The organism is Sphingomonas paucimobilis NBRC 13935 (genome assembly GCF_000739895.2).
Taxonomy (GTDB): domain Bacteria; phylum Pseudomonadota; class Alphaproteobacteria; order Sphingomonadales; family Sphingomonadaceae; genus Sphingomonas; species Sphingomonas paucimobilis.
Window position 1 is genome coordinate 1 of record NZ_BBJS01000051.1, and the last position, 57671, is coordinate 57671.

The following is a 57671-nucleotide window of genomic DNA, read 5'->3' on the forward strand; positions in this document are numbered from 1 at the left end:
CGCGGCCGAGCTGGTCGGATCGGCGGTCGATGATGTCGATGCGCTGGACGGTTATGCCGCGCGTTTCCTGCCCGCGCGCGGCGCCGCCGCGATCGCGCCGCTGATCGTGCTCGCCGCCATCGCACTGGCCAGCCCGGTCAGCGCGGTCATCCTTCTCGTCACGCTGATCCCCTTCATCGTCGCGATGATCCTGGCCGGAGGGGCGGCGGCGGACCGGTCGCGGCGGCAGTTCGCCGCGCTGTCGCGCCTGTCGGCGCTATTCGCCGATCGCATCCGCGCATTGCCGGTGGTGCTGGCGTTTCGCGCCGAGGATCGCGAGGCGGCACGGATCGGCGCAGCGTCGCAGGATCTGGCGGCGCGAACCATAAGCGTGTTGCGCGTCGCCTTCCTTTCCTCGGGCGCGCTGGAATTCTTTGCCGCGCTCTCGGTCGCGCTGGTGGCGGTCTATTGCGGCTTTGCGCTGCTCGGCCTGTTGCCCTTCGCGGTGCCGGAGACGCTGGACCTGGGCCGCGCCTTTTTCGCGCTGGCGCTGGCGCCGGAATTCTATGCTCCGATGCGCCGGCTGGCGGCCGCCTATCATGAACGGCAGGCAGCCGAGACGGCCGTCTCGCGGTTGGCGCCCCTGCTCGACCGGCAAGCGCCCCCGCCCCCGGTTGCGCTCGCCAAGCCGCCGCGCATCGCGTTTCGGGATGTGACGATCCGCTATGACGAGGCCGATGGCGCGGCGGTATCGGGCTTCCACCTTGTGATCGAACCGGGCGAGACGGTCGCACTGCTGGGCCGGTCGGGAAGCGGCAAGACCAGCCTGCTCCACGCGCTGATCGGCCTGGCTCCCGTGACCGGCGGCATCATCGAGGTCGACGGTACTCCCCTGCCCCATGGCGGTGCGGTGGCGGCCGCCTGGGCAGGCCAGAACCCGCTGATCCTGCCGGGAACGATCGGCGAGGCCATTGGCCTGGGCGATCCCGATGCCGATCCCGCACGAATCAAGGCGGCTGCCCTTGCGGCGGGGCTGGCCCCGATGCTGGCGCGGCGGTGCGGCGATCTCGACGCCCCCGTCGATGCACGCGGTGGTGGCCTGTCGGGCGGCGAGAGGAGGCGGATCGGCATTGCGCGCGTGCTGCTGAAGGACGCGCCGCTCGTACTGCTCGACGAACCCACCGCCCATCTCGACGCGGTCGCCGAGACCGAGATGATCGGCGCGATCGCCCGTGCTTGTGCCGGGCGGACCGTCCTGCTCGCCACCCATTCGCACCGGCTGGCGGCGATCGCCGACCGGGTCGTGCATCTCGGGGATGAGGCATGACCGCTTTCCTCCGGCTGCTACGTCACGAGACGCGGCGGCAGCGCGGCAAGCTCATCCGTGCATCCGCCCTGGCAGCGGGTACGGCCGCCGCGACCGTCCTGCTGCTGGGTCTGTCGGGCTGGTTCCTCGCGGCGGCGGGCGCGGCCGGACTGGCCGGGCCGATCGCGGCACGCGGTTTCAACTATATGTTGCCCAGCGCCGCGATTCGGCTGCTCGCCATCGTCCGGACCGGCGCGCGTTATGGCGAACGCCTGGCCAGCCATGATGCGGCCTTTGCCATCCTGGCACGCATTCGCCCGGCCATCTACCGGGCCATCACCGCCGCTCCCGTCGCCAAGGCGCTGTCCCTGACCGCCGGCGAAGCGACCGCGCGGCTGGTCCAGGATGTCGATGCGGTGGAAATGGCCGTCGCCCGGCGATCGGCCCGGGCTGGGGCGGTGGCGGCGATCCTTGGCGGTGCGGCGCTGGCCCTCCTCGCACGTCCGGTGGCGGCGCTGGCGCTGGTCGTGCTGATCGGTCTGATGCTGGCGGTCGCGTTCCGGATATTGGCGCGGCTCGACGCGCCGGGCCGGGCGGTGCAGCAGCTACAGGGCGAATTGCGCGCGCTATTGGCGATCCAGCTTGCCGCCGCGCCCGAACTGCGTTGCTATGCGATGGCCGATGCCGCGCAGGCCCGGATCGGGCAACTCGACAGCGCGCTCGCCGAAGCACGACGGCAGCAGGCCATGGTGGCGGGGCTGGCCGATGCCATCGCCGCGGGGATGGCCGGCATCGCCGCCATGCTCGTCTTCGTGCTGGCCCTGCCCGCCGGGGCACCGCTTGCCGCGCTGGCGGCGCTGGCGGCGGCGACCACGGTCGATGGACTGGCGCCGCTGCTTCGCGACCGCGCCGCCCGCAGTGCGACCCGGGCGGCGGAGTCGCGACTGGCGTCGTTGTTTGCGGAACCCCACACCGTCTCCGTCACGTCCTCCGCCGAGCCGTTCGCAGCGACACTGGCCTTGCCGAATATGGCTACCCTGGCTCCCAGGGGCACAAGGATCGCGATCCTCGGTCCATCGGGAACCGGCAAGACGACATTCGTCGAAACACTGATCGGCCTCCGTGACCTTCCCCTCGGGGATATTCGGTTGGGTAGCCATCGGGTGGATGCGCTATCCCCCGCCCTGCGCCGCGCGACCTTTGGCTGGGCACCGCAGGATGCGCAGCTTCTGGCAGGTACGGTTCGCGACAATCTGCGGCTCGCCGATCCCGACGCGGAGGAGGCGGCGCTGTGGCAGGCCTTGGACGATGCCTGCCTCGCCGCCAAGGTTCGGGCGCTGCCGCACGGGCTGGATAGCTGGATTGGCGAGGATGGCGTGCGCCTGTCGGGGGGCGAGCGGCGGCGACTGTCGCTCGCACGTGCCTATCTGGCGCCCGCCCCGTGGCTGCTGCTCGACGAACCGACCGAGGCGCTCGATGCACAAACGGAAGCGCAGGTCGTCGCCCGGCTGCTCGCCCGGCTGGAGCGGACCGGCCAGGGGCTGGTCGTCGTCACGCATCGGCCCGCCCTGCTGGCCGTCTGTACCGTGCGCCACGCGGTCGATGCGAACGCGCCGATGGTCGGGCTGGCCGCCTGAGCCGCCATGCCTGGCGGTCAGGCCCGCCGCCGCTCCAGGATCCGCGCCGGATTGCCCACCGCCACCGCGCCCGCCGGCACATCGTGAAGGACGACGGCATTGGCACCTATGATCGCATCGTCGCCGATCCGGATCGCGCCCAGGATGACCGCGCCCGCACCCACCTGCACCCGATCGCCGAGCACGGGCGCCTCCATCGGTCGATCCTCGCTGCGATTGCCAAGCGTCACATTCTGCCGCAGGACGCAGTCATCGCCGATCACGGCCGCGCCGTGCACGATGATGCCCCCGAAATGCTCGATGCGCAGCCGCCGACCGATCGTCGCGCAATCGGGCAGCGAGATGCCGCAGACGCATTCCGCCCATTTCCCGCCCAGCTTCGCCACCGCCCCCCAAAGCGAACGGACAACACCGCGCGGCCGGGCATAGCGCGCCGCCGCGAGCCGATAGATGGCCAGCGCCCATAGGCCCTGCGCCCACCACCCTTCGCGATACAAGGCGCGGTCTTCGCGAATCTGGGCGAAAAGGCTGATGGGCTGGGTCATGCCGCTGCAATGCTCTCATCGGGGGCGGGCTTGCGCCGCTCGGCGCCCTGGGCGATCCGGTGCCCCAATCGGGTCAGCGGCTGTTCGAAATAGAAGGTCGACAGATGCGCGCCGCCAAAGGCCAGCAGAAAGCTGCCGATCCGCTTGGTATAGCGCACGACCACGTCGCCGCTGCCCATCCATCCGGCATAGGATAGTGGGTGCAGCACATAGAGCGCATAGGAAATCCGCGCGATATAGCCGAGCAGCCGCCCGGCCAGCAGCCGCGCGAGCCAGCCGCGCTCCAGCCCCAGGCTCAACCCGACGATCGACGCCGCCAGATAGGGGCGCGCATAGCAGATATAGGGAAAATGCGCGGTGACCGGGTCCGTCATGCCCAGCGCCAGCAGCGCCACCAATCCCAAGATCACCGCCGTCCGGGCGGCCCGGGCAGGTGCGCGCCAGCCATGATGGATCGCCAGCGCCAGCGTCGCCCCGGCCATGATCTCATCGATCCGATCCAAAGTCTGGACGCCGAAGGTGACATGATGAAGCACGCGATATCCGGTGACGGTCAACGCCAGCACCGGCAACAGCCAGAGCGCCCGCCGACCGCCGATCGCGACGAGCACTGCGACAAAGGCATAGAATTGCATCTCGAGCGAAAGGCTCCAGAAATGCGGCGCATAGGCCAGCGTCGCCTCGCTGGCATTGGCATAGAATAGCAGATTGGCGAGGATGACCGACCAGGGCGCGCCCAGCCCGCCGAGCACCACGACGACGTACAGCCAGGCGAGCGGCAGGATACGGAACAGCCGCTTGATGATGAACGGCACGACGGCATCGTCGCGCAGCAGGGTCGTGGTGATCAGAAAACCCGACAGGGTGAAGAACAGGGCCATGCCGACCGCGGCGATCGCGGTATTCCCACCCAGCACGGCCGGGCCGAGCGGCAGCATATGGCCCGCCAGCACGCACAGGATCGACAGGCCACGCCAGCCATCGAGCGCGACCAGATGCGACCCCCGCCCGGCCGGGGCCGGATGTACGACCTCCTGAAGGGGCCGAGCCACTTGGTCATGCATCAATCGTTGCTCCGACCATCGCCGGCCGACATGATCACATCTTGCATTCGGGTTCCCTGTCGCCGGACCATTCCCGGCTATCCCGTTACCCGCAGCCGATAAAGCCGGACGATGGCCACCGGGCCACGGGCTTTGCCCCGTAATGATACGGTGCAGCAATTTGAGCCATTGCGTGCGTGGGACCCCTTCGACCAAAGCCGGCCTTGCCGTACGACGAATGGGGGGTTCCGTTGGCTATCGGTTATTTCATCAATCAGTATCCGAAAGTCAGCCACAGCTTCATTCGGCGCGAGATCCTGGCGCTCGAAGCACGCGGTGAGACGATTCACCGCTGGGCGTTGCGCGGCTGGGACGCCGATGTCGTCGACCCGGTCGACCTGGCCGAGCGGGAGCGCACCCGCTATCTGCTGAAGGGCGGCGTGGTGCCGCTGCTCGTCGCCGGGCTGGTCATGCTCGTCCGGCATCCCGGCCGCTGGCTAGCCGCGATGCGGCTGACCGCCACGCTGTCCCGACAGACCGATCGCTCGATCCCGCATCACCTGATCAGCTTTCTCGAAGGCGCACGGCTCGCGCGCGAGATCGAGGCGGCGGGCATCCGCCACCTCCACACCCATTTCGCCACCAATGCCGGCGAAATCGCGATGCTGGCCGCGACCATGGCGGATGTCCCCTACAGCATGACCATCCACGGACCGGAAGAATTCAACCGCCCGGTCCAGATCAAGCTGGGGCTGAAGGTCGCCCGTGCCGCCTTCGTCGCGGTCATCACCGAATTCTGCGCCTCGCAAGTCTATTGCTGGGCGAAGCTGCAGGACTGGGCCAAGATCACGGTAGTCCGCTGCGGCCTGCTCGCCGATTTCCTGAAGGCCCCGCCCGCCCCGCCGGTCGATGCACCGCACTTCGTCCATATCGGGCGACTGTCGGGCGTGAAGGGCCAGTTGCTGCTGCTCGAAGCGCTGGCCGAGGCGCGGCGGCAGGGTGTGCCCGCGACGCTGACTTTGGTCGGCGACGGCGAGCTGCGCGGCGAGATCGAGGCGGGGATCGCCCGCCTGAATCTCGGCGAGCATGTCACCATCACCGGCTGGGCCGACGAAGCCGAGGTCCGGGCCCAGCTCGTCCGTGCGCGTGCCATGGTAATGGCGAGCTTCGCCGAAGGGCTGCCGATCGTCATCATGGAGGCGCTGGCGCTGGGGCGTCCGGTGCTGGCGACCAATGTCGCCGCGATCGCCGATCTGGTCCGCACGGGAGAGACCGGCTGGCTCTACAGCCCCGGCTCGGTCCCGGCGATGGCCGACGCGATGCTCGCCTGCGCCCGCGCCGATCAGGAAACGCTGACCCGCATGGGCGAGGCCGGCCGCGCGCTGGTCGCCGAGCGCCACGACCAGATGCGCGAGGCGGAGAAGCTGCACGCGCTGCTGCTTGCCAGCATCGACGGCCAGAAGGCGGCGGCGTGATGCGTCGCGGGGCCTGTTCGGAAATGGGACGGACTCACGGCGAACTGCGGGCTGCGTGCCCCTACGGCAGCCAAGGCCGGCGATTGTTTCGGCCCCGACGGGCGGAGTATGTGATAGCGGTTGTATCAGGGGTTTGGGTACATGCGTAATTTCTGGTTCTGCCTGACCTTGCTCGCGGCTTCGGCTTCGGCCGGAGCACAGACGTCGGCGACGCCGCCATCGACCACGCCGGCGGCACCGGCGGCGGCGACCGTCACGGCGCCGGCCACGCCGATCACCGATTACAAGCTGGGCATCGCCGACAAGGTACGGATCATCGTCTTCAACGAGGAAAGCCTGTCGGGCGAGTTCACCGTCAGCGACAGCGGTACCCTGTCGCTGCCGCTGATCGGCGACGTCAAGGCAACCGGCCGCACTCCCCGCGAGGTCATTCGCGATATCGAGGCCAAGCTCGCCGACGGCTATCTGCGCGAACCGCGCGTCAGCATGGACGTGCTGACCTATCGTCCCTTCTACATCATGGGCGAGGTGACCAAGCCGGGGGAATATCCCTATTCCAACGGCCTGACCGCGCTCAACGCCGTGGCCCGCGCCGAGGGCTTCACCTACCGCGCGAACAAGCGGAAGGTCTTCATCAAGCGCTTCGGCGAGACCACCGAACAGCAATATAAGCTCGACCCCAGCGTCGTCGTCTATCCGGGCGACACGGTACGGATCGGCGAGCGTTATTTCTAATCGCCCGTTGGGGAACGGGGTAACAGGGGTAAACCATATGTCGACGAACGTGCGAAAGACGCTGGTGATCGCGAGCATGGGCGCGGCGCTCGCCTCGCCCGCCATGGCGCAGCAGCAGACGGCCGCTCCGGCGACCACCACGCCGATTGCCGCACCGGCCGAGCCCGATCCCGCCGCCGTGCAGCGCGTGGTCGAGGCGATCAACGCCGCGATCGCCGCGCAACCGGCGACCGCCACCGCGCAGGATATCGAAGCCGCGGTGATGTTCGCCGTCTCGCAGCAGCAACAGCCGGCGGCGGTTTCGCTCGCCGCGCTCACCTTCGTCGCCAACCAGCCGGGCAACGCCGCGCGCAAGGTCAAGGTCGCGCTGACCAATGCCCGGTCCGCCGTGCGTCGCGGACAGACCGGCACGGGCGGTACCGGCGGTTCGGCCGGCAACGCCGCCAGCCTGGCCGCAGGACCTAGCGTCGGCGGCGGTGGCGTCGGCGTCAACTACACGACTCAAAACTAAAACAAGCTCGGGCCGGCCCTTCCGGGGTCCGGCTCCAACTCATGGGGGCACCAATGTTTCGCTACTGGATGGCGGGCGTAGCCGCCTGCGCGCTGATCGTGCCGGCCGCTGCCGAGGCTCAGATGACCGGCAACGCCATCAACACGGTGGTTCCGATCTCCTTCGATCGCGGCCGCAACGAAAGCGTGCTGGAGCGCAGCCGTCCCGAAACCAACGCAATCGGCTACAAGGTTGGGGGCTTCACCCTGTTCCCCACGCTCGACACGCAGCTCGGCTATACCGACAACGTCTATCAGACGACGTCGAACAAGACCGACGACGGCTTCGTGCGGCTCGCCCCGCGCCTGACCGCACGGTCCGACTGGTCGCGCCACAGCCTGCAACTGACCGGTTCGGGCGACTTTTACCGCTATGTCGATGCCAAGCCGCGCAACCAGGATGGCTGGTCGATCGGCACGGTCGGACGGCTGGATGCGACAGGCGACCTGTCGATTACCGCAGCACTCGACACCGCGCGTCGTTACGAATCCCAATTCTCCGGCGCCGCGCTGGTCAATGTGCGCAGCGTGACCCCCTATCAGCAGAGCCAGGCCCGGCTGATGGCGGAGGGCCGCTTCGCGCGCGTCCGCATCGTCGGCAGCGCGGATTACGCCAAATACGACTTCCAGTCGGTCCGCACGCTCAGCGGCTTCTTGGTGTCGCAGGACAATCGCGACCGCGAGGTGGCGCGTGGCGCGGTGCAGCTCGAATATGGCCTGACCCCCGATACCGGCCTGTTCGGCCAGGTGACCTATACCGGCACCAGCTATGACCAGGCGCTGGCGCCCGGTATCGCCAACCGCGATTCCAAGGAAGTGCGCGCGCTGGCCGGTGTTTCGCTCGACCTGACGGCGCTGCTGCGCGGGTCGGCGGGCGTGGGCTATATCGACCGCAGCTTCACCGCGCCGATCTATCAGAATATCAGCGGCTTCTCGTTCGATGCGAAGATCGAATATTTCCCGTCGCCGCTCACCACCGTGACCTTCAACGCGTTTCGCGACATTCAGGACTCGACCTTCGGCGGCAGCGGCTTCTTCAATACCGGTGCGGCCCTGCGGTTCGATCACGAACTGCTGCGCAACCTGCTGCTGAACTATGGCATTTCCTATGCCGAGAACGACTTTATCGGCGTTCAGGGCAAGGCGCGCGTGTCGCAGGTCTCGGGCGGCGCCGCCTATCTCGCCAACCGTCTGCTGACCGGTCGCCTCGACCTCAGCTACGCACGGCGCAGCAGCGACTTCGTCGGCCTGAACGGCCCCTCCCTCTCCGAATTCCGCGCCCTCGCCGGCGTTTCCATTCATCCGTAAGGCTTTGAAGACCATGCTCATGGACCATAGCGCAGAGCCGTTCGTCGATACGGCCCCCTCCACCGGGCCGGGGGTCGTACGGGCGCTGTGGAGCGCGACGATCAGCATGTTCCGTCGCCGCTGGCGCATCTTCGCGGTGGTGGCGATCGTCACCTTCACCGTGGCGGCCGCGCTGATCCTGATGATGCCGTGGAAATATGAGGCGGTGGCGCGGGTGAAGATCGATCCCTCGCCCAGTGCCGCGCTCGGCCAGATGAGCGGCGAGCGGCCCGACCAGAACATCTTCGACACCGAAGTCAACGTCATGCGCTCGCGCGACATCGCGCTGGCGGTGGTCGACCGGCTGAAGCTGGCGAGCGATCCGGCCTTTACCAAGGGCATGAAGCCGCTTCCCGCCACCGCCACCCAGGCGCAGCGCGAGAAGCGCGATACCGAACTCGCCGACCGGCTGCTCGGCAAGCTCAGCACCGCGCGCGACAAGATGACGTACATCGTCAATGTCGGCTTTACTGCCAGCGATCCGCGCCTGGCCGCCGATGTCGCCAATGCCTTCGCCAATGAATATATCGCCTATAGCGTCGGGCGGCGTACCGGCACCGCCAGCCGCGAGACCAGCTATCTCGACCAGCGTCTGGCCGCGCTGAACCAGCAGGCGATGCAGGCCGATGCCCGGCTGGCGCAATATCGCGCGCAGACCGGCATCGTCAGCGGCGGCGATTCCACCGTCACCGATCAGCAGATCAGCCCGCTGGCCTCGCAGCTCGCCACGGCCGAGTCCGAAGCCGCCGCCGCGCAGGCGCGCCTGCGCGTCGCCCGCGCCCAGATCGCCTCGGGCGGGATCGACGCGGTGTCGGCGGTGCTCAACTCGCAGGTCATCGCCGATCTGCGGTCGCAGCGCGCGCAGGTGATCCAGCGCCAGGGCGAGGTCGTCGCCCGCTATGGCCCGCGTCACCCCGAAAATATCAAGGTCACCGAACAGCTCACCGCGCTCGACAAGCAGATCAAGGACGAGGCCAACCGCATCATCGGCGGTTTGGAGAGCGAAGCCAATGCGGCCCAGGCGCGCGCGGCCAGCCTGCGCGGCGATATGGGCCGCCTGCGCGGACAGCAGTCGACGGACACGCGCGCCAGCGTGATCGCCGACAATTATCAGCGTCAGGCCGATGCCGCGCACGCCGCCTATAACAAGCTGGCCGAACAGGCACAGCAGATGAACCAGGTCGCGCGCAGCTCGCTGAGCCAGGCGCAGGTCATCGAAAGCGCGGTCACTCCCGACGCCCCGACCTCACCCAATCGCCGTATGCTGCTGATGCTGGCGGGTCTGGGTGCGATGGTGCTGGGTGCGATGGCGGTCGTCACGCGCGAGGTGCTGGCGAGCGGCCTGTATTCGACCCGCGATGTCGAGGCGCTCGGCCTGCCCGTGCTGGCAAGCGTTCCGCGCATCCGCTCGAGCAAGCTGCGCAACGCGGCGGGCGAGCGCTGCTCGGCCCCTGCCCTGCTCCTCGAAAAGCCGATGAGCTCCTATGCCGAGACCTTCCGCGTGCTGCGTCATGCGCTGTCGTCCGGCCCCGAGCGGCAGGGCGCGCGGATCGTCGCCATGCTCTCCAGCCTGCCCGACGAAGGCAAGACCAGCAGCGCACTGGCGCTGGCCCGCATCTGTGCGCTGGCGGGCGAGAAGGTGCTGTTGATCGACACCGACCTGCGCCGTGCCGGCCTGCTTGAAGCCGCCAAGATCCGCCCCGAAGCCGGGCTGATCGAGGTGCTGACCGGCAAGCTTCCGGTCGATCAAGTCCTTATCGCCGACCAGTTGCCGGGGCTCGACCTGCTGCCGGTCGCCAGCAACTCGTTCATGGCCGAGGACCTGTTCAGCGGCGAGGGCATGCAGGCCCTGCTGCACGACATGGCCGCCCGCTACGACCGCATCATCCTCGACACCGCGCCGCTCCTGGGCGTGGCCGAGAGCCGGACGATCGCCCGGCTGGTCGATGCCGCCATCTTGGTCATCAAATGGGGCGATACCCCGATCAACGCGGTAAAGTCGGCGCTCAATGGGCTGGTGCAGGACGGCGTGCCGCTGGTCGGCGCCCTGTTCTCGATGGTCGATGCGGGCGAGGAAGCCTATGGCGCCCTGTACTACTCGTCCAAATACAATGCCTATTACCGCTCGGAGTGAGCGGCGGCCCACCATCGCTCATGCGGCCAATGCCGCAGCGATGGCGGCGCTGGGCGCGGCGCTGGTCTTCACGGTCTCGACGCTGAGCAGCGAAGTCCAGGTGGTGCGGACGCGCGAAGCCTCGGTCCGCCAGGCGGCGGGTCTGGCGACGGCGGAGGACGACCATGCCTATCTGCAATCGACCGTACCGCCGACCGCCTTGCTGGCCCGCGCGGCGCTGCTGCGCGGGGTGATGCGCGCCCGGACCGCCGCCGAAGATCCCGCCCGTGCGGCGCAGCTCATCGCTCTGGCACGCGCCGACATCGCCGCCGCCCGCGCCAGTCGGCCGGTCTGGGGCGAGGCGGAGGTCGCGCTCGCCTATGTCGAGTTGCTGGCGCATGGTGCCGACTCGCCGCAAGCGATCCGGGCCTTGGCGCAAAGCTATGCGGCCGCGCCCTATCTGCGGGACAGCGCGCCCTGGCGCATCCGTTTCGGCGTCACCGTCTGGTCACGGCTGGACGCGCAGACCCGCGACCATATTGTCAATGAGACGGCGTGGCTCGCCCAGGCATCGGGCCGCAACTATGCCTATGCGCTGGGGCTCGTCGCCAGCACGCCCGCCGAGCCGTTGGTCAAGAGCCGCATCCCCGCCTGACCGCCCGCCGCCTCCGCCACGAAGCGGGAGGCGCGGCCCCAGACCAGTCCCGCCAGCACCGCCGCCGCCGACGCCAGCGCCGGCATGTCGAGCGCCACATCGGTGCTGGCGCAGACGAAGATGACCGCCAGCGCCGCGACCAGCGCGACGACGACCGGCTCGCGCAGCCGATGCGCGCGGCGGAAATAGGGGAAGAGCAGCGCGACCACAAGCAGGCTCATGATCGCCAGATAGGGATAGCCGCCGGTGATCAGCAGAGACAGGACGATATTGTGTGTCGAATGGACGAACCAGGCGATATGCGCCTCATGGATCGAGGCAAAGCCGTGCAGTGCCGCGTCATCGAGGCCGCCAGGCCCATAACCCAGCGGCGCGGCCGCTGCGAGCCGCGAATACAGGTCCCATAGCTCGGTCCGCTCGACCCAATCCGCCTGAATCTCGCCGACCCGGTCTAAGGTCGCATCGCCCAATATGGCGAACACCATCAGCAGGATACCGACGACCCCGACCCCGACGATCAATCCACGCACCGCCCCCCGCTGCCGCCGCAGCCAGAGCCGGCCGAACTGCCATACCAGCAGCGCCAGCGCGATCAGCATGACGAGCAACGCCGTGCGCGATCCGGTGATGGCACAGGCGCCGATGCCGCCCAGCAGCGCAATGGGCGCGACGATATGGATGACGAGCGAGGAGGACATGCCGCGATCCAGCGCGAGTGAAAAGCCTCGCCCCGCCGCCAGCACCGCCAGCACCGCGAAATAGCAGGCCGCCGAATTGGCGTTGAGGAAGGTGCCGGTGAAACGGTCGCGCAGGTCGCCCTTGTCGATCCCCCACACCGCATCCGGGTTATAATGGCGAAAAGCCAGCGCGACCGCGATATTGACCAGGCCGAACAGCAACCAGCGATCGACGGTCAGCCGAACGCCCCCGCGCCGCCAACCGATCGCCGCGGCGGCCGTCATCAGCGCCAGACCGCCCAGAAAACGCCCGCTCGCCTGAGGCAACAGGTCGGGTGCGCTCCACCGCCGGCCAAAGGGGTCGGCTGCGAACCAACCGGGGCTGGCGATCCAGGCCCAAGCCAGGATCCCCAGCCCCAGGGGAAGCGCAAAGCGACGCCAGAACACAGGACGGGGCCAGAGAAGCCCGAGGATCAACAGGCCGCCGACCAGTTCCACCGCCGCCGCGATGGTGGCGAGAAATGGACCATCGACGCCCAGTGCGACGACTTCGCCAAAGACGATGGCGGCCAGAAGGGTGCCGGCGATCCCGATCCTGTTGTCCGTCGCCGTCATCACCCCTCCTTTTCCCGCCCCGCCGTCCGTCCCGTCATCCGGGCGGCGCGATCAGGGGTTTTCCAGGTCTTCCACCGTCACGACATCGATCGCCGCCCGATTGGCATCGAGATAGGCCATCAACTGGTCGAACGCGGGCTGCCAGTTGGACAGCGAACCGCTCAACCCGTCATGGAATACGATGAATCCCACCCCCTTTTGCGCCATGGCGCGATCGACATGGTTTTTCCAGTAGCTGGAATAGATTGACGCGCTGTTACCCCATTGGAACTCACCGGCGCCCATCGCTCGGATGCGCATCGGATCGCCCCAGGGATAGGTTTCGACCGTTCCGAACTCGCCGAAGTAATAGGCACGCATCGAATGGAAATGCTGCCGGAACATCGGATAGGCGATCATGTCGGTCGCGCCGACATTGCTGAAATAGCTGCCATGTCCGCCGCCGGTCAGGCCCAGCGCATTCTGCCAGTTGCGCAGCTTGGCCATTTCCACCGTGCGCTGGTCGGCGGTCATCACATCGATCCCGCCCGGCGTGGTCGAGGCCTCGGTCGACCAGGCCTGGCTGGCGATCTGCCAACCCAGATTGTCGTGCAGCGACTTTAATTGCGCGGTGGGCAGCTTGCCCGGCCGGCCGGCGTCGATGGCCGGCGAGATATAAAGCACCCCCCGAAAGCCATAGCGCGCCATGACGCGCGAGGCGTAGTTGATCGTCGCCGGATATTGATCGTCAAAGGCGATGATCATCTTGGCCTTGGTCAGCGCATTGGCGACCAGTTCGACATTGCCGATCGCGATGGTCATGCCCGCCGAAGAATTGGCCTGCACCTCGACCATCGCCCAGGTGACGGCGGCCAGATTGGCCCCATTGCCCACGGCCGTAAACGATCCGGCAGGAATGGTGAAGGAACCCCAGCGTTGCTCGCCGCCCTTTTGCCCCTCTCGGATCAGGGCCGCCGCATTATATTCGTGATAATTGGCGCCGGGCGAACCGGGGCTGCCCTCCGAGTAAAGCCGGATCTTGTAGCTGTTCAGGCGCGGGTCGACATTGCTGATCGGCTTCGTCCAGAAGCGGATGAGCTGGCCCGTGACATTGACCGGCGCGGCCAGCGTGGTGGCCGGGCGAAGTTGGCGCGCGTTGAACGAGGCGAGCGTCAGGGTCACCCGCGTGTCGCCGTAAAGCGGATCGGCGGCGACATCGCTCGCTTCGGGCGGTGCGCCGTTCAGGCGGCTGACCTGATCGAATGAGGCCAGCACGGCAGTCGGCGTCGCGATCCGATAGCGTTGATGGATACGGCCGCCGACAAGCGGTCCCTTGTCGCCATCGGCCGGCTGTTGCGGCCAGTCGGGGCTCGCAATGGCCCCGAGCGGCGCGTTGGCCGAGGCGACGGTTTGCGCGACGGCCATCTGGGCCGGCCATGCGGCGAGCAGCACGAGGCTGAGCCACAGCCGCTTCATGCCGGCACCCGCGCCAGATTGGCATTGCATCCGCTCGTCCCGGACAGGTTGATATCAACCACCGCGCCAGCCCCCAGATAGATATTGGTTCCCCCGCCCGTGTCGGACGCCGTGCGGGTCAGCAGCGGCAGCATCGTGATGCCGTCCGCCCCCAAATAGCGCAGCGTCACCGTGCCATAGCCGTTGCAACTCTGGTTCAACACATAAAGCCCCCCCAGCGCCGTCACCGGCGCCACCGCAACATTGTTGCCGACCAGCACCAGCCGCTCCGCGCGCGTGGCCACCGGCATCGGCGTGTCGCCGGACAGCGCGGCACAGCGCCCATCGGGCTGCGTGGTGCAAGGCGCCGTCAGCGGCGCATAGCCCGCCGGCGCCGCAACCTGCTGCGCCATCGCCGCCGGACCGGCCACGAGCGACAGCAATATCCCTATCGCCCCGGCCGTCTTCGCCCGGGTCTTATCCCTTGTCATGCTTTCCTCCCACGATCAGGAGTTCTTCATATGTTCCATATCCGAGGCTGTAGGACAGCCCCGATTTCAGGATTTAGGCAGCCACCGGCGGATCGACGCGGGCGATCGTGCCGGGCAGGCATTGGTCGGGCTTGTCGCGCTTGATCCGGGTGCAGTCCCACATGGCCTTCTGCTCGTCCCCGCGGTGGCTATAGGCGAACAGCACTCCAGCGGGCCGTGCCTCGGTCACCGCGACGGGTACGCGCTCGGCCTTGTCCCAGCCATAGACGAGGCAGGTCTGACGCTTGCCGCACACCTCGACCGCCTTGATCGCGAACCGGCCCGGATAATCGGCGGGGTCGAGATAGAGGTAGAAGATGCCCCGCCATTCGTCGGAACGGACCACGGCTCCGCTGGCCACCGGCGGGGTCGCGGCATCGGCAGGCGTTACGGCGGCCGTGACTGCCGGATCGGTCGAACCCGCGGCCACAGGCGCGTCGCCCTTGGCCATCATCGCGGCAAGCGTCGCCAGCCCATGCGGCATCTCACCCGGCTGTGGCCGGGCCAGCAACATTCCCGCCGCGCCTGCGGGTCCACGCCAGCGGAAAAACAAATGGGTGTGGAAGGCCAGCACCTTGTCCATCGCCCCGCTCCAGCGCGGCACGACATAGTCGGCGTGATAATGGGTGGCGCTGCCCACCGCGCGAAAGACACCGCCGTTCAACGCCCAGCGTGCGGTCGCCTGCGCCATCGCCAGGGCGGCCGGCGACGGCACGCGGCGGTGCAGCGAACCGTCGCACATGAAGCTGAACTGGCACCCCGTCGCCCGCTCCGCCCCCTGCGTTACGACACCGCACACCGTCTTGGGAAAAGCGGGATGGCGCACCCGGTTGAGCACGACCTGCACGACCGCCGCTTGGCCCAGCGGATCGCTGCCCGCTTCATAATAGGCGGCCGCCGCCAGACAGGTTTCCGCCGCCATGCGGTCGGCTGGATTGCCCGACCAGGAAAAGGGCCGCGCCGCCGGATTGGGGCCGCGCGCGAACGGCGTCAGCGCGTTGACCCGCCGGGCGATATCCGCCGACACGTCGAGATTGGCGACCGGGGTCACCACGGGAACACCCGTAACGGTCGGCAAGGCCTCGACCTGGCGCACGACTTGCGCCGCGATCGCCGAATTGCTGCCAGACGCCGCCCGGTGATAACCGCCGCCATTCCAGGGCGACCAGCCGAACCAGACCGCACATCCCATCAGCGCGCAGAGCCCCGCCGCCAGCGCCAGCAGCACATCGCCGCGCCGGTCCTCCCAATAAGCGAGCAAGGTGCGCGTCACTGGGGACGCGCCTCAATAGGCATTGCGGTGGACGATCACGCGAACCGTCGACAGCATGATCAGGATATCCCGCCAGATGCTCCAGTTGTTCAGATATTCCAGATCGGCCTGGAGGCGGCTGACCAGATCCTCGCGCTTGTGGGTCGCGCCGCGCAGGCCACGCACCTGCGCCAGTCCGGTCAGCCCAGGCTTGCACGCATGGCGATGGTGATAGCGGGCATCGACATGCCAGAAGAGCTGATCCCCGGCGAGCGAACCCAGCGCATGGGGGCGCGGACCCACCACGCTCATCTCGCCGCGCAGTACGTTGAGCAACTGCGGCAGTTCGTCGATGCTGGTCGCGCGGATGATGCGGCCGACACGCGTGATCCGGTCGTCGTCGCGACTGGCCGAGCGCCCGCCCTTCAGGTCGCTCGTCTCGACGCGCATGCTGCGAAACTTGTACATCAGGAACAGGCGGTTGCCGTAGCCGACGCGCTGTTGGCGGAAGAAGACCGGGCCACGGCTGTCGAGCTTGACCGCAACCGCGACGACCAGCAGCAACGGCGCGAGAAATGCCAGCGCGATCGCCGCCAGCAGCACGTCGACGCCGCGCTTGACGATCCGGTCATAGGGGCTCAGCGGATTGGTCGACACCAAGATGGTCGATGATCCCGCCACCAGCGCCTGGCCAACGCTGCCCAGCTCATCCAGTTCGGGGATCAGGATGTCCGCGCGGACGCTAATTCCCTTCAGCGCCATGGCCCAGTCGCGCCGCCGCTCCGGGCGGCAGGCGACGCTGAGCTGGTCGACATCGGCGAAACGACGCGCCAGTTGATCGAGGAGATAGGGATCGTTGAAGTCGTTGGCGTCGATCCGCTCGACCTCCATCACCGACTGGCCCGCCGGCCCCGCCGGCAGATCCATGCTGACCCCGTCGAGCAGCAGCACATGGTTGACCGCGCCGCCCCGGAAAATCTTGCTGGACATGGTGACGATCACCGCGCGCAGCACGATCGCGATGCCGAGCGTCAGCGCCATGCCATAGCCGAATAACAGACGCGATGCCTGGCCGATCGCGTGCAGGATGAAGCCGAAGAAGAGCAGCAGCAACACCGCCTTGGCCAGCGCGATCACCATCGACAGGATCGAGCGCCGCCAATCGTTAAGATAATCGGGCCGCAAATTGCCCAGGTCTAGAAAGCAGAAAAGCGGGATCAGCCCGGCGGTCAGCGTGATCGCCTCGGGCGACAGCGCGGCATCGAACCGCAGATAGCTGGCCAGCCCAATACCCAATATCACGGCCAGCGCATCCAGGATCAGGATCGCGGCATAAAATCGCAACCGAAGCGCACGCGTAGCGGTCCGCTTGCCGGCACCAGCCAGCGGCTCGTCATCTACGCGAGAAAAACTGACATATTGCACGAGCGCCCCCTTGGGCCCGCTATAATTGGGGCGCCGGATCATCGTCCACGGCTGGCCTGACGCCTAAAATCCCATTGCGGGGCAGATTGGACAAGACGGAGGTGCCAAATTTCCGCAACGCAGCAAGAAATGACGTGAAGTTCTTCTATTAAGTTCTCACATCACATGGTATTTTCGGCGTTAACCCACTTGTTAAGCTTTCCGCAATCCTGCCATAGTATGAAGCAGGAGAAGGAAGGACGCTATGATCCATCATCACGAGTTCGATACCAAGACCTCTGCGGCGCATACTGGTGCCGTGAACGATGAGATCATCGCCACCGTCATGCCGCTGGGCGAGGCGCCGGCCTCTTCCGCCAAGGCGCTCTCGGTCCTCAATCTCGTGACGATCACGGCGGCCGCCAGCCTGTGCTGGGGCGTGATCGCGATCGCCGTCATGGCGCTTCGCTGATCGGCCACTTGCCCGAACCGGCAAAATCCTGCCGGAAATTAGTAGTTAACAACGAGTAAACCTTTGTCCTCCACCACCGCGTAAGCGGTCGGGCCGCATGTCTTCCTCCAGGCAAGGAGGTAGAGATGCGATACCAAGCCCGCTTGGCAATGGCTGCTATCACGGCGATGTTCGCAACGGCGAACCCCGCTCAGGCCCATTCGGCGTCCCCGCACTTCCTGATCCGTGGCGATACCATGGCCGCGCCCGCCGGCTTCGTCGCCATGTGCCAGACCGATCATACCTTCTGCCAGGACCAAGACGGTATCGCGCCACCGCTCGCCGCGCCCGTCTGGCAGGGAAGAATCGCCACCGGTCTGCCCGCCGTCACCATGGCCGTCGCCAACATGATCGCCGCGACCCTGCCCGATCTGCTGACCACCCTGGATGCGCAAGCCAAGCCGCAGGCTTCGGTCACGCTCGGCCTGCCGCGCGCACTGCGCAGCGCCGCCTCGCCTCACCCCGCGCTGTTCGCGACGTCTCCCGCCGAACCGGGGTTCGGACGCAAGCTAGGTCTGTCGCTCCCGGACGGTGTTGAGGCGCTCTGCCCCGTGGATGACGCGACGTGCAAGCCAAGCGACGACGTACCGGCCGCGCCGATCCGATCCGTCGCAATCACCCTGTTCAATCCGGCATGGTCGCAGATGCCGGAAATGCCCGAACTGATCGTGCAACCCGCCGAGCCTCCGCCGCCCGCCACGACGATCGCGGTCACCGCCCCCGTTCGGGCCAAGCCTTCGCCCGAAGCCGAGGCCAAGCTGCTTCAATCGGTCAACAAGCTGGTCAACGGCCGCGTGGTCCAGCGTTCCGACATGCAGATCTACGCCACCGAGGAGAAATGGCAGCGGAGCGGGATCGGCAATCATGCGCAGGGCGACTGCGAGGATCTGGCGATCGAGAAGCGATACCAGTTGTTGGCGCAAGGCTATGATCCCGCCCTACTGAGCTTCGCGGTGGTGTTCAGCCAGCAGACCGGTCTGCACACCGTGTTGATCGCACGGACCGACGATGGCGACATGGTGTTGGACAGCGCCACCCCTTGGGTAAAGCGTGTAGACCAGACCAACTATAGCTGGATCAGTATCCAGTCGCCCGAAAATGGGATGCGGTGGCAGAGCGTTCGAATCTGAGGGTCTGAGCGAATCGAGGGGGTCGCCTCTCGATAGCGGTATACTCCTCCGTCAGGCCTGCAGTCCCCTTGCAGGCGAGGATCGATCTCCGCTCAGTTCACCGGTTTCAAAGTCGCTGGCGCGGCGGCGATCCGCTCGCCGGGGCCACCGGGATGTTCGGGGCTGTTGTTCAGGACGCGGACCAGATGATCGCGGATCGTCCGGCGGTCCGCGAACAAATTGCTGATCATCTGTTTGTCGCACCCCTGGGGCAGCACGGCCAGCGTCATGGTCTTGTCGGTCGCGTCGACGACATAGCCGCCGAAGCGCTGATAGGCCCGCGCCAGAATGCGCCCTTCGCGGGTCAGCGGCAGCGCCTCGACATTGACCGAGGGCGGCAAAGCGAGCAGCGCGCCCATCGGCACCAGCCCCTGATAATTGTTCTTGCCGCCGCCATCGCTGTGCGTTGCCGGCCAGACCTTCTGATCCGCCATGGTCGCGCCCTTGCGCAACTGCGTGGTCGACAGGAGCAGTGCGACGGCATGGGGGATTTCGCCCTTTGCCAGTTCGCTGCACCGCACGATCCCGCCCGCCAGCGAACCGCCAAAAGCGCGGATCCCCTCGGAAAGCCCTTCGCCGCTGGCAATGCCCGAGCCGCGCAGATCGGTCCGGACCAGATAGACGGCGCGATAGGCACGCTGACCCGCCTGTGCACCCTGCCACACTTCATAGGCGTATCGACCGGGCGGATCGATCAGGATGGCATGGCCATCGGATCCGCCAAGGAACTGCACGCCCGCCGGCGTGGGCAGATCGACCGAACCGTTCGTCACCGGCGGCCCATCCGGCCACGGCACGCTGCCCGATCGTGCATTATAGAGCCAGCGCATGACCATATCATTGGCCCGGGCGTGGTACAGACCGATCGCATCGGCACCGATCCAGGGATAGGAACCGCTATGGCCGCCGGCATCGTCGGTGTGGAGCATCCGGCTTTCGGCCGCGTCGGCCGCCTGATATTGCGCCCCTCGCCCGATCGGCGTGTTCCAGATGCTATTGTCGGCAAAGGGCTGGTCCACCGGATCGCGCGCCCCCGGCAACCGATCCTGCGCCATCGCGGCCCCGCCGGCCACCGTGGCTGTCAATAGCAGCGCGGCAATCGCACGCCGGAAAATGCGGCGCGGGTTTTCTACCACTGTCCGACAATGGATCATGAAAAGCTCCATATTGTGTCGCCATCACACCAATCATGACGATAGGTTCATTTTGGGATCGGGGGATATAGCGTGCCACAAATATCGATAGTCATTCCGGCGCGAAATCGCGCCACTGTGATCGGCCGTGCCATAGACTGCGCCAACCGGCAGAAGGTTCCCCCGATCGAGATCATCGTCGTCGATGACGCGTCCGACGATAACGGCGCAACCGTCGCCGCGGCCCGCGCCGCACAGGTTCCCGGCATTCCGGTCCGGATCATCGCCCTCGATAGGCGGGCCGGCGCGCCCAATGCCCGCAATATCGGCGTGGCGGCAGCGGCGGGCGACTGGATCGCCTTGCTCGATTCCGACGATGGCTGGGCAGAGACCAAATTGGCCGAGCAGGTTGCGCTGATCGACGATGACGTGGTGGCGGTCTTCACCGACACGCTGTTCGATAACGGCAAAGGCGGTGGCACCACCAAGTTTGGCAAGGATGTCACCGACCCGGCCGCGCTCCTCTACGAAAATACGCTGGGTGGCTGTTCGGCAGCGATGATCCGCCGTGCGACCTTCGATGCGGTCGGCGGCTTCGACGTCAGCCTGCCGAGTTGCCAGGACTGGGACATGTGGCTGAAGCTGCAATGCGCGGGCCGCATCGCGCTCTGCCACCAGCCGCTGACCCATTATTATTTCGACGGCGACGATCGCATCTCGCGCAATCCCGTCTCGGTCGAGCGGGGGCATCGCATGCTCTATAACCGTATCCTGTCCGACTATGCCCCGGCGGAGAAGGCCAAGGATATCCGGGCTTTCCAACGCTTTCACCTGGCGCAGACCCTGGTCTATTTCACCGGCATCCGGCGCGGCGCCATCGCGCCTGCACTGCGCAACATGCTCATGCCGCACGGTCGCACGACCCGCCGCTCGTCCGCCCATCTGATCGGCACGGCGCTGGGACTGATCCGCTCCTGATCCGTCAGGCGGGGCGCCGCATCTGGCGCCGCGCGAAATTGTTGATCCAGCCCATGACCATCGTCGTCAGTTCGCGCCCGGGCTCCGACAAAAGCTGCGCGGGGATGGCAGCGGCATAGGCCGCGATCGCCAGGATCACGAGATGCGGCAAGGGCGACAATCCCGCAGGCAGCATCATTTGCGTACCGCCGACCGCCGCCAGCGAGACGAGGGTGACGATATGCAACTGGGCGATATCGCGCACCCGTACCGCCGTGCCGCGCGCGGCCAGCCAGAAGAGCAAGGGCGTCCGCAGCGCCTCGCCGATGAAACAGGCCTTGGCCACGCCGATCGCGCCCCAGGGCAGACCGACCAGAAAGCCGATCACCACCGTGGCCGAGGCGAAAAGCCCCCAGTTCATCAACAGCTTGGATCGGTTGGTCGACATCATCAGCCACGGCGCTGACTCATTGACCAGCAGCATCGCCGCCGCGCCCGACAACCAGGCGAAGATCGGCCCCACCGCCTGCCACTTGTCACCCAGCAGCAACCGCACCGCCGCATCCGACCCGACAGAGGCCGCCATGATGCCGGGCACGGCGCAGGTCACGATCCCCTGCAGGAAGATCAGATAGGCCCGCCGGTAACGTTGCGGCTCCTCGCGCGTCCGCGCCAGCACCGGCAGGATGATCCGCGACAGGGGGCCGCTGAAATTCTGAAGCGGTGCAGCCATCAAACGATAGGCACGGTCATAATAGCCCAGCGTCGCCGCGCCCCAGACCCGCGCGATCAGCACCTTGTCAATGTTGCGCGTGACGAACAGCGCGAAGCCATAGACCGAAATGCCGCCACCGAAGCGGACCATCGGCGCGATACTGGCCCATTGAAAGGTGAAACGCGGCCGCCAACGCTCGAAGAACAGGAAGGACAGGGTGTTGACGATCGTCGAGGCCAACGCCCCCGCCAGCAACGCCCAGTAAGATCGCATGATCAGCGCTGCCGTCACGGTGAAGGCGAACATGGTGATGCTGCTGATGATGTCGACGATGCTCTGCACCTGGAACCGCATCTCGCGGTTGAGCAGCGCATTGTAGAGCGGATTGGGGGCAGTCGCGATGATCAGCAGGCCCGATGCCGCGACCAGCACGCCCGCCTGGGTGCTGTGATAGAACAGAGCGACCAGCGGTCCCGCCACGATCAGCCCCAGCGCCAGCACCAGGCACAGCCCGATATTCAGCCAGAACAGCGAGGAAAGCTGAACGTCGGAGACATCGTCCGACTGCACCACCGCGTGATCGAAGCCAATATTCTGAAATAGAAAGGCAAATCCCGTGACGGGGGCGGCCATGGCATAGATGCCGTAATCGGTCGGCGACAAAATACGTGACGCGACGATGACAGTTCCGATCGTCGCCCCCACCCGAAACAATTGCGCAACGATGGTCGTCACGGTGCCGGTCATCACTTTGCGACGATATCCGTCCTGCTTTTGCACGTTCTGCCCCCGGCTCAATTCCATCGGCTCTAGCCTTGCGGCGTTCGCCGCGCCATGCGTGCCTGAGTATCAGCCTGAGACACTTTATGAGTCTTTCGGTCTTGGGCTCGCGATGAAGAGGATGAAGGCAAACCGTGGCGGCCATCGATATCGTCATGCCCGTGCGCAACGGTGCCGCCTATATCGGCGATGCCATCCGCTCCGTGATCGGCCAGACCGAACGGAACTGGCGGCTGCTCGTCTTCAACCATGCCTCGACCGACGCCACCGGTGACATCGTCGATTCGCTGGTGCTGGGCGATACGCGTATCGAGCAGGTGCGCTGCTCCGAGACGCTCAGTCTGTCGGAGGTCCGCAATCTGGGCTTTGCGCGGGCCGAGGCGCCGTTCATCGCACTGCATGACGCCGATGACCTGTCGCTGCCCGAACGCTTGTCGCGGCAACGTGCCTTTCTGGAGGCGCATCCGACCATGGCGCTGGTCGGTGGACAATATGAAACGGTCGATGCCACCGCGACCCGGTCGCTGGGCGTTCGTCGCCTGCCGCATGACGCCAATCGCCTGCGCGTGGCGTGCCTGTTCAACAACCCCATCGCGCAACCGACCGTCATGCTCCGCCGGTCGGTGCTGGAAGAGCTCGGCGCGCGCTATGGCGATGGCTTTCTGGACGCGCCGGGCGTGCCCGCGCTGCACGTGCCGACACTGGCCGAGGATTATTGGCTCTTCTCGCAACTGGCGTTGCTTGGCCTGTGCGCCAATCTGCCCGACACGCTGATCCGTTATCGCCAGCATGGCGCCAATATCAGCATCAGCAAATTCGATGCGCAAATGGCGATCTCGCATGAGATTTCCGATCACCTGATGCGCGTGCTCGCCGCCCGGCATGGCGAAACGTGGCAGACCATCCTGCCCTTTTGCAACCATGGCGCACGGCTGACCACGGTCGCCGATGCTCATGCGCTGCCCGCCGCCTGGAAATCGCTGCGTGCGTCATTGCTGCGCATCTTCGGCGATACGCCGGGCGTGCGGCGTGAACTGGCCTTTCGTGATGTCCTGTCGAGCCGGGCGTTGCCGGTACTGCTCAGCCGCTTCGCGCTGCTGCGGATGCGCGAAGGCGTCGACAGCGATGAGATGGCGACGATCCGCCACATCCTGTCGGCCTATAAGCCCACCGCCAGGTTGAAACGCGCCGCCTGACCCCCGCCGCTCGCGATGCGGCGGCGTCAGACTTTGGGACGGTCGGCCGATCATCGCTTCTGTTCGCGCGAGCGGTGCATGGGTAGGGCACGGCGGTCAGGGGGACGGTAATGACGATGCTGGGCGATGCGCTGCTGCTCTTGGGGTTTCTGGCCTTCATGCCGGCGGTCCTGCTGTTCGCGGCGGAAATCCTGTGGGGGCTGCGTCGTCCCTTGCTCACGCCGCCGGGCGATGCCCCCGCCTTCACCGTCCTGATCCCAGCGCATGACGAAGCGGGCGTGATCGCCCCGACGCTGCGGTCGATCGCGGCACAGTTGCGGGGGGGCGACCATATGCTGGTGATCGCCGACAATTGCACCGACGACACCGCCGTGATTGCCGCCGCGCACGGTGCCGATTTTACCGAGCGGCGCGATCCAGTGCGGCGGGGCAAGGGCTATGCGCTGGCGCATGGACTGGCGCAGGCGGCGCGCTGGGCCAATCCGGTGACGATCATCGTCGATGCCGATTGCCTGTTGTCGCCAAACGCCCTCTACCAACTGGCCGCCAAGGCCGCGCGCGAGGGACGCCCGGTGCAGGGCGATTATCGGTTGGAGACCGCCCCCGGCGGATCGCTCGCCAGCCGGTTCAGCGCCTTTGCCGTCCGCGTGAAGAATTATGTCCGCCTGCTCGGCGGTCTGCGCCTGGGCGTGCCTTGCGTGCTGACGGGCAGCGGCATGGCCTTTCCGACGGCGCTGCTGTCGCGTGTCGAGCTGGGGTCGGGCGAGATCGTCGAGGATCTGTTGCTCGCGGTCGACCTGACGCTGGACGGCGCCGCGCCGCTATTTTGTCCAGAGGCGCGCATCACCAGCCCCCTGCCCGCCACGCGCGAAGCGGCCGAGGCACAGCGCGCGCGCTGGGAAGGCGGCTATCTATCGATCATGCGCCGCTATGTCCTGCGGCTGGCCTGTACCGCGCTGCGACGCGGAGACCCGCGCGTGCTCGCGCTGGCGCTGGACCTCGCCATCCCGCCGCTCAGCCTGTTGATCGCCGCGCAGGGGGCGATGCTCCTCATCGCCGCCCTTTGGGCGCTGGTGTCCGGCCATGCGCTGCCGCTGGTGGTGGGGATCATCCAACTGGTGCTGATGATCGGCGCGATCGGGCTGGCCTGGCATCGCTATGGCCGTGACCTGCTCAGTGTGACCGACCTTGCGCGACTGCCGCTCGCCGTGCTGGCCAAGCTCGGCTTTTACCGGCGCATCCTCCGCGCTCCGCAACAGGGTTGGGTCCGCACCGAGCGCGGCGCGGAAATGAAGGGGCGCGAATGATGACGACCACCGACTTCCTGGGCTTCCGCTTCGAACGGGGCAGCCGCGAGGCGCTGTTCGACCGGATGGTCGGCATGGCGCAGGCGCCCTTCGGCTATGTCGTCACGCCCAATGTCGATCTGGTCAATCGGGCCGCGCGCGATGCCGAGGTCCGCGCCCTGTATGACGGCGCGGCGATCCATCTATGCGACAGCAAGGTCCTGACCCTGATGGCCAAGGCCAAGGGCGTCGCGCTCGACTGCTATCCCGGTTCCGATCTGGTCGCCGACCTGATGAATCGCGGCGGCGCGGGCCAGCGTATCGCGATCGTCGGACCGAGCGCCGACGACTGGCGGGCGCTGGTCGATCGCTATCCGACCGTGACGCTCCACCACATCCCCTCACCCGCGATCATGACGCCGGGCTCGGCCGAGTGGCAGACCTGCGTCACGCACGCCGCCGCCGCGCCTTGGGATATCCTGCTCGTCTGCCTGGGCTCGCCCAAGCAGGAGCGCTTCGCGCAAGCCGTCGGCGCGCTGCGCCAGGCGCCCGGCGTCGCCTGGTGCGTCGGGGCGTCGATCGACTTTCTGACCGGCCGCCAGACCCGCGCCCCGCGCTGGGTCCGCGCCTGCAACCTGGAATGGCTGCACCGACTGGCCAGCAATCCGGGGCGACTATGGCGGCGCTATCTGGTCGAGGGGCCGCAGATCATCCGCCTGCTGATGCGCTGATCCATCAAGGCAGGGCCGGCACGACTCCCTTGGGCGCGGCGGAAAGGCTTCGGATCAGCGCGACCTCGGCCGGGCGATACGGCGTGCCATCGGCGCGAAAGACCTCATGGAACCAGATGGTCGGTTCCTCCAGCACATAGGTCTTTTTCCAGCTATCCCAGGGCAGCCGCGTCTGCGTCTTCCCGTCGACGAAACCCCAGTTCATCATCGCGACATTATGGCGTTTGCCGATCGGTAGCGACCCGTCGAAGGTCGATCCGTTCCCCCGTGCCATATATTCGGTGCACAGGATCGGCCGGTTATAGGGCAGCAACTGGCGCACCCGCCGCTCGAACGTCTCGGGCCAGCTATAGTCGTGGAACGAGATCACGTCCGACTGGCCGAGTTGCAGCTTCTCCATCGGCGAAGTGCGCCCGCCCGGCGTCCAGTCCTCGCCCTGCCATACGCCCGAAGTCAGCGGTTGCGAGGGATCGGCAGCGCGTGCCCAGTCGAACACCTGTGCCAGAAGCGCGCGGACCAGCGGCTCCTTGCCCTCCTGCCCCTTATATTGGTCGGCGCCGTTATCGGGCTCGTTCCACACATCCCAGCCCAGAATGCGCGGATCGTCCTTGAACGCGCCGATCACCCCCTGGACATAGGCACGGTAGCGCGGCCAGCCGGCCCGGTCGCGCAGGCCCGCCATGCCCGGCCCCTGCACCCAGCCCGAATTATGCACGCCGGGGATCGGCGGATGTTGCGGCCCCAGCCGGGGATCGGGGTCCCAGCAACTGTCGAACAGGACGAAGAGTGGGCGGATGCCATGCGCCTTTGCCATGGTCAGGAACGCGTCGATCCGCTGCCGGAACCCCTCCGGGTTCTGCGCCCAGAGCTGATCGTGGAGGAAGACGCGCATCGTGTTCATGCCGATGCCCTGCGCCAGGCCCAATTCATAATCGATCCGCTTGGGGTCCCAGGTCGCGGCCTGCCACATCTCCAGCTGGTTGATCGCCGAGGCGGGGGTGTAATTCGCGCCCACCAGCCAGGGCTGCTCCGCATACCAGGCCTTGGCCTGCGCCTCCGTCCAGCGTGGGCGTGCTTCGGCCAGGTCAGCGGCAAACAGGGTCGCGACGGCGGCCCCCAACAGTAATGCGATCCTCATCCATCCTCTCCCGATAGGCCCGGCATCACGGATCGTCCGCCCGATGTGCCAAGATCATTGGGCGGGAAGCTAAGCGGATTTCCGGCATTGTTACAGCATTTTATCTGACTAATATGCGGACTGAGATCACGGTATCCGGCCACGACCCGACATCATGTCGGACGAAAGCAACGAGCGGCCGGAACCATGGGGAGGACAGGTTGAAGACGCTTCATGCCATCATTGCCGCCGGGCTGGGCCTAGCTGTCGCCGCGTCGGGCATCGCGAAAAATCCGCAATTCCAAGGTGCCGACCCGCATGCCGTGGTGATCGGCGACGAGCTATGGGTCTTTCCGACCGGCGGACCGGGGGGAAGCTGGGAGGCGGATCGGTTCGGCGCCTTTTCGTCGCGCGACCTGAAGACCTGGCGGCCACGCGGCGAGCTGATCCGCCGCGATCAGATCGGCTGGGTCCAGGATGACGGCGCGCCCGCGCATTTCCTCTGGGCCCCCGGCGTCGCGACGCGTAATGGCAAATGGTATCTCTATTATTCGGTCGGCCCACAGAATCCGACGCCCAGCAGAATCGGGGTCGCGGTCGCCGACCGGCCGGAGGGACCATATCGCGACAGCGGCCGACCGCTCGTCACCGGCGGGAAGGGGTTCGAGGCGATCGATCCGATGGCCTTCACCGACCCGCGCAGCGGCCGGACCTATCTCTATGCCGGTGGCAGCGCGGGCGCACGCTTGCGCGTCTGGGAACTCAACCCCGATATGGTGACCATCGCCCGCGAAGTGAACGTCGATCAGCCGCCGCAATTCACCGAAGGCGCGTTCATGCACGAACGCAATGGCGTCTATTATCTCTCCTACAGCCATGGCCGATGGAACGGCCCCGATTATTCGGTCCATTACGCCACCGCCCCCTCGCCCACCGGCCCGTGGCGCTATCGCGGTGCGATCCTGACCAGCGACGCCCGGCATCAGGGGCCGGGACATCACAGCTTCGTCCAGATGCCGAGCGGCCAATGGCTGATCGTCTACCACCGCTGGGAACGCCGCCCCGGCCCCGCGCCGTTTCAGGGCGAACGTCAGGTGGCGATCGATCGGCTCACCTATGGCAAGGACGGTACGATCCGCCCGATCCGCATGACAGACGCCGATGCTCCAACCCTAAAATAATGATAGCCCTATCCTCCCCAGGGAGGGGAGGAATAGCTGCTCACCAACGCTGATCCCAGCCCAGCGTAAAGGTCCGCCCACGCCCCGCGAAGAAGGCGAAATTATCGTCGGGCAGCCGCGTGTCGCTGTTATAGTCGATATAATAGCGATCGAAGATGTTCTGCGCGCTCAGGTAAAAGCCGCCGATCCGCGTCTGATAGCGGACCATCGCATCGGTCACCGTATAACCGCCGAAGTTATTGCGCGGATCGGGCTTGGCCTTGCCGTGGAAGCTGCGCGCGAAATACATCTGCGTCTGCACCCGCGCCGTGACCGGCCCCGAGGCGAAATCGGCGGCGACGTTCATCCGGTCGGGCGAGATATTGGTGCCGTCCAGATCGGTATCGACGATGCCGTCCGGGGCGCGCGTATCGCTATCATAGCGGCCGATCAGATGGGCATAGCCGGTCGACAGGCGCAGCCCCTCGATCGGCATGCGCATCCCCAGATTGAGCTCCAATCCCTGAATCTCCACCCGCTGGCGCTGTACCTGGAAGATGCCGTTACCGAGCGCCAGCAGCACCTGGCCATTGTTGCTGCTCGACCAGAAATAGGTCGCGCCGGCGTCCAGCGGCCCGCGCTTCACCTCCACGCCGATCTCGCGATTGTTGGAGATGACCGGGTCGATCGCGCGGAAATTGCTGAGGTCGGTGCCGGGCGTGCCGACCGCGCGGGTGATGCGGCCGATATCGGCCATGGTGAACCCCTCGGCATAACTGGCATAGGCGCGGATGCCCGCCACCGGCTCGACGATCACGCCGCCGTTGAGCAGCGCCCGATTAAAGCCGGGCTCGCCGCCCTTGACGCTGATCCCGCCATAGGTCGCCGGATTGCGGCCGTCATAGGTGGTGGAGGCCAGCGTGTGATAGTCGTTGATGCGGACCTTCACATTCTCCCACCGCACGCCGCCCGCCAGGCGCAGCCCGCCATCGAACAGCTTCAGATTGGCTTGGGCAAAGGGCGCCAGGCTCTGGAAATCGGCGGGCGGCACCCAGACGCGATTGGTGGCGATCAGCCGCTGTTCGGACTTGTCCCACAGCGCATCGAAGCCGATCGTCGCGACCAGCGCTTCGAACCCCGGCACCGCGCGTTCATAGCTGGCCCGCGCACCCCATTTGCGGGAACGGTTCTCCGACTGGTCGAACAACTTGCCGACGGGCGCGATCGCGGGGTCCTGGAAGGTCGCGATCGGATTGGGCTCGCCGCCGAACGTGTCATAGGTGCGGTTGAAGAAGAGCTGCGCGACCAGATTGCCGCCCGCCACATCGCTGTCGGTATAAGATAGCGATGCCGCCTCGGCATGGTTGGCGGCCGGCGTGCCGGGCGGATTCCCCCGCACCGCGCTGGTCGGCAAGCCGGTGCGGCGATTGCCCGCCAGCGGCAGGAACCGCCCCTCGCCATCCAGTTGGAAACGGTTGAGGATCAGGTCGAGCCGCCCGCTGTCGTGTAGCTGTGCCCCCAGCCGCGCGAACAGGTCATAGGCGCGCGAATCCTGGGTCTCGCCCTGGGTCAGGTTGATGCCGATGCGCCGGTCCTGCGCATCATAAAAGACACCGCGCCGTTCATAGGAGGCGCCGACGGTCGCGTCGAAAATGCCCGCCTTATATTGCACCAGTCCGGCGACCTTGCCGCCGAGTGAGTCGGACTCGAAACCATCCGCGGCCGTGCCCTGCACCAGCGTGCGGCCCGACCATCCCCCGGTCCGGGGCGGGCCGACCGTCACCTGGTTGACGATGCCGCCCGTGCCGCCGACGCCCTGCAACGCATTGGATCCATAGATCAGCTCGACCCGGTCGATGAAGAAGCCGTCGATGGTGAAGCCATCCCGGCTGCCATCGCGGAGCGGCGTCGATTGCGGGATGCCGTTGATCGCATAGAGCGGCGAGCGGCCGCGCAAGGTCTCGCCCGCGCCGGACAATTTGCCGCGCGTCGGTGAAAAACTGGGCGTCAGTACGGCGACGGCATCGGTCACGCTGCCCGAAATCGCGATCTGCTGATCGAGCGCGGCCTTGTCGATGATATCGATCGTCAGCGGCAGGGCATTGGGCGGCAGGACGGTGCGCGCGGCGGTGACGACGACCTCCTTGTCCGCCGCGTCGGCCGGATCGGCATCCTGCGCCAGCGCCGCCGGCGACACGGCGGCCAGCCCCAGAACGGTCCCGCTCAGCCACCCCGCCCGAACCATGGCCCGCGATAGGCCACCCACCCGCTTCGTCATTCTACCCCCGTAACCATTGACCTTGGTCGCGCGGCCGGATAACGCAAGTGATTATCAATAACAAGGCTCACAAACTGGTGCTATCGACGCGGAACATCCTGTTTCAGCTTCACTGGTTCCTGGGCATCACGGCCGGATTGGTACTGGCCGTCATGGGCGTGACGGGTGCGCTGATCAGCTTCGAGGGCGAAATCCTGCGGGCGATCAATCCGGGCGTGGTCACCGTCACGCCAGCCCGCACCCCGCCTTTGCCCGCGCCGGTGTTGATCGAACGGATCACCGCGCAGGTGCCCAATATTCGCATCGTGCGGCTGATCGTCGATAGCGATCCCCATCATGCCGCCACCGTGACCTACACCGTCGACACTGGCGAGAAGGGTAAGAAGAAGGAAAAGGAGCGCGGCCGCCAACGTCGCTTCGTCGATCCGGCGAACGGCCGGATGCTGGAGGAAGCGCGCGGCGAGGGCTTTTTCGAGACGGTCGAGAATCTCCACCGCTGGCTCGCCTTGCCCGGCCGGGGCAATGGCATCGGGCGCCAGCTCACGGGGTTCGCCGCGCTGTCCCTGATCTTCTTCGCGCTGTCGGGCCTCTATCTGCGCTGGCCGCGTCGTCCGCTCGACTGGCGCAACTGGCTGGTGCTCGACCTGCGCAAGACCGGTCGTAACCTCTACCGCGCGCTCCATGCGGTGATCGGCGGTTGGGTGCTGATCTTCTACCTGATCAGCGCCAGCACGGGGCTGTGGTGGTCCTATGGCTGGTACCGCGACGGCGTTCAATATCTGCTAGGGGCCGAGCGGGCAGCGGCGCATGGGCCCAAGAGCAAGGATAGCGGACCCGCGAACCTTCCACTCGCCTGGGCCAGTTTCACCAAGGCGACCGCCGGCAAATCCTATGAGCAAGTGACCGCGAGCGTCCGTGACGGCGCAGTGCAGTTTCGCGCGAAGCTACCCGGCGGCCGGCATGACCGCGTATCCGATGAAATGACCATCGACGGCACCACCGGCCGGGTCATCACCGAACAGCGCTACGATGCCCGTCAGTTGAACGAAGACATTCTGACCAGCGTGTATGAAATCCATCGCGGCGCCTATTTCGGCATTGCTGGGCGTGTCCTGATGGCGCTGGCCAGCCTGACCATGCCGCTGTTCACCATCACCGGCTTCCTCCTCTATTTCGCGCGGCGACGGCGCAAGGCTGCATTGGGACAGGTTCTGGCCGAGGTGCCACCGGCCCCCGTCGCAGGTGCGACGACGCTGGTCGCCTATGCCAGCCAGACCGGCACGGCGGAGCGCATCGCGCGGCTGACCGCGCAGGTGCTACCCGACGCCGCCGCCGTTCCCATCACCGATCTCGACCACGAGCGTCTGGCTCAGGCGCGCCGGCTGTTCGTCGTCGCCAGCACCTATGGCGAGGGCGAGCCGCCCGACAGCGCGCGCGGCTTTGCCCGCGTGATGGCGTCCGAGCCCCCCGCCCTGCCCGGTCTGCGCTATGCCGTGCTGGCGTTGGGCGACCGAGAATATGACGATTTCTGTGCCTTCGGCCATCAGATCGATCGCTGGCTGCATGCGGGCGGCGCCGAGCGGCTGTTCGACGCGATCGAGGTTGATGGCGACGATGCCGATGCCCAGCGGCTGTGGCAGCAGCAATTGGCCAGCCTGGGCGGGCGCACCGATCAGCCCGACTGGGCGCCGGCGCCGATGCGCGACTGGCGGCTGGTCGAGCGGCTGCTCCTCAATCCCGGCAGCAGCGGCGGGCCGACCTGGCATGTCGTGCTGGAACCGGTCGATGCCGGTGCCGATTGGGCGGCGGGCGATATCCTAGAGATATTGCCGCAGCAGGACGAACGGCGCGTCACCGCCTTCCTGCGCGCGACGGGCCTGGCCGATACGGCTGCGCTGCGCGAGCGGTTGCGAACATCGATCCTGCCCAGTGATGCGGGGCCGGGCTTCGATCCGGATACGCTGCGGCCGCTGGCCCACCGCGAATATTCTATCGCCTCGCTCGGCGTGACGGGGCGAGCCGCGCTGATCGTACGGCTTTGCGAGGCTCCCGACGGATTGCCGGGCCTCGGATCGGGCTGGTTGTGCGAAGGCGCACCGCTGGGATCGGTCATTGGCGGCCGGGTCCATGCCAATCCCGCCTTCCACTCCCCCGACGACGCGTCGACGCCGATCGTGTTGATCGGCAATGGCACCGGGCTGGCCGGGCTGCTCGGCCATCTGCGCCAGCGGGCGGCGACCGGCGGCGGCGCGGCCTGGCTCTATTGGGGCGAGCGACACCCGGATCATGACGATTATCACGCGGCCGAACGCCTTGCCTATGCGCAGTCACGGGTGCTGGCGGGCGGCGCGACCGCCTGGTCCCGCCTAGGCGCCGGTCCGCGCTATGTGCAGGACGCGGTGGCGACGGCCGCCGATACGATCCGCGAGGCCGTCGCGGCGGGCGCGATCCTTTACGTCTGCGGCAGCCTGAAGGGCATGGCCGGCGACGTTCACCATATGCTGGCCGCCATATTGGGTGACGACCGGCTGGAGGAGATGGCGGCGGCCGGCCGCTATCGCCGCGACATCTATTGACGCGTCAGGCCTCGCCCGGCCGATGGCCCAGATGCGCAGAGATGCGCGCCGTCGTTTCCGCCAGCAGCGCGCGCGCCTCCGGGATCGTCACCGATTGCGAGCCGTCGATCGTTTCCAGAAAGGGGATGGTCAGCGCCGCCATGAATTCGCCGCCAAAGCCGAAGACCGGATAGCTGATATCGGTCACGCCACGCGTGATCGGGCTTTCGCGCAGCTCGAAGCCCTGCGCGCGGACCCGGTCGAGTTCTTCGCTCAGGCGCGCGCGACCCACTGGCCGCCCATGCACCAGTTCCAGCCGGTCGATGATGCGCGTGACCTGGGTCGCACCCGAAAAGGCCAGCAGCACCTTGCCCGAGCAACTGTTCACGATATCGATCGAGGCCCCCATGCGCAGCGCGAAACCGCGCGTGCCGGGATTTTCCTCGCGCGCGATGACCAGCCCCGCGCTCCCCTCGATCACCACCAGGTGACAGGATTGCCCGGCGGTCAGCGCTAGCGCCTGCATTTCGGGCAAGGCCGCCGCGGTCAGCCGCCGCGCGGGCGTCGCGCGGTAAGCGATGTCGAGGAATTTGTACGTTACCCGGTACCGGTCGTCGGCGGGCGACTTTTCCAGATAGCGCGCCTCCTCCATCACGACGACGATACGGAACAGCTCGCCCAGCGAGCGACCCAGCGCCACCGCCATCTCGCTGACCAGCAGCCCTTCGGGATGGTCGGCGAGAAGCTCGATGATCTGGAACGCCTTGTCGAGCGCGGGCGCGGCATAGCTGCCCTTGCGAACCCGCCCCTCGACCGCCTTGGCCCCCTCACGCGTCATGCCATTTCCCCATGGTCCAAGGCTTAGGCCGCGGCACAGGGCTCGGCAAGCGCGCGGGGAACGGGCTCATGCTCAGATCGTCACGATCGCCTTCAGGACGCTGTCGGCCTCGGCGATCAGTTCGGGCATCCGGGTCGGCGCTTCGTCGAGCGTCAGTTGATGGGTGCGGATCGCATCGGTCGGGATGGCGCCGCTGCGGATGCTGGCGATGACATGGTCGAAATCGATCGACAGCGCGTTGCGACTGGCGATCAGGGTCGTCTCACGCTTGTGGAATTCGGGATCGGCGAAGACGAGGTCCTCCTTGCACACACCGACCAGCGTATAGCTGCCGCCATGCGCGACATAATCGAGCCCGGCGCGCATCGCATGGATATTGCCCGTCGCGTCGAAGACATGGTCGAACATCTCGCCATCGGTCATCGCCGAGAGGGTCGCAGGCACATCGCCATCCGCCACCACCCCTTCGTCAAAGCCGAAATGCCGGGCGGCATAGGCCAGGCGCGGAGCACGCGTATCGACCAGCACCACCCGCGCCGCGCCGGCGATCCGTGCGAACAGGGCGACGCCCACACCGATGGGACCGGCCCCGATGACGACCACCGTCTCTCCTCGCGCCAGCGCCGAGCGGCGGACGGCATGCGCGCCGATCGCCAGAAACTCGACCATCGCCGCCTGATCGAGCGACAGGCCCTGCGCATCGACCACCGCGCTTTCGGGCACCGCCAGATACTCGCACATGCCGCCGTCGCCGTGCACGCCCAGCACGCTGATCCGCGCGCAGCAATTGGGCTTGCCCCGGCGGCAGGCGCGACAGGTCCCGCAGGCGATATAGGGATTGACCGTCACGACCTGGCCGATAGCCAGCATCGATCCCTCGGGCGCTTCGATCACCTCGCCCGCCAGTTCATGGCCAATCAGCCGGGGATATTGCAGAAACGGGTGCTTGCCCGCGTAGATATGATAGTCCGTCCCGCATATCCCCGCCCGCCGCATCCGCAACAGCACCTGCCCGTCCTGCCGCATGGGCGCGGGGCGATCCTCGACCATGATCTCCAAAGGCTGCACACAGACCAGCGCCTTCATTCCCGTCCCTCTCCGAATTTCTATACGCAACCATGCTCTCATATATGCCATTGAAGCGCCAGAGGTGGAGAGCTAGGCTGCCCAGATAGAAGGCTGCCAGCCGACCGGGGCCTGACAATCAGAGAGAGGAGGCCCCATGGCCCGACGTGTGTGCTTTGCGCTGGATCTGATCGCGGATGCCGATCTGATCGCGGATTACGAACGAGCCCATGCCGCTGGTGCCGTCTGGCCCGACGTGACCGACGCGATCCGCGCCAAGGGCTTTGAGGCTATGGAAATTTGGCGGACCGGCGATCGGCTGTTCATGATCGCCGAGGTTGCGGAAGACTGGCCCCGCGCCATCCCCTCCGATCTGGCGGCGACCGATGCCCGATGGGAAGCCGCGATGGATCGCTTCCAAAAGCCCCTTCCCCATGCCGCGCCGGGCGAGAAATGGGTGGCGATGAAGTGCATCTATTCGCTGGACGACCAATGACATCGCACCCGGCCGTGATCCTGCAATTTGGGACCAGCCGTTTTCTCCAGGCGCATGTCGACCTGTTCGCCGAGGAAGCCCGCGCCGCCGGACAGACCGTCCTGCCGATCGTCATCGTGCAGACCACGCGCGATCCCGAACGCGCCAAGCGGCTGGCGGGCTTTGCCGATCCGGCGGGGTTTCCGATCCTCCTGCGCGGCCTGAAGGAAGGCGCGCGCGAGGAACGCCGTGTCCAAGTGCGTAGCGTCCGAGAGGGGCTGAGCGCCGCCACCGACTGGCCCCGCCTGCTGCAGCTGGCGGAACACGTGAGCCATATCGTCTCCAATACCGGCGATAGCGGCTACGACATTCCCGAGGTCGACCGGCATAAGGACGCCACGCCGGCCAGCTTTTGCGGCATGCTGACCGCGCTGCTCCATCACCGGTGGTCGACCGATGGCGCACCGGTGACGCTCCTTCCTTGCGAACTGGTGGCGCGCAATGGCGACACGCTGCGGTCGCGGATCACCGGGCTGGCCGCCGATCAGGGCCGGGAGAGCGATTTCCTTCGTTGGCTGGAGACGGACTGTGTCTGGGCCAATACGCTGGTCGACCGGATCGTCAGCGAGCCGCTCTACCCCGCCGGCGCGATTGCCGAACCCTATGCGCTTTGGGCGATCGAGCGGCAGGAGGGGTTGGGCCTGCCCTTCACCCATCCCCACATCGTCCTGACCGATGATCTGGAACGTTATGAGCGGTTGAAGCTCCATATCCTCAACCTGGGGCATAGCTGGCTGGCGGCCCGGTGGCAGGCCCATGGCGCACCCGAGGGACAGACGGTGCGGGCGGCACTGGCCGACCCGGATATGCGCGCTGCGCTGGAGCGACTGATGGCGGAGGAGGTCGTCCCCGGCTTTGCCGCGCATGGGCTGGCGGAAGAGGCCCGGGCTTATGTCGCGACCACGTTGGAGCGCTTCGCCAATCCGTTTCTGGATCACCGGCTGGCGGATATTTTCCAAGGGCATGAGGCCAAGCTGGACAAGCGGGTGAGCGGGTTCATCCGCTGGGTCGATGGGTCCGGACAGGATGTGGCGATGCCGGACCTGCGGGCTTTGGCCGGTCCGTTGCCCCAACGCTCCTAATGTCACCACCTCGGCGAAGGCTGGGGTCCAGTCTCGAAACGGGGGTTGATAGCAGGCGGCGATTTCTACTCTCGCACGCCCTGCACCGCGACGTTTCTGGCAACTGGGCCCCGGCCTTCGCCAAGGCGGTGATCAATGCATCGTGAAGCTACAGCCACCCTTCGTTCAGCCTGAGCGAAGTCGAAGGCCACGCGAAGCACGTTCCCCATGCTCAGGGGGTGCGCTTCGACTTCGCTCAGCGCGAACGGACGATCGGTATCATGCCGCGCGGGGCAGGCAGGACGGGCCGTTGGAACCGGACGCCTTATAGGTCAGGACGAATTCCTGATGCCCCAGCGCCTCGGACTTGGTTTCGGCCCCGTTCGACACCGCGACGATCAGGTCGACGATCTCCTCACCCACAGCATCCAGCGTTGCATCGCCATAGAGGATGCGGCCGGCATTGACGTCCATGTCGCCCTCCATCCGGGCATACATTTCCGGGTTGGCGGCGACCTTGATGACCGGTGAAATGGCCGATCCGACGACCGAGCCGCGTCCGGTCACGAACAGATTGATATGCGCGCCGCAGGCGATCAGCTCGCCGATCTCGGCATTGTCGACGATGTTGGGGAAGCCGAACTTCGGGTCGCCCGGTGGCACCACGTCCAGCAAATATAGCCCCGGCCCCGGCGCCTGTTCGGCGGGCAGGATCACGCCCGAGATCGCCCGACTGCCCGACTTGGCATAGGCGCCCGCTGATTTCTCCTCCTGGCTCGACAGGCCGCCTTCGGCATTGCCGGGCGCGAAGCTGCCATAGCCCATCGCGCGGTAGTAGCGCTCCGCCTGCGCGACCGAGGCGATCAATGCATCCGCGACCTCCGGCGTCGCGGCCCGCTCGGCCATATGGCCCTCGCACCCGATCATCTCGCCGGTTTCCTCGAAGATGCAGACCGCGCCTGCATCGACCAGCGTATCGAAGGCGCGGCCGACCGCCGGATTGCCGGTGATGCCGCTCGTCCCATCCGACCCGCCACAGATGGTGCCGATCACCAGTTCGGACATGGTCATCGGCACGCGCACCGCTTGCGCGTCCGCCGCCGCACGGACGCGCTCGACGGCGGCGATCCCCGCCTCCATCGCGCCGCGCGTGCCGCCCGATTGCTGGATCACGATCGTCTCGACCGGCCGACCCTGCTCCCGCGCGTTCGCCGCCAGCGCCTCGCGATTGAAGCTCTCGCACCCCAGCGACAGCAGGACCACCCCGCCGACATTGGGATGGGTGGTCAGCGCCTTCATCATCGCCAGCGCATAGTCATTGGGGTAGCAGCCGGGAAAACCGATCAACTGCACGCGCGGGTCGTCCATCTTGTCGACGATCCGCCGCGCGACATGATGCGCGCATTCGACCAGATAGACGACGACGATCGCATCGCGAATGCCCTTGCGCCCGTCGGGCCGTGCCCAGGCCTGCCAGGTCCGTTCGGTCATGCCCGTGGTCATGCATGGTCTCCGTGCGCGTCGCGCAGATGCGCGGGGATATAGTCGCTTTGCATATTGTGCATGTGAACCCAGCCGCCGGCCGGCGCATCATGCGTCATCGACCCGATCGGCATGCCATATTTAATGACCTTGTCGCCCGCCCCCAAGGGCATGACCGCCAATTTATGGCCCAGCGCCACACGCTCGGTGATCGCCAGTTCATAGCCATCAACGATGATCCGCTCGCCCGGCTCCACCGTGCGGCAACAGACCGCGACATTGTCCGCCGGAGTCAACCGGATCGCCGCGACGCTCATCATGCTACTCCTGGCAAGGGCGCATCGGGGCGGACCAGCCCCGCGTGCCGCAATTCGTTCCAAAATTCCTGGGGGATCGGCTCGCGATAAAGCCCGATCGTGTCGGCGACCTGCTGAGGGTTGGCGAGACCGGGAATGACGCTCGCCACCTGCGGATGCGCCAGAACGAAGGCCAGGGCCGCCGCCGCCAGCGAAACGCCGTGCCGCTCCGCTACCGACTCCAGGGCTCGCACCCTGTCGAGCACGTCATTGGGCGCCGGCGCATAATTATAGCGCGGCATGGCCGCCGCCGCGCTGCCCGTCGCCAGGACGCCGCTATTATAAGGGCCGCCGATCACGACTGCGGTGCCAGCCTGCTCGCACGCAGGGAAGAACCGGTCGAGCGGCCCCTGCTCCAAGAGCGTATAGCGCCCGGCAAGCAGAATGACGTCGAAGCGCGCCTCCTCCATCAGGTCCAGGCAGACATCGACTTCGTTGACGCCCAGCCCGAAGCCGGCGATCGCCCCTTCGTCGCGCAGCCGCTCCAGCGCCTTCAGCCCGCCGCCCTGGATCAGCTGAGCGCGGTATTGCGCATCCGCCTCGCCATGCGTGACCCGGCCGATGTCATGGACGAACAGCAGGTCGATGCGCGCCAGCCCCAACCGCTGAAGGCTGTGCTCATGGCTGCGCAAGATACCGTCATGGCTGTAATCATAGCGCATGCGAAAGGGCATCGCGGTGTGGAAGCCGTCGCGCTCGCGGTCGTCGGTGATGGTCGCATCGGGCTCCACCAGCCGCCCGACCTTGGTCGAGACGATCACGTCGCTCAAACCGCGCAAGGCATCGCCGACGCGGCGTTCGCTCAGGCCCCGGCCATAATGCGGCGCGGTGTCGACATAGCGCAGGCCCGCAGCCAGTGCGGCGTCGATCGTGGCGGCGGCCTGGGTGTCGTCGATCGCCGCATAGAGATTGCCCATCGCCGCCGCACCGAACCCCAATTCGGGAAGCGCGCAGCCGGTCGATCCCAGCTTTCGGCGGGGAATGCCGGTCATAGATCCAAATCCAGTCGGTAAAAGCGGTTGGCGTTACGCCCCCACAAATCCCGCCGCTCCTCCTCAGAAAAGGCGGTCAGCAAATCCTCATAAGCGCCCAGCGTCCGGTCGAGATCGGCGGCCAGCCGGTCGGTCGGAAAGTTCGTCGCGATCATGACCCGGTCGGTGCCGAACCGCGCGATCACCTCGGTGACGATGTCGGCGAAATGCGCGGGGTCGAAGGGGCTATGGACGAAACCCGCGCCCGACAGCTTGATCGCGGCATGCGGCATGGCGGCAAAGGCGGCAAGCCCGGCCCGCCATTCCGCCAGCCCATCGGCCGGGATCGGCAGCGCCAGATGGTTGAGTACCACCGACACCTCCGGATGCCGTCCGGCGACCTCCGCCAGCCCCGCCAATTGCGACGGAAAGCCGTGAAAATCGAAGCTCAACCCATGCCGTCCGAGCAGGGCATAGCCACGCCGCCAGTCGGGATCGCGGGTCAGGTCGCGCGGATAGGCCCGGCGCGACGCGTCATGCGGATGCCAGTTGATCAGGTGGCGGATGCCCCTCACCCGCGCATGGCCCGCCTGCCAGGCCAGTTCCGCCTCGACATCGGGCCGCTCCAACGCCACCCGCGCGACGATCGCGCTCGGCAGGCCATCGGCCTCGGCGACGCTGTTCAGCCACTGCGTCTCGTCCCGCCCTTCGTCGGCATGCGCGCCCGCATCGACATGCACCGCGCCGACAAGGTTCCAGTTCGCCAGTTCGCGGCGATAATCCGCGATGCGATAGCTCTGGGCGATCAGCGCCGTCTCCGCAGCGTCGAGCCACGGATAGCGCAGCACCTGTCGGTCCCACAGGTGGAAATGCGCGTCGACAAAGGGCGGGCGGCTTTGGTTCACGCCATCGTCCAGCCGCCGTCGATGACGTGCATCTGCCCGGTCGTATAGGCGCTCTCGTCGGAGGCGAGGTACAGGGCAAGCTGCGCGATCTCCTCGGTGCGGCCCAGCCGGCCCATGGGCTGGCGCGCGACGAAGGCGGCACGCGCCGCCTCCGCATCGCCGGTGGCGGCCAGCCGCTCGTCCAGGCTGGGCGACTGGACGGTGCCGGGGCAGATCGCGTTGCATCGTATGCCCTGCCCGACATAATCGAGCGCGACCGAGCGGGTGATCCCCGCCACCGCGCCCTTGGACGCGCAATAGGCATAGCGATTGCCGACGCCGATCACCGCGCCCGCGACCGAGGCCATGTTGACGATCGCGCCGCCGCCATGCGCGATCATCGCCGGCAGGAACGCCTGCAGCATATGGGTGATGGCATGGACGTTCAGGTCGAAGGACAGGCGATAGCCCGCGTCCTTGGTCGCCAGCAAATCCCCCGCATCGACATAGCCCGCGCAGTTGAACAACACGTCTACCGCGCCGGTCCGCTCACCAAAGCCCGCAATAGCGGCCGGGTCGAGCAGGTCGAGCACTTCGGTCGTGCAGCCGTTCAGCGTCGCCAGCGCCTCGGCATTGCGGTCGATGGCGATCACGTCCGCGCCTTCCGCCGCGAACAGTTCGGCGGCGGCGCGGCCGATGCCCTGGCCTGCCCCCGTGACGATCGCCCGCTTCGCCTGTAACCGACCCATATCAATTCGTCTCCAACCCTCGGCCCGCCCACCAGGCAAAGCCCGCAACCACTGCAAAACTTATCACCGGAACCAGCATCGCATTGGTGATCCCGGCCATATCCGACACCAGCCCCATCAGCGCGGTCAGGCCGGCGCCGCCGATGATCGCCATCACGATCAGCGACGCGCCCGCCCGGCGCAGCGGCCCCAGCCCCTCAATCCCCAGCGCGAAGATCGTCGGGAACTGGATCGACATGAAGAAGCTGGCCGCCACCAACGCGATCAGTCCCAGCCAACCGCCCGCCAGCGCGGCGACGGCGACCAGCGCGATCGATACGCTGGCAAAGATCAGCAGCAGGCGGACCGGCGCCAGCCGCGTCATCAACGCGCTGCCCAAGAAGCGTCCGGCGGCGAACAATGCCAGCGACAGCAGCAGCGCATCGGCGCCGCCGCGTTCGTTCAATCCGACATTGGCCTGGGCATAGCGGATCGTATAGCTCCACACGCCGACCTGTGCGCCGACATAGAAGAATTGCGCGACCACCGCCGCCATCAGGCGCGGGCGGCGGAACACGTCGATGAACCGACCTTCGCGCCCCTCATCATCCCCGGTTGCCGCATTGGCGGGAAAGGCGACGAGCGCCGCGGCCAGCGCGAACAGCAGGACGACGATGGCGATGACGACATAGGGCGGCGCGATCGCCTGCACCTCGGCGCGGTAGAAGGCGTTGCGTGCGGCGGCGTCCATCGTCGCCAGCGCGGCCTCGTCATGCTCGATGCCCGACAGGATGAAATAGCGCCCGACCAGGATGCCGGTCAGCGCACCCAGCGGATTGGCGGCCTGCGCCCAGTTCAACCGGCGCGTCGCCCCCGCCGGATCGCCCAGCTCGCCCATCAGAGGATTGGCCGAGGTCTCCAGGAACGCCAGCCCCGCCGCGATCACGAACAGGCCGAGCAGGAACAACTGATAGACGCTGGCCGCCGCCGCCGGATAGAAGAGCAGCGCGCCCGTACCGTACAGCATCAGCCCCAGCACGATGGCGGCCTTATAGCCATAACGCCGCATCACCATCGAGGCGGGAACGGCGAGCAGGAAATAGCCGAGATAGAAGACCTGCTGGACGAAGCTGGTCTCGAAATCGCTGAGCGTGAAAGCCTTGCGAAACTGCGCGATCAGAATGTCGTTCAGATTGTTGGCCATGCCCCATAGGAAGAACAGGCTGACCGTGATGACGAGCGCGGGGAGATAGCGGCGCGGCACCCCGACGGCCCCGGCGGCCGTCGCATCGGAACCGGCTCTGCCGACCGGCATATCGGCATGCATGGGCATCAGGATAGTCCTCCGCCGCCGTCGAACGCTGTCCCTGCCATCATGCCGCGCTCCTTCTCCATGAAAACTATCTTTTATGAGCGTGACGATAGGGCGCCATGTCGCATATTGGCAAGCGCTATCGGCTGAATTGGTCCTGTCTTGCGCCGTCCGTCCGCTCTCCTTTTCCTGCAAGAGGAGATGGCGGGGCAGAACCCCTCCGCCGTGCGCCGCATGCCCCCTCCCCTTGTTGCAAGAGAGAAAGGGACCACCACTCCTCATGGCGCTGTCACGACCTGTCGCCCCTCATCGAGATACAGGGTCAGATCGGCATAAGACGGCATGCTGTGCCAGATATGGCGGGTCAGCCGTTCGTAATGCTGAACGAAACGGCCAAGTTGCGCCTCATCCATGCCCCGCGCCATCAAGCCGGCCTCCTGCTCGGTGCGCCAGCGGAGCACGGTCGGCCAGTCGGGCGGCACGAGCAGCGCCAGGATACCGATGGGCGCGAACAGCGCGGGATAGTCACGCGCCAAAGCGTCATTGACGGCGTGTCGCCATATGCCCTCTGCGTCTTCGCCGGCCTCCAGCGCGTTGACCGGGTCGACCAGTTCGGCGGCGTCCTGCGAGCGCGCGCCCACGCACCAGCCCTCGAAGATCAGCAATTCGCAATCCGCCGGCGCATGTGGCCATTGCTCGGCCGGCCGCCGATCGTCGGTCGCCTTGTCGAAGCGTGGCAACGGGACCGGCTCACCCGCCAGCACGCCCGCGATCGTCGCCATGCCCAGCGCCACGTCATGCGTCCCCGGCACGCCGCGTGTCGCGAACAGCGGATGCACCCGGCACGCCAAATCCAGTCGCTCGGCGCGGGTGCGATACAGATCGTCGAGCGATAGGATCGCGCTACGCGGAAAGCGCCGTGCCAGCCGTGCCGCGATGGTCGACTTGCCGCTCCCCTGCGCGCCGCACAGCCCCAGCACCAAAGGCCGTCCGTCGGGACGCTGCGCCAGCCGCCGGGCAACCAGCGCGGCAATGGGAGCTTCAGGCGACACGATCCCCCGGTGCCTCGCCCCGGAAAAAGGCATCGAGATTGGCGACCGCACGCATCCCCATCGCCGTCCGCGCCTCGATCGTCGCGCTGCCCAGATGCGGGAGCAGCACCGCGCGCGGATGCGCGAGAAGACCGGGATGCACTACCGGCTCACGCTCATAGACGTCGAGCCCGACGCCCGCGATTCGCCCCGCTGCCAGCGCTTCCGCCAAGGCCGCCTCATCGACCACGGATCCACGCGCAGTGTTCACCAATAGGGCGTGGCGCGGCATCAGCGACAGCAATTCGGCTCCCACCAGATGCCGGGTCGCCTCGCCGCCCGGCACATGCAGCGACAGGATATCGCACTGCGCGGCCAGCGCCTCCAGCGACTCGGCCCGCTCCGCCTCCAACGCTGCCTCGACCTCGGGCGCGACGCGCGAGCGGCTGGCATAGCGGATGCGCATGCCCAACCCACGCGCTTTGGCGGCGGTCGCCTGTCCGATCCGGCCGAACCCGACCAGTCCCAGCGTCCGCCCGGCCAGCCCCTGCCCGATCAGATGCGACGGGCGCCAGCCGGTCCAGCGCCCGTCGCGCAATTCCCGCTCGCCCTCGCCCGCCCGGCGGCTGGCCATCAGCATCAGGAGAATGGCGATCTCGGCGGTCGCCTCGGTCAGCACATCGGGGGTGTTGGTGACAACCACCCCCGCCGCGCGCGCCGCGTCGAGATCGATATGATCGACGCCCGCGCCATAATTGGCGACGATCCGCACCCGCCGATCGGGGCGACCGAGCAGTTCCGCGTCGATCCGATCGGTGATCGTCGGCAGCAGGGCGTCGTAACGGGCCATCGCCGCTGCCAGTTCGGCAGGCTCGGGCGGCCGATCGTCGGCGCTGAGCGTGACATCCCAATGCGCGCGCAGATGCCGTTCGACCGCTTCGGGCAAACGGCGGGTCACATAGAGGGAGGGCCGGTCGGTCATGCCGGTTTCTCCGACCCTCGCCTCACCGTCAGGCCGCCGCGACGAAGCGCTGCTGCTGCTCGCCCAGCTTGTCGATGCCCAGCCGCACCGTCTGGCCGGCGCGCAGGAAGACCGGCGGCTTATAGCCCATGCCGACGCCCTTGGGCGTGCCGGTGGTGATGATATCGCCCGGCTCCAGCGTACAGAACTGGCTGACATAGGACACGATCTCGGCCACCGTGAAGATCATGTCGGAGGTGTTGCCGTTCTGATGCCGATGGCCATCGACCTCCAGCCACAGGCGCAGGTTTTGCGGATCGCCCACCTCGTCGGCGGTGACCAGCCACGGGCCGGTCGGGCCGAACGTGTCGCAGCCCTTGCCCTTGTCCCAGGTGCCGCCACGCTCGAGCTGATAGGCGCGCTCGCTGACGTCGTGGACGACGCAATAGCCGGCGACATGGGTCAGCGCCGCGTCCTTCTCGACATAGCGCGCCCGGGTGCCGATCACGACGCCCAGTTCGACTTCCCAATCGGTCTTCTCCGAGCCGCGCGGGATTTCGACATCGTCATTGGGGCCGACGATCGCGCTCGACCATTTGCCGAAGATCACCGGCTCGGCGGGGATGGGCAGATTGCTCTCCGCCGCATGGTCGCGATAGTTCAGGCCGATACAGACGAACTTGCCCGGCCGCGCGATGCAAGAGCCGAGGCGCGGATTGCCCTCGACCACCGGCAGGCTTTCGGGATCGAGCGCGGCGATGTCGGCGAGCCCCGCCGGCGATAGTCGATCGCCCGTCAGATCACCCAGCGTCTCCGGCAAAGCGCGAATCCGCCCGTCCGCGTCCAGCAATCCTGCGCGTTCTTGCCCCGGTTGACCATAACGAAGCAGCTTCATCGACTTGGACTCCTTGGATCACAGACGCGTCTTCCGCGCCCCAATGGCCCCTTCCTTATCGATGGCAGGTGCGCGATGCCACTTGCAAATATGATCGCACGCTTTTGGAATCGCGCGTCAGGCGTAGCCGTGCACCGAATCCCCCAGCAACGTGAAGAAGCGGCGCGCCACTTGGCAATGCGCGACGTCCCATTCGGGATGCCATTGCACCGCCAGCACCTCGGCACCGCAGCCGGGGGCGCGAAAGCCCTCGATCAGCCCATCCTCGCTATCGCGCGCCTCGACCACCAAGCCATAGCCTAGCCGGTCGATGCCCTGCTGATGCACCGAATTGACCTCCAGCCGGCGATGCTCGCCCTGGCCCGCCAAGCGGCCCCCCGGAGTGAGATCGACCGGATGATGATGGCCAAAAAGCGACTCATAATCCTCGTCCCAGGAGCCGCGATGATGACGCGGCAATCCACCCAGACAGGTCAGCGAGCCGCCGAACAGCACGTTGATCTCCTGCATACCTCGGCAGATGCCATAGACGGGTTTGCCGCGTTCGATCATCTTGCCGGCGAGCGACAGGGCGACGGCATCGCGCTCGGGATCGCTGACGCACGGGGACGGAGCGGCGGTATCGCCATATTGCGCGGGCGCGACATGCGAGCGTCCGCCGGTCAGCAACAGGCCATCGAGCATATCGGCCATGCTCGACGGATCGACCGCCTCGCGCACGGCGGGCACGATCACGACATTCGCGCCGCACAGCTTGACCAGCGGCTCGATGAAGCGCGTCGCCACCGCCTGGATCGGGCGGCCCGCCACCTCATTGCCGCACATCAGGCCAATGATGGGCTTGCGCTCACGGGTCATGCGGTCGCCTCCAATTCCTGGCGCAGCGCACGCGCATCGGCACGGGGCAAGGCGCGGGCCTCGGGCTGGACGAGCACGCTGTCGGGTTCGACATCGGCGAGCAGCCAGACATTGCCGCCGATCACCGAACGCGCACCGATCGTCACCCGGCCCAGGATCGTCGCGCCGGCATAGATGATGACATCATCCTCGACGATCGGATGGCGCGCGAACCGGTCGCGTGGCGAACGCGGCGCGGTACCCAGTGCCGAGCGCGCCCCGAGCGTCACATGCTGATAGACGCGCACCCGCTCGCCGATGATCGCGGTCTCGCCGATGACGACGCCCGTGCCATGGTCGATGAAGAAATGCCGGCCGATGGTCGCGCCGGGATGGATGTCGATGCCCGTCCGCTCATTGGCGAGCTCGGACAGGATTCGCGCGACGATCGGCGCGCCCAGCGCGTTCAACTCGTGCGCGATGCGATGATGCAGGCTGGCGACCGCGCCGGGATAGCAAAGCAGGATCTCGTCGACGCTCTGCGCGGCGGGGTCGGCCAGGAACGCGGCCTCGACATCGCTGTCCACCCGTTCGCGGATGCGCGGCAAGGTCGCGCCGAACAACCGGGCGATCAGCGCCGCCTGTTCGGGCGGGAAGGTCGCATCGGCATCCTTCTGCCAATAGGCCAACTCCGCGCCGATCTCGCGCTCCAGCGCGGTCAGTCCCGCGAGCAGCTTGGCGGCAACGAAGCGATCCTCCTCCGCCGCCCCGCCCCGGAAATGACCCAGCCGCCGAGGATAGAGCGCGGCTGCGATCAGCGCGAGGACGTCCTCGACACCGGACCGCGAGGGAAAGCGTTCGACATCGCGGCCCGCATCCTGCCGCGTACGCCAGGACTGACGGGCGGTGCGAAGCGCGGAGACCACGCCATCGATCCCCACTGGCCCGCTGGCGGGGGCATCATCTTCTGCCATGAACGGCCTGGTCGACATCACGATCCTCCGAGCCCCAGCATATCCCATCGTGGCAGTAGGATATAACAGAATTGCTACGTCCCTATAAAGCGCGTCCATTGCTTAACCCATGGTTGCGCGCTTCGCCGGGCACGGGCAAGGACCATTGCACCATCCAGGCTCGACCCGGCGGGAGGGAGACCGCAGGATCGATCGTCGCCGTCCTTTCCCGGAGCCTTTCGACGATGACCACCCCACGCCAGACCACGCTGACCCGGTTCCTGATCGAACAGCAGCGCCGATCCGAAGAGACCTGTCCGCCCGAACTGCGCCTGCTGATCGAAACCGTCGCGCGCGCCTGCAAGGCGGTGAACCAGGCGATCTCCAAGGGCGCGCTGGGCGATGTGCTGGGATCGCTGGGCAGCGAGAATGTGCAGGGCGAGGTTCAGAAGAAGCTGGACGTGATCGCCAACGATCTGCTGCTCGACGCCAATGAATGGGGCGGCCATCTGGCGGCGATGGCGTCGGAGGAGATGGAGACGATCCACCGCATCCCCAATCGCTATCCCAAGGGCGAATATCTGCTGCTGTTCGATCCGATCGACGGGTCGAGCAATGTCGATGTCGACCTGTCGGTCGGCACCATCTTCTCGGTGCTGCGCGCGCCAGAGGATTGCGCAGGCCGCGAGGTGACCGAGGCGGATTTCCTGCAACCCGGCCGGGCGCAGGTGGCGGCGGGCTATGCCATTTACGGGCCGCAGACGCTGCTGGTCCTGACGGTCGGCGACGGCGTCTATGAGTTCACGCTCGACCGAGAGATCGGGTCATGGCGCCTGACCGACGGGCCGATGCGCATTCCGTCCGGCAACCGCGAGTTCGCGATCAACATGGCGCGGCGTCGCCAATGGTCGCCGGGCATCGCGCGCTATATCGATGAGCGTATCCTCGGCACCGAAGGGCCGGTGGGCGAGGATTACAACATGCGCTGGACCGCCTCGATGGTGGCGGACATCCACCGCATCCTGAAGCGCGGCGGCGTGTTCCTCTATCCGGGCGACCATCGCGAGGCGGGCAAGGCCAAGCTGCGTCTGCTCTACGAAGCCAATCCGATGAGTTTCCTGATTGAACAGGCCGGCGGCGCGTCGATCGATGGCGCCGAGCCGATCATGGACGCGGCACCGATCGGGCTCCACCAGCGGATCGGCGTGGTGCTGGGCGATGCCGAGGAAGTGGCGCTGATCGCAGATTATGGACGGACGGGGTGAGCGATTTCGGCTTCGCTCCGGCTGAACGGCCGTTGGATCATCCCTATTCCTCCCCTGTACGTGGAGGTGGCAGGCCGAAGGCCTGACGGAGGGGTGTATCCGGTCATGAGGGAAGATACCTCGCTCAGCCGGCGACACCCTTCCACCATGCTATGCATGGTCCCCCCTCCCCTTGCAGGGGAGGAATGAGAGTCGGCCCAGCCGACTTACGTCCCAACATCCGTTCCGCCTGAGCCCTTCGGCTGGCTGGCAAGCCAGCCGCTCAGGATAAACTTCGGCGCGTTGCGCCGAAGTCGAAGGCCACGGGATTCACGACGGGTGATGGGCGTACACTCAGTGCGAACGGAGCGTTCAGAAGAGCCCCGCCGACTCCCGCACGACCAGTTCATGCTCCACCACCCGGTCCTCCACCGCGCGTGAGCGGATCGACGCCAGCACCTGCTCGACCGCGCGGAACGCCATGTCGCCCACCGGCTGGCGGATGACGGTCAGCGGCGGCCAGAGCCGCGCGGCGATCGCGGTGTCGTCGAAGCCGGTCACCGCCAGATCGCGCGGCAGGCACAGGCCCATGCGATGCGCCTCCCCGACCAGTCCGGCGGCCATGTCGTCGCTACTGCACAGGATCGCGCTGGGCCGATCGGGACGGTCCAACAAAATCCGCGCCGCCGCCGCGCCACTCGCCGGTTCGAACTCGCCACGCACCTCCAACGTCGGATCGATGGCCAAGCCGCTCGCCACCAAGCCCTCGCGAAAGCCCGCCAGCCGCTCGTCCGCCACCGAAAAGCGCGCCAGCCCCGCGATGAAGCCGATCCGGCGATGCCCTTGGCCTGCGACATGCCGGGTCAGCGCCGCCATCGCCGCGCGATTGTCGATCCGCACCGTCGAGATATCGGGCAGCGCATGGCCCGTCGCGATCGCCGCCGCCGCGACGCCCAGTTGCTCGAACAACCCCGATCCGCTGAGCAATTCGGCAAAGGGCGGCACCAGCAACACCCCCGCCGCGCCGCTCTGCACCAGTGCGCGCACCGCCGCTTCGGCCGCCTCGCGGGTCAGCCCTTCCTCGGCCTGGGCGATGAATTGCAGGCCGCGCGCATTGGTCGCCCGCAAAGCGCCCAGCAGGACGGAGTCGATGAACGGCGTCCGCCGGTCGCTGTAGATCAGGCCGAGCGTGGTCGCGCGCGCCTTGGCCAGCCTCCGCGCGGCGATATTGGGGCGGTATCCCAGTTCCTCGACCGCGGCGAGCACCGCCGCGCGGGTCGCCTGGCCGACCTTGCCCGTGCCGTTGATGACGTTGGACACGGTCATCGCCGACACGCCGGCCCGTTCGCCGACCGCACGGATCGTAACCCCTTCGGGCTTGCGCATCGTCATAGAGGGCAAGCCGGTAACGGGCTTTTCCGTCATCGACCAGCCCCCGCCCAGGTGGCCAGGCCCGTCAGACCGCGCCTGCCTTCAGCCCCTTCACCGCATGATCGACCGCGCGGGCGGTCAGCGCCATGAAGGTCAGCGACGGGTTCACGCAGGAGATCGAGGCCATCTGCGCGCCATCGGTGACGAACAGATTGGAGGCGTCATGCGCCTGGCTCCATTTGTTCAGGACCGAGGCACGCGGGTCCGCACCCATGCGCGCGCCGCCCATTTCGTGGATCGCGTCGCCGGGGACGTGCTCCTGCTCGCCGCTGGTGACGTTCTTCATCCCCGCCGCGCGCAGCATCGCCTCGCCCTCGCGCCGGGCATCGGCCATCATCTTCAACTCATTGTCGCGGAAGGTGACGTCGAACTTCATCAGCGGCACGCCGAACCGGTCGACCTTGCTCGGGTGGAGCGACACGCGATTGTCCTCATAGGGCAGACACTCGCCGAACGCGCCCATGCTGAACTGCCACGGGCCATAGCGGCGCATGCCATGCTTCATCTCCGCACCGAAGCCGACCGGCTTGGCGGCGTTGCGATAGGCAGACCCCTGATAGCCATAGCCGCGCTTGAAGCCGAGGCCCTCGTCGCCCTTCAGATTGCGGAAGCGCGGCACATAGACCCCGCCCGGACGACGGCCATATTCGATCAGATCGTCCATGCCCGGAATCTCGCCCGACACGCCGACGCGGAAGATGTGGTCCATGACATAGCGGCCGAGCGTCCCGCTCGAGTCGAAATGGCTACGCTCCGAACCGGCCGCGCGCGAGTTCATCAGGATCTGCACCGACGCCATCGACGATGCGCAGACGAAGACCAGGTTCGCGGTCGCCTGCATCGCCTGGCCGGTCTTGGCGTCGATATAGCGGACGCCGGTGACCTTCTTCCTGGCCGCATCATAATCGATGCCGGTCACCACCGCGTCCGACTGGAGCGTCAGTCGCCCGGTCGCGCGTGCGGCAGGTAAGGTTACCGCCTGGGTCGAAAAATAAGCGCCGAAGGAACAGCCATTGCCGCACTGGTTGCGGAACTGGCATTTGGTGCGGTTCTGATCGGGCTTGTCCTCGGTCATGTTGGACAGGCGGGTGTTGATCAGCTTGCGCCCCGGAAACTGGTTTTCCAGCCGTTCCTTGAACCATTTCTCCGCGACATTCATCGGGATCGGCGGCTGAAACTCGCTATCGGGCAGATAGGGCAGATTCTCGCGCGATCCGGATACGCCGATATATTTCTCGACATAGGCATACCAGGGCTCGACATCCTCATAACGGATCGGCCAGTCGGCGGCGACGCCCTCGCGCTTGTTCGCCAGGAAATCGTCCGGGCTCCAGCGGAACGACCAGCGCCCCCAGATCAGCGACTTGCCGCCGACCGCGCCGGGCCTGATCCAGTAGAATTTGCTCCCCTCGTCATAGGCATAGGGGTTCACCCGGTCGTCATTATAGAATTTGCGATTGCTGGGCGCGACATAGCCGTGCTTGGCGATGAAATAGTCGCTGTCCATCAACGGCTTGGGCATGATGTTGCGCGCCGGCACCTCGAAGGGCGGCTTGCCGTCATACGGATAGCCCTCGCCATGTTCGACCATGACGCCCCGGTCGAGCATCAGGACGCGCAGGCCTTTTTCAGTCAATTCCTTGGCGGCGAACCCGCCGCTGATCCCGGAGCCGATGACGATCGCATCGAAACGGTCTGTCGCCGCCATGACTATCCTCCCTTTATGGTTCTTATCGTTTAGAAGCGCAGGCTGCGCAGCGTACGGTAACTGGTCGTGATATCGGGCAGATAGGGCGCGGGCGCCTGATCATTCTCGACATAGAAATGCTTCACGCCGGCCAGCGTGTTGAGCTTGAAGATCGAGGCGAAGTCGACCTGTCCCGCCCCCACGGCCGTCATGCTGCCATCGGCGCGCGCATCCTTGACGTGATAGGCATAGATGCGACCCGCCAGCCGCCGGATCAGCGCCTTCACATCCTCGCCCGCATGGATCGCCCAATAGAGGTCGATCTCCAGCTTCACGAGCGCGGGGTCGGTCGCCTTGAGCAATCGCTCATACAGGCTGACGCCGCCGGGCTTGGTGGTGAACTCGAAATCGTGATTGTGATAGGCGAAGCCCAGACCCGCCTTCTTCAACCCTTCGGCGAAGCGGTTGAAATTGGGCAGCGCGGCGTTCCATCCGGCCTCGGTGCGATGCTCGTCGGTCATGTACGGCAGGACGACCGTGTCGGCGCCCAGCGTCTTGGCCATCGTCACGCATTTGTCGAAATTGTCGCGCAACGCGTCATAGCCGATATGGACTGAGGGCGCCTTCAGGCCCAGCCGGTCCTGCGTGCGGCGAAGCATGGCATGGTCCATCGCATCATAGCCGCCACCGCCATATTCGATCTCGCGATAGCCGATCTTCGCCACCGCCTCGAGCGTCTTGACCGGATCGGCGGAGAACAGCTCGCGGATCGTGTAGAGCTGCAATCCGATGGGCCCAAGCTGCGCGGCCTGCGCCTCGCCCGGCAGGAGCGCGGCGGCGCCCAGACCAAGCCCCGCCCCCATCAGCGAACGACGATCGATCATGCCGAGTACACCTTGTTGACCTGAGAATAGGGGAAGGCACCATTATATTCGCCGGGCACGGGCAGATATTCGCGCTCCTGCGTGATGCCGATTTCCGACGTGTAGTATCCGGTGACGACGAGCTGCCGGAACGGCTCGAAAAAAGCGCGGCCCTCGGGCAGCACGCCTTCCATCGCCTCGGTCAGCAGCGTGTCCTGTTGCGCCGCCGTCGCCTTGGCGGCAGGCACCTTGTTGACGCTCTGGCTGCGTGCCTCGATCGCGTTCAGCCCGGCGATGATCGGCACCCGGTCGGCAGGCAGCGACCAGTCGGCGAGCATCTTTTCGATGAACTCGGGCACCTTGGCCGCGATCGCGCCGGGGGTATCGGTGGTGGGGATCACCCGCTCGGACAAGGCGACCATCGTCGCGCGCTGGGTGGGGGTGAAGACGGCCACGCTGGGCGGGCCATCCGAGATGACGGGGACGGCGCCGCGGGTCTGCTCGACCGCTCCCGCCGCGCGAGCGATGGGCGCGAACAGCGTGGAGCCGAACATGGCGGTGATCCCCGCCAAGGCATGTCTGCGGTCGATATGGGGGTGGGCGATCATCGGGCATCCTCCGGCAGGTCCTGCGCGATCGCCTCGGGGGGCAGCGGACGGACCCAGATATTGCGGAACGAAACGGGCGAATCATGATCCTGAAGCTGGATCGGCGCGGCGTCGCCATGGGCCTGGTACTTCTCCACCTGCCGCCAGATGGTGGTGCCCAGCATCGCCTGATGGTTCTGCACCACCACGCCGTTCAAGAACGCGGTGACATAGGCGGGGCGGAGCAGCTTGCCATCGGCGGCGAAGCGCGGCCGTTCGAAGATGATGTCATAGCTCTGCCACTCGCCGGGCTTGCGCGCGGCGTTCACCAGCGGCGGCTTCCAGGCATAGACCGCGCCGACCTGGCCATCGGCATAGGTCGGGTTGTTATAGCCGTCGAGGATCTGCACCTCATAGCGCTGCATGAACCAGATGCCGCTATTGCCGCGATCCTGCGAGCTCTTCCGCGGCGGATTGGGCGAGCGAAATTCGAGGTGGAGCTGGACATCGCCGAAGCTCTGCTTGCTGACCAGCACGCTCTCCGCCTTGCCGTCGCGGGGTGGCACGGTCATCACGCCATTCTGGAGCAACCACGGCTTGCCGCTGGGCGTCCAGGCATCCATCGAGCGTCCATCGAACAGCACCACCGCATCGGACGGCGCGCCGCCGGGTTGCGCGGCGGGCGTCACGACAAGCGGCGCGGGCCGGTCTGGGTCGTGGACATGCCATTTGCCGCCGGGCAGCATCGGCGTGTCGCGAAATCCCAAGCCCGGCTTGTCCTGGGCGCCCGCGCCGCTGGCCATCACCAGCGCGATCAACGGTAGCATCCGCATCGCATCCCTCCTCATGTTCTCGGATCGATCGCGCGATAGGCGGCGATCAGCTTGTCTTCGCCGGCGCGACCCTTGATCGAATTGCCGTGCTCCATGCCGATCACCCCGGCATAGCCCTGTGCTTTGAGGAAGCGGCAGACATTGGCATAGTTGATCTCGCCGCTGCCCGGCTCGTTGCGGCCGGGATTGTCGCCGAACTGGATATAGCCGATCTCGTCCCAGCACAGCTTCAGCGTCGGGATCAGATTCCCCGACTGAATCTGCTCATGGTACAGGTCGGCCAGCACCTTCACGCCCGGACTGTTCGCGCCGCGTGCGACGGCATAGCCCTCCGCGATCGACTGCATGAAGACGCCCGGATGGTTGGTCCGCGTGTTGAGCGGCTCCATCACCAGCGCCATCCCATGCGGCGCGACGATATCGCCGGCGCGGCGCATCACGTCGATGATCCGGCCCATCTGGATCGCGGGATGCAGCTTCCTGTCCATGAAGCCGGTAACGACCGTCATATGCTTGGCCCCGACCCGCTTGGCGACATCGACCGCACTGGTCACATCGGCCAGGAAAGCCTGCCGTTCGGCATCGTCATCGCCACCCAGCAAAGGCCGCGATTCCGACCATTTGGGCATCGAGGCAACGAACACGCCCATCGTCATCTTCCGATCGCGCAGCGCCTTGGCGATCGCCTCCTGCTCGGCGATGGGACGCAGGCGATATTCATTGTCCTCCCACGCCCAGAAGCCCTGATCGGCGGCATAAGCGATCTGCTCGACCGAGCTGTCACCCCGGCTGGCGAAACTGCCCAGATGCGGTGCAAAGCCCAGGGTGAAGCGCGCGGCGTTGGAGGAGCTGCCCGCCTTCTGCCCCGCCAGCGCGGCGGCGGGGACGGCGGCGGCGAGGCCGCCCATCACGGTGCGACGCGACCAGCTCATGCGACGGTCTCCACGATTTGCGGGCGAGGCCGGCGGCGCTCGACCAGCCAGATGCCGCCGAACACGAACAATAGGATCACCGGCACGATCGCCAGCCGCGCAAAAGACTGCGACGCCGCCGCATCCTCGACCTGACGTAATGCCTCGCCGGTTAGCCGCTTGAACGCCTCCGGCCCACCAGCCAACTCGACCTTGGCGGCGTCGAACATCGCCCCCAGGCGCGGCAACACGAAGAAGCTCGACAGCGCGCCCGCCGATCCGACCAGCCCCAACGCCCACGCCCCGCCGCGCGGATAACGCTCGGCGACCGAGGCGAGCATGGTCGGCCACATCGCGCAGACGCCAAGACCCCAGACGGTCGAGGCCAGAATCGCCGCCACCGGCGACTCCGCCCGCGACAAGAGGAACAGGCCGATGCCGGCGAGCAGGCTCGACACCCAGAGCAGCCCCGGATTGGACAGCCGCCCCGCGATCCGCCCGGCAAAGTGACGGAATACGAACATCAGTGCACTGACATAGACGAGGAGGAGGATACCGCGCATCCCCACCCGGCTGCTGAGCGCCACGTCGAGCCACTGGCCAGGTGCCAGTTCGGACGCGGCGGTCAGGAACATCGCGCCGAACCAGACGAAGAAACTCGGCCGCTTGAACACCTCGGCGATCATGCCACCGAAACCGACGTCTCGCACCGCGCGCGGCACCGGCGGGAAACGCGTCGTCGCCGCCATCACCAGCACGCCCAGCGCAGGGATCAGCACCAGCGCCATGATCGCCTGCCACGACAGCGCCTCCGCCAGGAACACGCCCGCCAGACCGCCAACGATCAACCCGCCGGGATACCAGGCATGGAGCACGTTCAGCCGGTGCGTCGTTTCCTCAGGGTAAAGCCGCGCGGTCAGCGGATTGATCGACGCTTCCGCGAGGCCCCAGCCGATGCCGCTGAGCAGCATCCCGCCCCAGACGATGTGATAGACCGCCATGCCGCTGGCGACTTGCCCGGCACCAATGATCGCCGTCGTGCCGACCAGAAAGCACAGGCCGCATCCGATCAGCATCTGTCGCGCGCCGATCCGGTCGAGCAGCGCGCTCGCCACGAAAAGGGTCGCGGCAAAGCCCAGAAACGCCGAACCCAGGGCCGATCCGATCAGCTCCCCCGCCTCGACCGGCGCGATCGGATCGATCCACTGCGCCTTCAGGCTGCTCGCCACCGCCGCGCGCAAGGCCGCACTCGCGGCGGCCGTGAACAGGGCCAGCACGCTCAGCCAGAATAGTCGCGACCGATTTTCCGGTATCGCCTCCATGCCCCTCTCCCGCTTATGTTTTTTGTCAGACTTGACCTTCCGGGGCGGACGGTCAAGCCATTGAATCGCTTAAATTCCTAGCCAGCGCCGATTGGCGTCGGGATCGCCCCCACCGGCGAAATCATCAAAGGCGCGCTCGGGGCGCCGGAACATGTGCGCGGCAATGAACGGCGCCCCTTCGCGCGCACCGTCTTCCGGGTGCTTCAGGCAACATTCCCATTCCAGCACCGCCCAACCGGCATAGCCATACTGGGTGAGTTTGGAGAAAATGCCACCGAAATCGACCTGCCCATCGCCCAGCGAACGGAACCGCCCCGGCCGGTCGACCCAGTCGCTATAGCTGCCATAGACGCCCGCGCGGCCTGTCGGGTTGAACTCGGCATCCTTGACGTGGAACATGCGGATACGGTCGTGATAAAAGTCGATGAACTGGAGATAATCCATCGCCTGCAGCACGAAATGGCTGGGGTCATAGAGGATGTTGGCGCGGGCATGACCGCCCACCGCATCGAGGAACCGTTCGAACGTCACGCCGTCATGCAGGTCTTCGCCGGGATGGAGTTCGTAGCAGAGGTCGATCCCCTCCTCCTCGAACGCGTCCAGAATGGGCCGCCAGCGCTTGCCGAGTTCGTCGAATCCCTCCGCCACCAGTCCGGCGGGACGCTGCGGCCAAGGATAGACGAAGGGCCAGAGCAGCGCACCGGAGAAGGTCGCATGCGCTTTTAGACCCAGCCGCCGGCTGGCCTTGGCAGCATAATGGAGTTGCTCGACCGCCCAAGCCTGGCGCTCTGCCGGACGCCCCCGCACCGCATCGGGCGCGAAGCCATCGAACGCGGCGTCATAGGCGGGGTGGACCGCGACCAGCTGGCCTTGCAGATGGGTCGACAATTCGGTGATCGCGACCCCCGCCTCGGCACAACGCCCGGCGAGATCGTCGCAATAGTCCTGGCTTTCGGCGGCCAGCTTCAAATCGATGCAGCGCGCGTCCCAGGTCGGAATCTGCACGCCTTCATAACCGGCCTCCGCCATCCAGCGCGCCGCCGAGTCGAGCGTATCGAACGGCGCGGCATCGCCCATGAACTGGGCCAGGAAGATGCCCGGCCCGTGCATGCTGGGCGTCGCACTCACTTGGCGGTCTCGGCCTTGAGATAGGCAATCAGCGCGGCGCGCTTGGCGGGATCGGCGACGCCGATCGGCATCCGCGTGCCCGGCACTTTCTTCATCGGCGCGGCGATGAATTCATTCAGCGTCTTGTCGTCCCATTTCAGCCCCGACGCCTTCATCGCAGGCGAATAGTTGAAGCCGGGGACCGTGCCCGCCTGCCGCCCAAACACGCCGTTGAGATTGGGGCCGACCCCATTGCGGCCGCCCTTGTTGAGCGTATGGCACGCCCGGCACGCGGCAAAGGCCTGGGCACCCGCTGCCAGCGCGGTCTGCGCGGTCGATGGCGCCTGCGCCGCCAGCATGATGGCGATCGTACCGGGAATCGCGGCCAACCAGACGAGTTGCCTCATCCTCTCTCTCCTGAAATTTTCTTGTCCAGATTCGCTGGTTCGACTCAGAGTTTACCGTTAAACCCATGGCTTGCAAGCATCCAATGTCGCCTTTCGAGCGACGCGCATGAGGGGAGAGGATGATGGCGGGACGCAAGTTGAAGCTGGCGATGGCGGGCGGTGGCGAGGGCGCGTTCATCGGCGGCGTGCACCGGATGGCGGCAGTCCTCGACGGCGATTGGGAACTGGTCGCGGGCGCCTTCAGCAGCGACCCGGCGCGCAACTGGCGGACGGGGGAGCAACTGGGTCTCGACCCGGCGCGCGTGCACGACACGCTCGACGCGCTGCTGGCCGACGAACGCGCGCGGCCCGAAGCGGAGCGGATCGACGCGGTCGCGATCGTCACGCCCAATCATCTCCATGCGCCGATGGCGATCGCCGCGCTCGATGCCGGCTTCCCGGTGTTCAGCGAAAAGCCGATGGCGATGAACCTCGCCGAGGCGCAGG

53 protein-coding genes (1 of these 53 running past the window's edge) are annotated in these 57671 nt (G+C 66.6%); 20 read left to right on the top strand and 33 right to left on the bottom strand.

What is annotated here, in order from left to right; genetic code table 11:
* Together cydD and SP6_RS15990 are read left to right on the top strand one after the other, a co-directional pair.
* Positions 1-1306: thiol reductant ABC exporter subunit CydD (gene cydD / locus SP6_RS15985; RefSeq protein WP_042469359.1), on the top strand; the 1306-nt coding region annotated here is incomplete at its 5' end.
* On the top strand, positions 1303-2922 hold the full coding sequence (locus SP6_RS15990; RefSeq protein WP_007404536.1) for an amino acid ABC transporter ATP-binding/permease protein: 1620 nt from the start codon (positions 1303-1305) through the stop codon (positions 2920-2922). The genes cydD and SP6_RS15990, both read left to right, overlap by 4 nt.
* 17 nt (positions 2923-2939) lie before the next feature.
* On the opposite strand, the gene SP6_RS15995 is transcribed toward SP6_RS15990, so the two are convergent.
* Together SP6_RS15995 and SP6_RS16000 are read right to left on the bottom strand one after the other, a co-directional pair.
* Positions 2940-3467, bottom strand: coding sequence for a serine O-acetyltransferase (locus tag SP6_RS15995; protein ID WP_007404693.1), 528 nt, complete (start codon positions 3465-3467; stop codon positions 2940-2942).
* The gene (locus SP6_RS16000; protein ID WP_158005307.1) at positions 3464-4519 is read right to left on the bottom strand and encodes an acyltransferase family protein; all 1056 of its coding nucleotides are present in this window, start codon (positions 4517-4519) and stop codon (positions 3464-3466) included. Before SP6_RS16000 ends, SP6_RS15995 begins: the two co-directional genes overlap by 4 nt.
* Positions 4520-4761: 242 nt before the next feature.
* Between SP6_RS16000 and SP6_RS16005 the strand changes: the two genes are divergently transcribed.
* The 6 genes from SP6_RS16005 (at position 4762) to SP6_RS16030 (ending at position 11384) form a co-directional block, all read left to right on the top strand.
* Positions 4762-5985: a glycosyltransferase gene (locus SP6_RS16005; protein WP_007404575.1), complete on the top strand. Its 1224-nt coding sequence runs from the start codon at positions 4762-4764 to the stop codon at positions 5983-5985.
* Positions 5986-6126: 141 nt separating this feature from the next.
* On the top strand, positions 6127-6720 hold the full coding sequence (locus SP6_RS16010; protein ID WP_007404657.1) for a polysaccharide biosynthesis/export family protein: 594 nt from the start codon (positions 6127-6129) through the stop codon (positions 6718-6720).
* 37 nt (positions 6721-6757) lie between these two features.
* Positions 6758-7231 (top strand): hypothetical protein, encoded by a 474-nt coding sequence (locus tag SP6_RS16015; protein WP_007404604.1) that lies wholly within the window; start codon positions 6758-6760, stop codon positions 7229-7231.
* Between the two features lie 53 nt (positions 7232-7284).
* On the top strand, positions 7285-8577 hold the full coding sequence (locus SP6_RS16020) for an outer membrane beta-barrel protein (protein WP_007404633.1): 1293 nt from the start codon (positions 7285-7287) through the stop codon (positions 8575-8577).
* Between the two features lie 13 nt (positions 8578-8590).
* Positions 8591-10750, top strand: coding sequence for a GumC family protein (locus SP6_RS16025; RefSeq protein WP_227876591.1), 2160 nt, complete (start codon positions 8591-8593; stop codon positions 10748-10750).
* Entirely contained in the window at positions 10728-11384 is a 657-nt protein-coding gene (locus SP6_RS16030; RefSeq protein ID WP_126053167.1) for a hypothetical protein, read from the top strand. Before SP6_RS16025 ends, SP6_RS16030 begins: the two co-directional genes overlap by 23 nt.
* On the opposite strand, the gene SP6_RS16035 is transcribed toward SP6_RS16030, so the two are convergent.
* The 5 genes from SP6_RS16035 to SP6_RS16055 all read right to left on the bottom strand — a co-directional run bounded on the left by SP6_RS16035 (position 11318) and on the right by SP6_RS16055 (position 17359).
* On the bottom strand, positions 11318-12676 hold the full coding sequence (locus tag SP6_RS16035) for an O-antigen ligase family protein (RefSeq protein ID WP_007404511.1): 1359 nt from the start codon (positions 12674-12676) through the stop codon (positions 11318-11320). The two genes, SP6_RS16030 and SP6_RS16035, sit on opposite strands and share 67 nt — an antisense overlap.
* Positions 12677-12727: 51 nt before the next feature.
* On the bottom strand, positions 12728-14131 hold the full coding sequence (locus SP6_RS16040; protein ID WP_007404636.1) for a polysaccharide deacetylase family protein: 1404 nt from the start codon (positions 14129-14131) through the stop codon (positions 12728-12730).
* On the bottom strand, positions 14128-14601 hold the full coding sequence (locus SP6_RS16045; RefSeq protein WP_007404558.1) for a hypothetical protein: 474 nt from the start codon (positions 14599-14601) through the stop codon (positions 14128-14130). Before SP6_RS16045 ends, SP6_RS16040 begins: the two co-directional genes overlap by 4 nt.
* A gap of 73 nt (positions 14602-14674) precedes the next feature.
* Entirely contained in the window at positions 14675-15913 is a 1239-nt protein-coding gene (locus SP6_RS16050) for a cell wall hydrolase (protein ID WP_007404673.1), read from the bottom strand.
* 12 nt (positions 15914-15925) lie between these two features.
* The gene (locus tag SP6_RS16055) at positions 15926-17359 is read right to left on the bottom strand and encodes an exopolysaccharide biosynthesis polyprenyl glycosylphosphotransferase (protein WP_007404620.1); all 1434 of its coding nucleotides are present in this window, start codon (positions 17357-17359) and stop codon (positions 15926-15928) included.
* 202 nt (positions 17360-17561) lie between these two features.
* Between SP6_RS16055 and SP6_RS16060 the strand changes: the two genes are divergently transcribed.
* Both SP6_RS16060 and SP6_RS20165 read left to right on the top strand, forming a co-directional pair.
* A complete protein-coding gene (locus SP6_RS16060; protein WP_007404499.1) occupies positions 17562-17768 on the top strand; it encodes a hypothetical protein in 207 nt (68 codons plus the stop codon).
* A gap of 125 nt (positions 17769-17893) precedes the next feature.
* Positions 17894-18937 (top strand): transglutaminase-like cysteine peptidase, encoded by a 1044-nt coding sequence (locus SP6_RS20165; RefSeq protein ID WP_082052536.1) that lies wholly within the window; start codon positions 17894-17896, stop codon positions 18935-18937.
* Positions 18938-19029: 92 nt separating this feature from the next.
* Here the strand turns inward: SP6_RS20165 and SP6_RS16070 are convergent, their stop codons facing one another.
* A complete protein-coding gene (locus SP6_RS16070) occupies positions 19030-20130 on the bottom strand; it encodes a hypothetical protein (RefSeq protein WP_126053168.1) in 1101 nt (366 codons plus the stop codon).
* 72 nt (positions 20131-20202) lie between these two features.
* Between SP6_RS16070 and SP6_RS16075 the strand changes: the two genes are divergently transcribed.
* Entirely contained in the window at positions 20203-21087 is an 885-nt protein-coding gene (locus tag SP6_RS16075; protein WP_086011112.1) for a glycosyltransferase family 2 protein, read from the top strand.
* Positions 21088-21091: 4 nt separating this feature from the next.
* Here SP6_RS16075 and SP6_RS16080 read toward each other — a convergent pair whose 3' ends face one another.
* Positions 21092-22585, bottom strand: coding sequence for a lipopolysaccharide biosynthesis protein (locus SP6_RS16080; protein ID WP_007404678.1), 1494 nt, complete (start codon positions 22583-22585; stop codon positions 21092-21094).
* Positions 22586-22695: 110 nt separating this feature from the next.
* Here SP6_RS16080 and SP6_RS16085 point away from each other — a divergent pair, with 110 nt between their 5' ends.
* The 3 genes from SP6_RS16085 to SP6_RS16095 all read left to right on the top strand — a co-directional run bounded on the left by SP6_RS16085 (position 22696) and on the right by SP6_RS16095 (position 25774).
* Positions 22696-23757, top strand: coding sequence for a glycosyltransferase family 2 protein (locus SP6_RS16085; RefSeq protein ID WP_007404595.1), 1062 nt, complete (start codon positions 22696-22698; stop codon positions 23755-23757).
* A gap of 110 nt (positions 23758-23867) precedes the next feature.
* Positions 23868-25064 (top strand): glycosyltransferase family 2 protein, encoded by a 1197-nt coding sequence (locus SP6_RS16090; RefSeq protein ID WP_007404664.1) that lies wholly within the window; start codon positions 23868-23870, stop codon positions 25062-25064.
* Positions 25064-25774 carry a WecB/TagA/CpsF family glycosyltransferase gene (locus SP6_RS16095; protein WP_037568320.1) on the top strand — a complete coding sequence of 237 codons (711 nt, stop codon included), beginning with the start codon at positions 25064-25066 and terminating at the stop codon, positions 25772-25774. Before SP6_RS16090 ends, SP6_RS16095 begins: the two co-directional genes overlap by 1 nt.
* 4 nt (positions 25775-25778) lie before the next feature.
* Here SP6_RS16095 and SP6_RS16100 read toward each other — a convergent pair whose 3' ends face one another.
* Complete coding sequence (locus SP6_RS16100; protein ID WP_042469360.1) at positions 25779-26912, bottom strand: glycoside hydrolase 5 family protein; 1134 nt, start codon at positions 26910-26912, stop codon at positions 25779-25781.
* A gap of 200 nt (positions 26913-27112) precedes the next feature.
* Here SP6_RS16100 and SP6_RS16105 point away from each other — a divergent pair, with 200 nt between their 5' ends.
* On the top strand, positions 27113-28072 hold the full coding sequence (locus SP6_RS16105) for a family 43 glycosylhydrolase (protein ID WP_007404612.1): 960 nt from the start codon (positions 27113-27115) through the stop codon (positions 28070-28072).
* Between the two features lie 40 nt (positions 28073-28112).
* Here the strand turns inward: SP6_RS16105 and SP6_RS16110 are convergent, their stop codons facing one another.
* Entirely contained in the window at positions 28113-30296 is a 2184-nt protein-coding gene (locus SP6_RS16110) for a TonB-dependent receptor (RefSeq protein WP_037568267.1), read from the bottom strand.
* A 110-nt stretch (positions 30297-30406) separates the two neighbouring features.
* Here SP6_RS16110 and SP6_RS16115 point away from each other — a divergent pair, with 110 nt between their 5' ends.
* The gene (locus tag SP6_RS16115) at positions 30407-32905 is read left to right on the top strand and encodes a sulfite reductase flavoprotein subunit alpha (protein WP_007404623.1); all 2499 of its coding nucleotides are present in this window, start codon (positions 30407-30409) and stop codon (positions 32903-32905) included.
* 4 nt (positions 32906-32909) lie between these two features.
* On the opposite strand, the gene SP6_RS16120 is transcribed toward SP6_RS16115, so the two are convergent.
* A complete protein-coding gene (locus SP6_RS16120; RefSeq protein WP_007404539.1) occupies positions 32910-33722 on the bottom strand; it encodes an IclR family transcriptional regulator in 813 nt (270 codons plus the stop codon).
* Between the two features lie 72 nt (positions 33723-33794).
* Positions 33795-34808, bottom strand: coding sequence for a zinc-binding alcohol dehydrogenase family protein (locus tag SP6_RS16125; protein WP_007404687.1), 1014 nt, complete (start codon positions 34806-34808; stop codon positions 33795-33797).
* Positions 34809-34944: 136 nt separating this feature from the next.
* Between SP6_RS16125 and SP6_RS16130 the strand changes: the two genes are divergently transcribed.
* Positions 34945-35283 carry an L-rhamnose mutarotase gene (locus tag SP6_RS16130; RefSeq protein WP_037568268.1) on the top strand — a complete coding sequence of 113 codons (339 nt, stop codon included), beginning with the start codon at positions 34945-34947 and terminating at the stop codon, positions 35281-35283.
* Positions 35280-36404, top strand: a complete 1125-nt coding sequence (locus SP6_RS16135) for a mannitol dehydrogenase family protein (RefSeq protein ID WP_037568269.1) — start codon at positions 35280-35282, stop codon at positions 36402-36404. The genes SP6_RS16130 and SP6_RS16135 overlap by 4 nt, the downstream gene beginning before the upstream one ends.
* A 258-nt stretch (positions 36405-36662) precedes the next feature.
* Here SP6_RS16135 and SP6_RS16140 read toward each other — a convergent pair whose 3' ends face one another.
* The 11 genes from SP6_RS16140 to epsC all read right to left on the bottom strand — a co-directional run bounded on the left by SP6_RS16140 (position 36663) and on the right by epsC (position 46832).
* Positions 36663-37886, bottom strand: coding sequence for a UxaA family hydrolase (locus tag SP6_RS16140; protein WP_007404662.1), 1224 nt, complete (start codon positions 37884-37886; stop codon positions 36663-36665).
* Entirely contained in the window at positions 37883-38182 is a 300-nt protein-coding gene (locus tag SP6_RS16145; RefSeq protein ID WP_113667662.1) for a UxaA family hydrolase, read from the bottom strand. Before SP6_RS16145 ends, SP6_RS16140 begins: the two co-directional genes overlap by 4 nt.
* Positions 38182-39213, bottom strand: a complete 1032-nt coding sequence (locus tag SP6_RS16150) for an aldo/keto reductase (RefSeq protein ID WP_007404563.1) — start codon at positions 39211-39213, stop codon at positions 38182-38184. Before SP6_RS16150 ends, SP6_RS16145 begins: the two co-directional genes overlap by 1 nt.
* Positions 39210-40097 carry an amidohydrolase family protein gene (locus SP6_RS16155; RefSeq protein WP_007404544.1) on the bottom strand — a complete coding sequence of 296 codons (888 nt, stop codon included), beginning with the start codon at positions 40095-40097 and terminating at the stop codon, positions 39210-39212. Before SP6_RS16155 ends, SP6_RS16150 begins: the two co-directional genes overlap by 4 nt.
* On the bottom strand, positions 40094-40825 hold the full coding sequence (locus tag SP6_RS16160) for an SDR family oxidoreductase (protein WP_007404656.1): 732 nt from the start codon (positions 40823-40825) through the stop codon (positions 40094-40096). The genes SP6_RS16155 and SP6_RS16160 overlap by 4 nt, the downstream gene beginning before the upstream one ends.
* Before the next feature lies 1 nt (position 40826).
* The gene (gene fucP, locus SP6_RS16165) at positions 40827-42131 is read right to left on the bottom strand and encodes an L-fucose:H+ symporter permease (protein ID WP_007404542.1); all 1305 of its coding nucleotides are present in this window, start codon (positions 42129-42131) and stop codon (positions 40827-40829) included.
* A gap of 263 nt (positions 42132-42394) precedes the next feature.
* Positions 42395-43168, bottom strand: coding sequence for a hypothetical protein (locus SP6_RS16170; RefSeq protein WP_007404645.1), 774 nt, complete (start codon positions 43166-43168; stop codon positions 42395-42397).
* On the bottom strand, positions 43158-44129 hold the full coding sequence (locus SP6_RS16175; RefSeq protein ID WP_007404565.1) for a 2-hydroxyacid dehydrogenase: 972 nt from the start codon (positions 44127-44129) through the stop codon (positions 43158-43160). The genes SP6_RS16170 and SP6_RS16175 overlap by 11 nt, the downstream gene beginning before the upstream one ends.
* Positions 44130-44157: 28 nt before the next feature.
* Positions 44158-45003, bottom strand: a complete 846-nt coding sequence (locus SP6_RS16180) for a fumarylacetoacetate hydrolase family protein (protein WP_007404674.1) — start codon at positions 45001-45003, stop codon at positions 44158-44160.
* 117 nt (positions 45004-45120) lie between these two features.
* The gene (locus SP6_RS16185) at positions 45121-45861 is read right to left on the bottom strand and encodes a gamma-glutamyl-gamma-aminobutyrate hydrolase family protein (RefSeq protein WP_007404593.1); all 741 of its coding nucleotides are present in this window, start codon (positions 45859-45861) and stop codon (positions 45121-45123) included.
* The gene (epsC, locus tag SP6_RS16190; RefSeq protein WP_007404597.1) at positions 45858-46832 is read right to left on the bottom strand and encodes a serine O-acetyltransferase EpsC; all 975 of its coding nucleotides are present in this window, start codon (positions 46830-46832) and stop codon (positions 45858-45860) included. The genes SP6_RS16185 and epsC overlap by 4 nt, the downstream gene beginning before the upstream one ends.
* A gap of 206 nt (positions 46833-47038) precedes the next feature.
* Between epsC and SP6_RS16195 the strand changes: the two genes are divergently transcribed.
* Positions 47039-48058 carry a class 1 fructose-bisphosphatase gene (locus SP6_RS16195; RefSeq protein ID WP_007404642.1) on the top strand — a complete coding sequence of 340 codons (1020 nt, stop codon included), beginning with the start codon at positions 47039-47041 and terminating at the stop codon, positions 48056-48058.
* Positions 48059-48409: 351 nt separating this feature from the next.
* Here SP6_RS16195 and SP6_RS16200 read toward each other — a convergent pair whose 3' ends face one another.
* From SP6_RS16200 to SP6_RS16240, 9 genes are all read right to left on the bottom strand, one after another.
* Positions 48410-49462, bottom strand: a complete 1053-nt coding sequence (locus SP6_RS16200; RefSeq protein WP_007404581.1) for a LacI family DNA-binding transcriptional regulator — start codon at positions 49460-49462, stop codon at positions 48410-48412.
* A gap of 31 nt (positions 49463-49493) precedes the next feature.
* Entirely contained in the window at positions 49494-51176 is a 1683-nt protein-coding gene (locus tag SP6_RS16205; RefSeq protein ID WP_007404652.1) for a GMC family oxidoreductase, read from the bottom strand.
* A 29-nt stretch (positions 51177-51205) separates the two neighbouring features.
* Complete coding sequence (locus SP6_RS16210; RefSeq protein ID WP_007404494.1) at positions 51206-52039, bottom strand: sugar phosphate isomerase/epimerase family protein; 834 nt, start codon at positions 52037-52039, stop codon at positions 51206-51208.
* A complete protein-coding gene (locus SP6_RS16215) occupies positions 52036-52626 on the bottom strand; it encodes a gluconate 2-dehydrogenase subunit 3 family protein (protein WP_007404592.1) in 591 nt (196 codons plus the stop codon). Before SP6_RS16215 ends, SP6_RS16210 begins: the two co-directional genes overlap by 4 nt.
* A complete protein-coding gene (locus SP6_RS16220; protein ID WP_007404669.1) occupies positions 52623-53432 on the bottom strand; it encodes a 3-keto-disaccharide hydrolase in 810 nt (269 codons plus the stop codon). Before SP6_RS16220 ends, SP6_RS16215 begins: the two co-directional genes overlap by 4 nt.
* A 17-nt stretch (positions 53433-53449) precedes the next feature.
* Complete coding sequence (locus tag SP6_RS16225) at positions 53450-54370, bottom strand: hydroxypyruvate isomerase family protein (RefSeq protein WP_007404525.1); 921 nt, start codon at positions 54368-54370, stop codon at positions 53450-53452.
* Positions 54367-55671 (bottom strand): MFS transporter, encoded by a 1305-nt coding sequence (locus tag SP6_RS16230; RefSeq protein WP_007404634.1) that lies wholly within the window; start codon positions 55669-55671, stop codon positions 54367-54369. Before SP6_RS16230 ends, SP6_RS16225 begins: the two co-directional genes overlap by 4 nt.
* Positions 55672-55740: 69 nt before the next feature.
* The gene (locus tag SP6_RS16235) at positions 55741-56781 is read right to left on the bottom strand and encodes a sugar phosphate isomerase/epimerase family protein (protein ID WP_007404692.1); all 1041 of its coding nucleotides are present in this window, start codon (positions 56779-56781) and stop codon (positions 55741-55743) included.
* Positions 56782-56795: 14 nt separating this feature from the next.
* Positions 56796-57185 (bottom strand): c-type cytochrome, encoded by a 390-nt coding sequence (locus SP6_RS16240; protein WP_037568272.1) that lies wholly within the window; start codon positions 57183-57185, stop codon positions 56796-56798.
* 122 nt (positions 57186-57307) lie between these two features.
* On the opposite strand from SP6_RS16240, the gene SP6_RS16245 reads away from it, so the two are divergent.
* A protein-coding gene (locus SP6_RS16245; RefSeq protein ID WP_042469365.1) for a Gfo/Idh/MocA family protein crosses the window boundary here: on the top strand, positions 57308-57671 show its start. It continues 824 nt past the right edge of the window; the window shows 364 of its 1188 coding nt (coding positions 1-364); the start codon lies at positions 57308-57310; its stop codon lies off the right edge, out of view.

Excerpts from the sequence above, each read along its gene's own strand:
- SP6_RS15990 (WP_007404536.1), top strand. The coding sequence starts at position 1,303 with ATGACCGCTTTCCTCCGGCTGCTACGTCACGAGACGCGGCGGCAGCGC.
- SP6_RS15995 (WP_007404693.1), bottom strand. The coding sequence starts at position 3,467 with ATGACCCAGCCCATCAGCCTTTTCGCCCAGATTCGCGAAGACCGCGCC.
- SP6_RS16010 (WP_007404657.1), top strand. The coding sequence starts at position 6,127 with ATGCGTAATTTCTGGTTCTGCCTGACCTTGCTCGCGGCTTCGGCTTCG.
- SP6_RS16015 (WP_007404604.1), top strand. The coding sequence starts at position 6,758 with ATGTCGACGAACGTGCGAAAGACGCTGGTGATCGCGAGCATGGGCGCG.
- SP6_RS16020 (WP_007404633.1), top strand. The coding sequence starts at position 7,285 with ATGTTTCGCTACTGGATGGCGGGCGTAGCCGCCTGCGCGCTGATCGTG.
- SP6_RS16025 (WP_227876591.1), top strand. The coding sequence starts at position 8,591 with ATGCTCATGGACCATAGCGCAGAGCCGTTCGTCGATACGGCCCCCTCC.
- SP6_RS16030 (WP_126053167.1), top strand. The coding sequence starts at position 10,728 with ATGCCTATTACCGCTCGGAGTGAGCGGCGGCCCACCATCGCTCATGCG.
- SP6_RS16035 (WP_007404511.1), bottom strand. The coding sequence starts at position 12,676 with ATGACGGCGACGGACAACAGGATCGGGATCGCCGGCACCCTTCTGGCC.
- SP6_RS16040 (WP_007404636.1), bottom strand. The coding sequence starts at position 14,131 with ATGAAGCGGCTGTGGCTCAGCCTCGTGCTGCTCGCCGCATGGCCGGCC.
- SP6_RS16045 (WP_007404558.1), bottom strand. The coding sequence starts at position 14,601 with ATGACAAGGGATAAGACCCGGGCGAAGACGGCCGGGGCGATAGGGATA.
- SP6_RS16055 (WP_007404620.1), bottom strand. The coding sequence starts at position 17,359 with ATGATCCGGCGCCCCAATTATAGCGGGCCCAAGGGGGCGCTCGTGCAA.
- SP6_RS16060 (WP_007404499.1), top strand. The coding sequence starts at position 17,562 with ATGATCCATCATCACGAGTTCGATACCAAGACCTCTGCGGCGCATACT.
- SP6_RS20165 (WP_082052536.1), top strand. The coding sequence starts at position 17,894 with ATGCGATACCAAGCCCGCTTGGCAATGGCTGCTATCACGGCGATGTTC.
- SP6_RS16070 (WP_126053168.1), bottom strand. The coding sequence starts at position 20,130 with ATGATCCATTGTCGGACAGTGGTAGAAAACCCGCGCCGCATTTTCCGG.
- SP6_RS16080 (WP_007404678.1), bottom strand. The coding sequence starts at position 22,585 with ATGGAATTGAGCCGGGGGCAGAACGTGCAAAAGCAGGACGGATATCGT.
- SP6_RS16090 (WP_007404664.1), top strand. The coding sequence starts at position 23,868 with ATGACGATGCTGGGCGATGCGCTGCTGCTCTTGGGGTTTCTGGCCTTC.
- SP6_RS16095 (WP_037568320.1), top strand. The coding sequence starts at position 25,064 with ATGACGACCACCGACTTCCTGGGCTTCCGCTTCGAACGGGGCAGCCGC.
- SP6_RS16100 (WP_042469360.1), bottom strand. The coding sequence starts at position 26,912 with ATGAGGATCGCATTACTGTTGGGGGCCGCCGTCGCGACCCTGTTTGCC.
- SP6_RS16110 (WP_037568267.1), bottom strand. The coding sequence starts at position 30,296 with ATGGTTCGGGCGGGGTGGCTGAGCGGGACCGTTCTGGGGCTGGCCGCC.
- SP6_RS16120 (WP_007404539.1), bottom strand. The coding sequence starts at position 33,722 with ATGACGCGTGAGGGGGCCAAGGCGGTCGAGGGGCGGGTTCGCAAGGGC.
- SP6_RS16125 (WP_007404687.1), bottom strand. The coding sequence starts at position 34,808 with ATGAAGGCGCTGGTCTGTGTGCAGCCTTTGGAGATCATGGTCGAGGAT.
- SP6_RS16130 (WP_037568268.1), top strand. The coding sequence starts at position 34,945 with ATGGCCCGACGTGTGTGCTTTGCGCTGGATCTGATCGCGGATGCCGAT.
- SP6_RS16135 (WP_037568269.1), top strand. The coding sequence starts at position 35,280 with ATGACATCGCACCCGGCCGTGATCCTGCAATTTGGGACCAGCCGTTTT.
- SP6_RS16140 (WP_007404662.1), bottom strand. The coding sequence starts at position 37,886 with ATGACCACGGGCATGACCGAACGGACCTGGCAGGCCTGGGCACGGCCC.
- SP6_RS16145 (WP_113667662.1), bottom strand. The coding sequence starts at position 38,182 with ATGAGCGTCGCGGCGATCCGGTTGACTCCGGCGGACAATGTCGCGGTC.
- SP6_RS16150 (WP_007404563.1), bottom strand. The coding sequence starts at position 39,213 with ATGACCGGCATTCCCCGCCGAAAGCTGGGATCGACCGGCTGCGCGCTT.
- SP6_RS16160 (WP_007404656.1), bottom strand. The coding sequence starts at position 40,825 with ATGGGTCGGTTACAGGCGAAGCGGGCGATCGTCACGGGGGCAGGCCAG.
- fucP (WP_007404542.1), bottom strand. The coding sequence starts at position 42,131 with ATGCATGCCGATATGCCGGTCGGCAGAGCCGGTTCCGATGCGACGGCC.
- SP6_RS16175 (WP_007404565.1), bottom strand. The coding sequence starts at position 44,129 with ATGACCGACCGGCCCTCCCTCTATGTGACCCGCCGTTTGCCCGAAGCG.
- SP6_RS16180 (WP_007404674.1), bottom strand. The coding sequence starts at position 45,003 with ATGAAGCTGCTTCGTTATGGTCAACCGGGGCAAGAACGCGCAGGATTG.
- SP6_RS16185 (WP_007404593.1), bottom strand. The coding sequence starts at position 45,861 with ATGACCCGTGAGCGCAAGCCCATCATTGGCCTGATGTGCGGCAATGAG.
- epsC (WP_007404597.1), bottom strand. The coding sequence starts at position 46,832 with ATGTCGACCAGGCCGTTCATGGCAGAAGATGATGCCCCCGCCAGCGGG.
- SP6_RS16195 (WP_007404642.1), top strand. The coding sequence starts at position 47,039 with ATGACCACCCCACGCCAGACCACGCTGACCCGGTTCCTGATCGAACAG.
- SP6_RS16200 (WP_007404581.1), bottom strand. The coding sequence starts at position 49,462 with ATGACGGAAAAGCCCGTTACCGGCTTGCCCTCTATGACGATGCGCAAG.
- SP6_RS16205 (WP_007404652.1), bottom strand. The coding sequence starts at position 51,176 with ATGGCGGCGACAGACCGTTTCGATGCGATCGTCATCGGCTCCGGGATC.
- SP6_RS16210 (WP_007404494.1), bottom strand. The coding sequence starts at position 52,039 with ATGATCGATCGTCGTTCGCTGATGGGGGCGGGGCTTGGTCTGGGCGCC.
- SP6_RS16215 (WP_007404592.1), bottom strand. The coding sequence starts at position 52,626 with ATGATCGCCCACCCCCATATCGACCGCAGACATGCCTTGGCGGGGATC.
- SP6_RS16220 (WP_007404669.1), bottom strand. The coding sequence starts at position 53,432 with ATGCTACCGTTGATCGCGCTGGTGATGGCCAGCGGCGCGGGCGCCCAG.
- SP6_RS16225 (WP_007404525.1), bottom strand. The coding sequence starts at position 54,370 with ATGAGCTGGTCGCGTCGCACCGTGATGGGCGGCCTCGCCGCCGCCGTC.
- SP6_RS16230 (WP_007404634.1), bottom strand. The coding sequence starts at position 55,671 with ATGGAGGCGATACCGGAAAATCGGTCGCGACTATTCTGGCTGAGCGTG.
- SP6_RS16235 (WP_007404692.1), bottom strand. The coding sequence starts at position 56,781 with ATGCACGGGCCGGGCATCTTCCTGGCCCAGTTCATGGGCGATGCCGCG.
- SP6_RS16240 (WP_037568272.1), bottom strand. The coding sequence starts at position 57,185 with ATGAGGCAACTCGTCTGGTTGGCCGCGATTCCCGGTACGATCGCCATC.